This window comes from Acidobacteriota bacterium, assembly GCA_028875575.1.
In the GTDB taxonomy this organism is placed as follows: domain Bacteria; phylum Acidobacteriota; class Terriglobia; order Versatilivoradales; family Versatilivoraceae; genus Versatilivorator.
Window position 1 is genome coordinate 1 of the sequence record JAPPDF010000016.1, and the last position, 44,901, is coordinate 44,901.

General features: G+C 62.6%; 24 protein-coding genes. 14 read left to right on the forward strand and 10 right to left on the reverse strand.

Annotated features, from left to right (window positions below; genetic code table 11):
- Positions 1–142 precede the first annotated feature (142 nt).
- A complete protein-coding gene (locus OXI69_02310) occupies positions 143–1,630 on the reverse strand; it encodes a M81 family metallopeptidase (GenBank protein MDE2664965.1) in 1,488 nt (495 codons plus the stop codon).
- Positions 1,631–1,657: 27 nt separating this feature from the next.
- Positions 1,658–4,015 carry an aminotransferase class III-fold pyridoxal phosphate-dependent enzyme gene (locus OXI69_02315; GenBank protein MDE2664966.1) on the reverse strand — a complete coding sequence of 786 codons (2,358 nt, stop codon included), beginning with the start codon at positions 4,013–4,015 and terminating at the stop codon, positions 1,658–1,660.
- 324 nt (positions 4,016–4,339) lie between these two features.
- Between OXI69_02315 and OXI69_02320 the strand changes: the two genes are divergently transcribed.
- Positions 4,340–5,527 (forward strand): RidA family protein, encoded by a 1,188-nt coding sequence (locus OXI69_02320; GenBank protein MDE2664967.1) that lies wholly within the window; start codon positions 4,340–4,342, stop codon positions 5,525–5,527.
- A gap of 146 nt (positions 5,528–5,673) precedes the next feature.
- Here OXI69_02320 and OXI69_02325 read toward each other — a convergent pair whose 3' ends face one another.
- Positions 5,674–6,072 carry a PIN domain-containing protein gene (locus tag OXI69_02325; protein MDE2664968.1) on the reverse strand — a complete coding sequence of 133 codons (399 nt, stop codon included), beginning with the start codon at positions 6,070–6,072 and terminating at the stop codon, positions 5,674–5,676.
- The gene (locus tag OXI69_02330; GenBank protein MDE2664969.1) at positions 6,050–6,292 is read right to left on the reverse strand and encodes an AbrB/MazE/SpoVT family DNA-binding domain-containing protein; all 243 of its coding nucleotides are present in this window, start codon (positions 6,290–6,292) and stop codon (positions 6,050–6,052) included. Before OXI69_02330 ends, OXI69_02325 begins: the two co-directional genes overlap by 23 nt.
- 464 nt (positions 6,293–6,756) lie before the next feature.
- On the opposite strand from OXI69_02330, the gene OXI69_02335 reads away from it, so the two are divergent.
- From OXI69_02335 to OXI69_02345, 3 genes are read left to right on the forward strand one after another with little or no spacing between them, the layout of a single operon-like run.
- Positions 6,757–9,600, forward strand: coding sequence for a PSD1 and planctomycete cytochrome C domain-containing protein (locus tag OXI69_02335; protein ID MDE2664970.1), 2,844 nt, complete (start codon positions 6,757–6,759; stop codon positions 9,598–9,600).
- A 42-nt stretch (positions 9,601–9,642) separates the two neighbouring features.
- Positions 9,643–11,097 carry a DUF1501 domain-containing protein gene (locus tag OXI69_02340; GenBank protein MDE2664971.1) on the forward strand — a complete coding sequence of 485 codons (1,455 nt, stop codon included), beginning with the start codon at positions 9,643–9,645 and terminating at the stop codon, positions 11,095–11,097.
- 44 nt (positions 11,098–11,141) lie between these two features.
- Positions 11,142–11,429: a DUF1640 domain-containing protein gene (locus OXI69_02345; protein MDE2664972.1), complete on the forward strand. Its 288-nt coding sequence runs from the start codon at positions 11,142–11,144 to the stop codon at positions 11,427–11,429.
- A 137-nt stretch (positions 11,430–11,566) separates the two neighbouring features.
- Here OXI69_02345 and OXI69_02350 read toward each other — a convergent pair whose 3' ends face one another.
- The 4 genes from OXI69_02350 to OXI69_02365 all read right to left on the reverse strand — a co-directional run bounded on the left by OXI69_02350 (position 11,567) and on the right by OXI69_02365 (position 19,303).
- On the reverse strand, positions 11,567–12,967 hold the full coding sequence (locus OXI69_02350) for a tetratricopeptide repeat protein (GenBank protein ID MDE2664973.1): 1,401 nt from the start codon (positions 12,965–12,967) through the stop codon (positions 11,567–11,569).
- Between the two features lie 292 nt (positions 12,968–13,259).
- Entirely contained in the window at positions 13,260–13,796 is a 537-nt protein-coding gene (locus tag OXI69_02355) for a hypothetical protein (protein MDE2664974.1), read from the reverse strand.
- Between the two features lie 41 nt (positions 13,797–13,837).
- Complete coding sequence (locus tag OXI69_02360) at positions 13,838–15,727, reverse strand: ammonia-forming cytochrome c nitrite reductase subunit c552 (GenBank protein MDE2664975.1); 1,890 nt, start codon at positions 15,725–15,727, stop codon at positions 13,838–13,840.
- A 282-nt stretch (positions 15,728–16,009) separates the two neighbouring features.
- Positions 16,010–19,303, reverse strand: coding sequence for a carboxypeptidase-like regulatory domain-containing protein (locus OXI69_02365; protein ID MDE2664976.1), 3,294 nt, complete (start codon positions 19,301–19,303; stop codon positions 16,010–16,012).
- A 672-nt stretch (positions 19,304–19,975) separates the two neighbouring features.
- Here OXI69_02365 and OXI69_02370 point away from each other — a divergent pair.
- From OXI69_02370 to OXI69_02390, 5 genes are all read left to right on the forward strand, one after another.
- Positions 19,976–22,381 (forward strand): CRTAC1 family protein, encoded by a 2,406-nt coding sequence (locus tag OXI69_02370; GenBank protein ID MDE2664977.1) that lies wholly within the window; start codon positions 19,976–19,978, stop codon positions 22,379–22,381.
- Positions 22,382–22,414: 33 nt separating this feature from the next.
- On the forward strand, positions 22,415–24,160 hold the full coding sequence (locus OXI69_02375) for a CRTAC1 family protein (protein ID MDE2664978.1): 1,746 nt from the start codon (positions 22,415–22,417) through the stop codon (positions 24,158–24,160).
- Between the two features lie 130 nt (positions 24,161–24,290).
- Entirely contained in the window at positions 24,291–25,148 is an 858-nt protein-coding gene (locus OXI69_02380; GenBank protein ID MDE2664979.1) for a hypothetical protein, read from the forward strand.
- Positions 25,149–25,245: 97 nt separating this feature from the next.
- Positions 25,246–27,657, forward strand: coding sequence for a tetratricopeptide repeat protein (locus OXI69_02385; GenBank protein MDE2664980.1), 2,412 nt, complete (start codon positions 25,246–25,248; stop codon positions 27,655–27,657).
- Positions 27,658–28,014: 357 nt separating this feature from the next.
- Positions 28,015–30,822, forward strand: a complete 2,808-nt coding sequence (locus OXI69_02390) for a tetratricopeptide repeat protein (GenBank protein ID MDE2664981.1) — start codon at positions 28,015–28,017, stop codon at positions 30,820–30,822.
- A 183-nt stretch (positions 30,823–31,005) separates the two neighbouring features.
- Here the strand turns inward: OXI69_02390 and OXI69_02395 are convergent, their stop codons facing one another.
- Entirely contained in the window at positions 31,006–32,403 is a 1,398-nt protein-coding gene (locus OXI69_02395; protein MDE2664982.1) for a DUF3179 domain-containing protein, read from the reverse strand.
- Positions 32,404–32,803: 400 nt separating this feature from the next.
- On the opposite strand from OXI69_02395, the gene OXI69_02400 reads away from it, so the two are divergent.
- The 3 genes from OXI69_02400 (at position 32,804) to OXI69_02410 (ending at position 39,392) form a co-directional block, all read left to right on the forward strand.
- Positions 32,804–35,191 carry a VWA domain-containing protein gene (locus OXI69_02400; protein MDE2664983.1) on the forward strand — a complete coding sequence of 796 codons (2,388 nt, stop codon included), beginning with the start codon at positions 32,804–32,806 and terminating at the stop codon, positions 35,189–35,191.
- 630 nt (positions 35,192–35,821) lie between these two features.
- Positions 35,822–36,940 (forward strand): tetratricopeptide repeat protein, encoded by a 1,119-nt coding sequence (locus OXI69_02405; GenBank protein MDE2664984.1) that lies wholly within the window; start codon positions 35,822–35,824, stop codon positions 36,938–36,940.
- A 67-nt stretch (positions 36,941–37,007) separates the two neighbouring features.
- Complete coding sequence (locus tag OXI69_02410) at positions 37,008–39,392, forward strand: tetratricopeptide repeat protein (protein MDE2664985.1); 2,385 nt, start codon at positions 37,008–37,010, stop codon at positions 39,390–39,392.
- 242 nt (positions 39,393–39,634) lie between these two features.
- Here the strand turns inward: OXI69_02410 and OXI69_02415 are convergent, their stop codons facing one another.
- Positions 39,635–41,344: a hypothetical protein gene (locus OXI69_02415; protein MDE2664986.1), complete on the reverse strand. Its 1,710-nt coding sequence runs from the start codon at positions 41,342–41,344 to the stop codon at positions 39,635–39,637.
- A gap of 404 nt (positions 41,345–41,748) precedes the next feature.
- On the opposite strand from OXI69_02415, the gene OXI69_02420 reads away from it, so the two are divergent.
- Positions 41,749–43,959, forward strand: a complete 2,211-nt coding sequence (locus OXI69_02420; protein ID MDE2664987.1) for a hypothetical protein — start codon at positions 41,749–41,751, stop codon at positions 43,957–43,959.
- Positions 43,960–43,975: 16 nt separating this feature from the next.
- Positions 43,976–44,767 carry an SDR family oxidoreductase gene (locus OXI69_02425; GenBank protein ID MDE2664988.1) on the forward strand — a complete coding sequence of 264 codons (792 nt, stop codon included), beginning with the start codon at positions 43,976–43,978 and terminating at the stop codon, positions 44,765–44,767.
- The last annotated feature ends 134 nt before the right edge of the window (positions 44,768–44,901 follow it).

Here is a 44,901-nt window from a genome sequence, read left to right on the forward strand (position 1 = left end):
GAGCGTTGTTGCAGGCCTCAAGAATCACTCCCCCCTTGAGGGGGAGTCGCAGAAGCCGAGCCGCAGGCGAAGGCTGATGCGGAGGGGGGCAGACGCGGGCCTCCAGAATGCGGCGCGCGGCAACGCCGGTTTCCCGACCCCCCTACACCGGGTAGGTCAAATCTTCCTCCAGGGGATAGAGGGAACGCCGCACGTTTCGGTAGCTGAAGTGGGCGGGGTTGGCGCTGGTGGACCCGGCTGTGTCCACCAGGATGGTTCGGTAGGCAATGGGTTCGTAGGCTGCCCTGGGCGCGACCACTCCCTTGACCACCAGGATCTTCTTCTTTTCGGGCCTGAGCCCCAGGGTCCAGAGTTGCTCGAGGCTTCGGGGGGCCATTCGAATACTGGTCAGCACCAGGGTGTTTTGGCGCGGTGTTTCCAGCACCGCCGTCACTCCCTGATCGAAGACCCCCTGGCCGCCGTGGCGCGGACGGCTTTCGGTGGAGCGCCCGTCGGCGATGGACCGGATGCGGCCTTGGACCCGCAGGGGACGGCCGTGTAGGGCGTCGCTCCCGGCGCCCACCGTCAACTCGATCGACTGCCGCACCCCCATCTGCACGCAGGCGGACACGGCCTGGGGATCGTACAGCGACACCAGGGCCTCCGAGGCCTGCTGGCTCAGGATTTCCTCCAGCAGGATGGTGGAGTCGCCCGGACTGCCGCCGCCGACGTTGTCCCCCACATCCATCAGCACAATCGGGCCGCCTGCTTCCCGGGCAGCGTTGCGGACGGCCTCGGCCGGACCGGGAAGGTCGCTGAGGAATTCCCTGCGGCGCTGCCAGCCTCTCTCCGCCAGCCAGCGGGCTGCTTTGCGCGCCAGTTCCTGGTCTCCGTCGGCGATGGCCAGAAAGGAGGCTCCCATCTCTTCCACGTCGGAATAGTAGAACCCCATGGCCGTGCTGGCCGAGAGAATCCCCGGCCATTCCAGCACCGACTCGACGTCCCGGTAGAGCTCCCTGGCGGGCGCTTCCTCCGTGTATTGACGGGTGATGTTGAGCAGCAGGGGGGGCTGCTCCAGGGCCTGGACCGGGGCAATTTCACCCCGCAGGGTCCGCGCCATCAGGTCGGCCGCCTCCAGGCCGCGCTCTCTCTGGTCCAGGTGGGGGTTGGACCGGTAGACCACGATGCCGTTGGTGTTGCGGGCCATCTTGTCGGAGACGTTGGCATGCAGGTCGATCACGATCAGGATGGGAATCCGGGGCCCCAGGACCTGGCGAAAGCGGGCGGCCAGCTCTCCGTCGGCGTCGGGGTAGCTCTCGGACACGGCCGCCCCGTGCAAGGCGACCAGCAACCCGTCCAGTGGCAGGGCCGCGCGCAGGGCTCCGGTCAGATCGGCAGCCAGCTCTTCGAAGGAGTCGCCGGGAATAGGGGCTGAGGGGATGCCGTAGGCGGCCATCAGCGGAACCGGCTCGAACTTGAATTCCCGGGCGCCCTCCAGGAATCCACCCAGTTGGTGGTGGGTACCCTCCCAGCGCTCCAGCAGCGCTTTCCCGCGAGTCAGGTCGGTGTCCTTGAAGTGCTGGTAGGGGGTGGGGATGGGGGAAAAGCTGTTGGACTCGTGCAGAAATCCGGCGATGCCGACGCGTTTCATGCAATCTCCTTGGGACGGCCCGGGGGGTCAGGTCAGCCGCTGGAAGCCGGTTTGCTTGACGGGGCCTCCGATTCGACGCTCGATGTCTCCTTTCTCGATGGCCTCGGCCAACTCCTGGAACACCGGTTCCACGGCGACGGCGTAGGCCTCCACGTGGTGGGGCTGGTGAGCCAGGGTCAACTGGACCCGGGGCGCCGCCATGTAGCCGGCCTTCAGCATGCGCACCGTGAACAGCGTCTCGAGAGCCAGGACTTCAGGATGGTCCAGCACGAAGCCGGCGTTCACGTTGTGGCCGTTAACGGAAAGCGGCAGTCCATACTTGGCTCCCAGCGACAGCCAGACCTGCTTGATCTTCTCACCGATTCCGTCCACGTGGCTGACCACGTCGATGCGCATCATCTTGCGAATGGCCGCCAGCGCGGCCGCCGGGCCCACCCCCTCGGTCCAGAAGGAACTGGAGATGAAGGATCCCTGGGCCGCCTGCATGGTGGCCTCGGTGCCGATCACCGCTCCCATGGGGTGACCGTTGGCCGTCGACTTGGCGAATACCGCCATATCGGGGAAGACGCCATACCTGAGGTGAGCTCCTCCCAGGGCATGCTTCCAGCCGCTGGAAACCTCGTCGAAGATCAGCTTGGCGCCGTGCTTGTTGCAGAGATCCTTCACTCCCTGCAGGAAGCCGGGAGGGGGATGGTCGCCTCGAGTGGCTTCCATGACTACTGCGGCCAGGGGCTCGTTGGTGGTCTCGAAGATCTGCTCCAGTTGGTCCAGCCGGCCGAATTGGAAGGGAAGGGTGGTGCCGCCCAGTTTGAAAGGTACGCCGGCCGGGTCCAGGCCCTTCAGCAGGTGGTCTCCCAGTCTGTCCTGGTCGGTGCCCACGTTGGTGGCCATGTACCAGTCGTGCCAGCCGTGGTAGCCGCAAATGGCGACCCTCTGGCGCCCGGTAGCCGCCCGGGCGATACGCACGGCCACCGTCAGGGACTCTCCGCCGGCCCGGGTGAAGCGGGCATTCTGCGCCCAGGGATGCAGTTGCAGCATCAGGCGGGCCACCTCCACCTCCTCGGGTACGTTCAGGGTGCACATGGATCCAAGCTGCACCCTGCGCAGCACGGCCTCGGTGACATCGGGGTCGGCATAGCCCAGCAGGCAGGAACCGATGCCGTTGAAGCTCATGTCGGTAAAGTGGCGCCCATCCATGTCCACGATGGTGCATCCGCGGGCTTCCTTGAAGTAGGCTGGCCACTGTTGGGGCGCGAACAGTTCCGGGCGCTTGCTCAGAAGGTTGGTTCCTCCGGGAATCAGCTTCTTGGCCTCCTGGTAGAGCTCCTGGCCGCGGCCGACCTTCTGCTCTCCGATTCCGAAGAGCTGGTGGGCGTTGCGGTAGAAGATCCGCTCGATGTCGGCGTCGTTCATGTGCCTGTTGCGGCACCCCTGCTTGAGGGCCAGCAGGCTCTCCAGCCCCAGCACCGTGTGGGATCCGAAGGCGGTCGTCGACCAGTCCAGGTTGGCCGTACCCATCCAGACAAAGCCGTCGCCGATGCTCACGGCCCTTCCCCGCAGCTCGGAGACCGGAAAGTCGGTACCGAAGAGGAGGCGGCTGGGGCCGAAGAGCCTCAGGATCTCTTCCACGGGCTGGGGCTCGCAGATGGCCGAGTTGTCGAAAAAGACGTTGTCCAGTCCGCGCAGCGCCTCCAGGCCTTCCAGTCCATGTCCGGCGTTGAAGCTGCGGGCGCAGTGGGCCAGGATGAGGTTGGCGCCCGGATAGCGCAGGCAGTGCCGGCGGATATAGCCCTGATTGGCGGGATCGGCCATGGCCCGAGGTTTGACCAGGTGCAGCATGATGGCCAGGCCCCGTTTGTGGGCGATTTCCCAGGCCCACTCCGGAAGGAACTCGTCGATCTCGGCGTTATAGGGGTCCTCCCTGTCGGCATAAACCAGATAGACCTTCATGCCCACGAATCCCTCCGAGGCAATCAAGGCGTCCACCCTGTCAGGATCGTCCTGGGGATGGATCAGCATCAGGGCTTTCAGCCGCTCTTCCCGGCCGGTCTCGGCCGCCAGGAATCGGTTGGCGGCGGCCATGTCCACATCCCGGCGCGGCATGCCGAAAAATAGTCCGCCCGTGGCGGTCCGGTCGCCCATCCATTTCGAGACCTGACGCCGGTAGGCGGCCCAGCCGCCGGGGTCGGGGGCATCCCTGAGATAGCTGTCGGCATAGGTCGGCCCGATGTGGGACCGTTCGTAGAAATGGGCATGGGCGTCAAAGGCCTCTGGCGGGACGAAGCTCCTGAGGTGGCTTTGGAACAGTTCGGCGTCTTCCGGGCGGACCTCAAAGTCGCACGCGGAGGTGACGGTGACGGCGGCAGAAGATGAATCCTTTCCCATGTCGATTGGCTCCTGGAGAAATGGCAACGATACCCTGGAATTCAGACCCGCGGATCCCGCCTCGGATCGGTTGCGAGGGCGGTGGGGAGGGGGGCGGCTGAACCAGGGGACCCCATACTACTGGATTGCGCACCTGAGGCCAACCGGGATTGTCCTGTTCGGACTCAGGATAGCTCCAACCACCAGATAACCCCCCGGAGGGGGCGGGGCTGTGATAGATTCTGCACTGACCGCAGGGTGGCGCTCGACATTATCCAACGGTCGGGGCGGCCCGGTTGTGGTCAATGAATTGAGCCAGAAAGCGATCATGGAGGAGCGTTTCAGATGACCAAGAGAGATTTGCTCGGGCTGACGGTCTTGTGTGCTTTCGGAGTCTTGTGCCTGGCTGCCTGTCAACAGGCGCCGGTGGAAGAGCCGGCGCCGGCGGGGCCGCCCTTCAGCTCTGCCATCGAAGTCGATGACACTCTCTACCTGTCCGGCCAGGTCGGTCTGGATCCGGAGACCCGGGAGATGGCCTCGGGAATCGAGGCGGAGACCAAGGTCACCATGGAGAACCTGAAGCGGGAACTGGAGGCCAAGGGATACGGCTTCTCCGACGTGGTGGCCACCCACGTGTGGCTGACCGATATGAGTGACATCGGCCCGATGAGCCAGGTCTATCGCTCCTTCCTCGAGCAGGACAAGCTTCCCAGCCGCACCACCGTCGCGGTTTCGGAGCTGGCGCTGGGAGCCAGCGTGGAAATCGCCATGGTCGCCGTGCAGGGAGAGAAACAGTACGTCTATCCCGAAGGAACCGAGCCCGGCAAGGCGCCTTACAGTCCCGGCGTGCTGGCGGGCGACCGCCTCTTTGTGTCGGGTCAGGCCGGAGTCATTCCGGGAACGGCACCACCCAAACTGGTCGAAGGCGACGTCAAGGCGCACGTGACCCAGACCCTCAAGAACATAGAGACGGTGCTGAAGGCGGCCGACATGGATTTCTCGAACGTGGTCTCGACCGAGGTCTTCATGACCAGCGGCGACCATTTCGGACCCATGAGCGAGACCTACGTTTCCATGGTGCCCGATCCCAAGCCGGCCCGGGTGCCCATTCTGGTCTCGGCCATTCCCCTCAATTCACCCGTCGAAATCACCATGATCGCCAGCCGGGAGGAAAAAACGCCGGTGCTGCCTGAAGGCATGGGGCCGAGCAGCGCTTACAGCCGCGGTCTCAAGGTGGGCAACACCATGTACATCGCCGGGGTGTTCAGTGCCAAGGAGACGGTGGAAGAGCGGGTGAACGATTGCCTGGACCGGGTGAAGCAGATCTACGAGGCCGGCGGGTTCGCCATGAGCGACGTGGTCGAGGCCAGGGTCTACCTCAAGGACTGGGAAGACTATGGCGGCATGAATGCCGCCTATCGGCGCTATTTCCCTGAGAATCCACCGACCCGGGCCACCATGGAGGTTCCCGATTCACCCGGAACCACCAGGATCGGGATGGCCTTCGTGGCCGCCAAGCCCGCGGCCGAATAGCCGTGCCCCCCACGACGGGGCGGGCCCGTGGCTAAGTGGAGAGTGGAGAGCGAAGAGTGGTTAGCCCTGCCTCCGCCCTGCCACACGGATCATTCGGGGCGAAATTGGCTTATTCCAGTCAAGCTTGAGGGCGCGGGCGCCTTTGTCTAAGGGCGCTGGACATCGGGCAGGTTAGCCATCTGTCTGTCGCGCGTCAGAATCTGCAGGCCGGCGCGATGGTACTCGTCAGCGATGAGGCGGTCAAAAAGGCCGGCGCCGCCGGATGCTTCCAGGGCGACGATGACCGAACGCCCATTCAGCGGTGCGATCAGACCGCTGGTAAGGATGCTCAGTAGACCCAATCGAGCGTCAGCGCCATCAAACCCATAATGGTGCTGAACGGCCACAAATGCCTCCCCAATCACCTGGTTCGAAGCGAAGACCTCGGCACCATCGCGTTCTACCAGGGCAATCATCTCTCGTTCGCAGCGCTCGTATTCGCTCGCCGGCAAACCTGTCAACAGCCGCACCAGCACGGAAGTATCAATCCCGTAACGACGGGTCATAGGGCTCACTTCGGAACTTCTCGATGTCGAACGGGGGATGTCCGGGTGGAATTTTGTCTCTGAGCGGCGCCAGTTTCGAATAGTCGATCCGCCGCGGCCGCAATATGAAGCCTTCGGGGCTTTCCTGCAGTTCGAGTCGGTCACCAGGGCCCACGCCCAGCGCAGCCAGCACCCGAGCCGGGAAGGTGACCTGTCGCTTGGATGTAATCTTGACGATCATGGCGACTCTCCTTACAAATATCTTTTCTCAGTAAGGAGCGGAATTCAAGCATTGCAGCGCGCCCCCGAGGACGATTGAGGCGTTCGAAAAATAGGCAGCGGGGTCGCTGCCGGGAATGGCCACAAAAGGCACGAAATCACAAAAACTACAAAAAGAGCAGAACGGAATCAGACAATTCGTTTTGTGACTCTTGTGCTTTTTGTGGTTGACCCGCATTGCTCACCGGGTCGCACCCGATATTGAGAATGGCAGAACATCACGTTCGCCGGCAGATTGACTTGGCTCGCTGGGAACTCCGAAAAAATCGCGATTCTTAAAATATTTCAAAATTAACCAAAAACGCCGACAAAATAGGCCAACAAAATTTGACTGGTGACACCGCCAGGTATAAAATGCGAATGCATTTAAAAGTAGATTTCGCAAATTTTCTGGACGCTTGCCGCGGCAAGTGGTTTGGGGGTTGTATGAGCTACCTGGCGGTTCTCGTCGCTATTGCCGTTCACCTCGTGGCTGTCTCTCTTCATGGGGAGGAACAGAAGCCCAGCTTCGAAGCAGACATTCAGCCCATCATCGAGGCTCGTTGCATCGCCTGTCACCAGGGTGCATCCGCTCAGAGCGGGCTGGTCATGGAAACGGTTGAGGCGCTGCTGGTCGGCGGCGAAAAGGAAGGACCGTCGATTATACCCGGCAACAGCGCCGAGAGTTCGCTTCTGCTCTATCTGAGGGGCGAGCGCCAGCCCCAGATGCCCATCGGCGGCGATCCGCTGTCGGCGGAGCAGATCGATCTGATCGCCCGCTGGGTCGACCAGCTTTCCCACGGGCCCGATGAGTCGAACCAGGCGGAGGTTGAGACGGCCGGCGCTGCCGCTTCCGCCCATCAGTTCGAGACAACCGTCAAGCCCCTCCTGGAGCAGCACTGCTTTACCTGCCATTCCATCCAGAACCACCAGAGCGGGTTGGTGCTGGAAACCATGGCCTCCCTTTTGAAGGGAGGGTCCCTGGGCGGTCCGGGAGTCATTCCGGGAGATAGCGCTTCCAGCCCGCTCATCCAGCGGCTGCGCGGCGAGAAAGCTCCCCAAATGCCCCTGAATGGGGAACCCCTGTCGGAAGAGCAGGTCGAGTTGATTGCCGGCTGGATCGAAGAATTGGAAGTGGCGCCCGTTCAGGAAACGGCGGAGGCCGGAAAGCCTGCCTGGCCGTGGATCCCGTTGGAAAAGCCGGTCGTTCCCGAGGTCAAGCAGAAGAGTTGGGTCAAGAACCCCATCGATGCCTTTGTGTTGGCAAAGCTGGAGGAACAGGGCCTGCAGCCGGCGCCTGCCGTTAGCAAACGGCAGTTGCTCCGAAGGCTCTATTTCGGTCTGATCGGGTTGCCCCCCACTCCGCAAGAGATGAAGGCCTTTCTACAGGACGACTCACCCGACGCCTACCACAACGCCGTGGAAAAGCTGCTGGCCGACTCCCGCTACGGCGAGCGCTGGGCCCGGCACTGGATGGACGTGGTGCGTTACGGCGATTCGGTGGGAGGCGGGCTGGACTATCCCTTGGCCCACATGTGGCGCTACCGGGACTACATCATCCGGGCTTTCAACCAGGACAAGCCTTACGACCGCTTCATCAAGGAGCAGATAGCGGGGGACTCCTTCAGATTTTACGGGGCGGAGGGGCAAATCGCCACCGCTTTCATGAACCTGCAGGTTCAGGTGGAGGGATCGGGCGATCAGCGGCGCGATTTCCTGACGGACGTGGTGAATACCACCGGGTCGGTGTTTCTGGGCGTCACGCTGGGATGCGCCCGCTGCCATGACCACAAGTACGATCCCATTACCCACAAGGACTACTACCGCATCGAGGCCTTTTTCGCCCCCATGCCCAAGCCGCAGCCCCAGGCGGTGGCGTTCACCCAGTACGAGCTCCCCAGGCAGAATCCCGAGCTCTGGGAGCGCAAGGCCAAGGAATGGGAGGATCGGCTCAAGAAACGCAAGGAGTGGGCGGACGGGCTGCGCAAGCAGGTCAAGGAGATTACCGATCCGCATCGGGTTCTCATGTCGCCGCTGGACCTCAAGGACTGGGTGGTGGCCGACTTGAGGCGGGTGCCTTTTTCCACCAGCGAGCTGGTGCCCAAGGAGATCAGCAAGCAGTTCTCCCTGATCGGGCGGCAGAACGCCCGCTTCGCCAACCCCAACGATCCCAACCGATACAAGGCCATGGCCTACGTGCCCGCGGAGCCGCTGGGCAGCGTCGGATATGCACCGACCACCTTCCTGCTCAAGGGAGGCGACCCCGAGCTCAAGCAGGAAGTGGTGGAGCCCGGGTTTGTGGTGGCGGCCAGCGGGGATCCCGAGCCGGTGGATCTGAAGGGCTGGAGCGGGAGCCGGCGCAAGAAGCTGGCCAGTTGGCTGGCGAGTCCGGAGAATCCTCTGACGCCTCGCGTCATGGTCAACCGGATCTGGCAACACCACTTCGGAAAAGGGTTGGTGAAGACACCCAGCGACATGGGCAGGAACGGCGGGGGAACGGTTCATCCGGAGTTGATCGACTGGCTGGCGGCCGAGTTCATCGAGAAGAGCTGGAGCATCAAGGACATGCACCGCCTGATGCTGCATTCCAACCTCTACCGCCAATCCCTGAACAATCCTCGCGCCACCGAATACGAGGCCATCGACAGCGCCAACCGCTACCTGTGGCGGATGCCCCCCATTCGCCTGGAAGCCGAGGTCATTCGCGACAGCATTCTGGCGGTGAGCGGCGACCTGAACCTGCTGGCCGGGGGGCCCAGCTTCTTCCCCGACCTGGAAGACGACATGATGAAGCGCGCCCGGACCTGGTGGGAGCCCGATCCCCAGGAGGAGCGCAACCGCCGCAGCGTCTACATGCTGCAACAGCGGGTGCTGGTGTCACCCTTGATCTCGGTTTTCGACGGTCCCAACATCAGCGAGAGCTGCGATGTCCGGGAGGTCACCACCGTAACGCCTCAGGTGTTTGCCCTGTTCAACAGCAAGTTTGCCCACCAGAAAAGCCATGCCATGGCGGAGCGGATTCTGCGGGAGGTGGGGACGGACCCGGGCCGGCAGGTGGAGCGCGCCTTCCAGTTGGCCTTGCAGCGGCAGCCGACCGAAGTGGAAAAAATCCGGGGCATGCAGTTCCTGGGAGTTCAAACGGATGTGCCGGGGACCGAGCTGAGTCTCACGCAGGCGGCCTATTCCCCGGAGAGCGCCGAGAGCCTGCCGTCCAAGGGCAAGACCGGCAGGTCGCTGTCGGACTTTTGTCTGGCCATGTTCAATCTCAACGAGTTTATTTTCCTGCAGTAGGCGAAGGAGTTCCTTCGCAGCCTGCGAAAGAGTGGGGCACTGATGCTGATCAAACCGCAATTCGATCAATGTGGAAACGTCGAGGTGCAGGATCCCAGGTCAGGGGAACTGGGGCGCAGGGACTTCCTGTTCCGCATGGGCCGGGGCATCGGGGGGACGGCCCTGTCCTATATGTTGGCCCGGGACGGCCTGCTGGCCAAGGGGACCTCTGCCGGCAACCCTCTGGCCCCCAAAGCTCCCCATTTCGCTCCCAAGGCCAAGGCCTGCATCTTCCTCTTCATGGGCGGTGCTCCCAGCCAGATGGATACCTTCGACCCCAAGCCGATTCTGGCCAAGTACCACGGCACGCCCATCACCCGCATTTATGGAAGCCTGGAAAAGCGGATCTACGTGGGCAGCCCCTTCAAGTTCGCCAAGCACGGGCAATGCGGGATGGAAGTCTCGGAGATATTCCCTCACCTTTCCACCTGCGTGGATGACATTGCCGTGGTGCGTTCCCTGCACACCAACTCCAACAGCCATCCCACCGGGTTCATTCTGATGAACACCGGCGTGCAGGAGCCCGGCGCCTCTCCTTCCATGGGATCCTGGCTGGTTTACGGCCTCGGAACAGAGAACCAGAACATGCCGGGGTTCGTGGTCCTGCCCGACGGGGGAATCCAGGGCGGGATCGCCAACTACTCCAACTCCTATCTGCCCACGGCCTATCAGGGCACGCTGATCAACCCCCAGGGGGTTCCCATCGTGGATCTGAAGCCCCCCGGCGGCGTCACCGTGAAGCAGCAGAGCGAGACGCTGGGGTTGATCAACGACTACAACCGCAACTATATCGACTCGGATCCCGGCAACGGCGCTCTGCTGGGCCGGATGAAGAGTTACGAGTTGGCCTTCCGCATGCAGATGGCCGTCCCCGAAGCCCTGGACGTCGATCAGGAACCCGAGAGGATCAAGGAGCTGTACGGGTTGAACGACAAGATTGCCGAACCCATGGCCCGCCGCTGCCTGATGGCGCGGCGCATGGTTGAAAGAGGCGTGCGGTTCGTGCAGGTCTATTGCGGAGGCTGGGACTCCCACTCCGATATCGACGGGGGGCACCGGCGCTGCGGCCTTCGCAGCGACCAGCCGGTTGCGGGTCTGTTAAAGGACCTGAAGCAGAGGGGCCTGCTGGACGAGACCCTGGTGGTTTGGGGCGGTGAGTTCGGGCGGACCGCCGACAATCACATGTCCTTCTTCAGGGCCCACCCAGGGCGTGACCACAATGAAAAGGCCATGGTGACCTGGTTTGCCGGGGGCGGGATCAAGGGAGGAACGGTGGTGGGCAACACCGACGAGATGGGGATCGAGGCAGCCGAGAACGTCTACCACCTGCATGATCTCCACGCCACCATCCTGCACCTGATGGGGTTGGACGACATGCGGCTCACCTACTACCACGCGGGCCGCTTCAAGCGCCTCACCGACCTGGGCGGCCGGGTCATGAAGGAGATCCTGGCTTAGCCTTTCACTCTACCAACCAATCACTCCCTCCAAGGGAGAACCTCATGACCACCGCCGTCTTCGACACTCTGAAGGCCAGCGATACCCTCAAGGCCGCCGGCATTGAAGCCAAGCAGGCCGAAGCCATCGTTCACACCATGGCCGGAGCCTTCGAGGATACGGTCGCCACCAAAGCAGACCTCATCGAAGTCAAGGCCGAACTCAAGCAGGATATCGTTTCCACCAGGGCTGAAGTCGCCATCGTCAAGGGCGATATCAGGTTGCTGAAGTGGATGAACGGAGTTGTCATGGCTTGTGTCGCCTTTCCCATTCTCAAATCCTTCCTGCTGTAGACTTTTTGTTCCTTTTGTGGCTGTCGAGCTTCGGACGGCAAACCGGTTCACTCTCACCTGATCCTTGGCGGACTCGGGAGGAACAACGCTCGATCCGAATAAGGGCCTTCCGACGCTGATTTTGCAAAAGGCTCACCCTATTGAGTCGTTCCTGCCCTAGGCTGCACCACCTGCTGGGCCTGGGTCCCCTTGGGAGTCGCCTTCTCGGCCCTGCTCAGTTGCTGAAAGATGCGGATCTGCTCTCTGGCCTCCTCGATCTTTCCCAGCCTCCTCAACACCTTGGCCAGTTGGATGTAGGCCTGCTTCCTCTTGGGCTCCCGCGCCACCACTTGCCTGAGCAGCTTCAGGGCCTTCTCGAATTCTCCGGCCTTCAAATAGATATCGCTTAAATCCGCCAATGCGGGAACCCCACCCTGGTTGAGGCGGATCGCTTCCTCGAACAGGGCAGTCGACTCCACCGTCTTCTTCTGATGGGCCAGGACCCTTGCCAGCCCCAGCCTGGCCCCGGCCATCAGTTCCGGGTCGCCCTGGATCATGGGGAGGAGTTTTCTGAGATGGGTCTCGGCTTCCTGGAATCGGCCCATGATCTCCAGGTCCAGGCCGCCGTTGTACAGGACCAGGGGGTAGTCGGGAAACCGCTCCAGCAGGTCAAGCGAGGTTTCAAACGCCTTCTGGTAGTTCTCGTCCTTCCGATAGGCGCTGAGCAGGAGCAGATGCACGTCCGGATCTTCCGGGAACCGGTCGATCAATGCCTTGAGGCTCCGTATGGCCTCCGCGTACTCGCCGCCGTCAATCATCACCTTGCTAAGAAGAAAGACGGCCTTGGGCTCCTTCGGTTGCAGCTCCAGGACCTTGCCGAGGGACTGCTTGGCTTCGGAGAGCTTCTTCGCTTCCAACTGGCCCATGGCCTGAAGCAGCAGGGCCGGGACAAAGTTCGGCTGGAGCAGGAGGGCTTTGTCCAGCAGTGGCCCCACGCGGTCGATCCGACCGGTTCGGGACAGGGCCAGGGCAAGCAGGTAGTGGGCCTCGCCGGATTGGGGAAGGCGTTCCACGCTCCGGGTCAGCAGCGGCACCGATTCCCGATAGAGACCTCTCTCTGTCAGAAGTCGGCAAACAGACAACAGGGCTTCCGGGTCGGATCGGGTCGCCTGTTCCATTTTGGCGGCGACCTGCAGGGCACGGGAGGATTGACCGGTTTCGAGCAGGGCCTGGCACAGGTAGAAAAGCGCCTCCGGAATGGCATCGATCCGGGGGTGGAGTTGCTGCAGCCAATCTACGCATTGAGTGTATTTCTTGTCCTTGCAGAAAACGATGCCCAGCCTGATCCTGGAGAACTCGAGCCCGGGGTTGAGCTTCAGCGATTCCCGGTAGGCCTGCTCGGCCTGGTCCAGCTTGCCCTGGTTCTCGCAGATAAAACCCAGGAGGCGATAGCCGTCTGGGGAGGGATGATCGGAGAGCAGCGACCGGACCGATGCTTCCGCCTCGGCAATCCTTCCCGCCTGGGCCTGCTCCACCGCCCTGCGGAAACGTGGGTCCATGCCTTGAGCAGCTTGGGAAGGCTGCACCAGCAAGAATCCGCACAGGCAAGAGAGCCCAATGGCAATTTTTGCGTGGAGGGAATTCACGGAAGTCGAGTCAGAGTGTGAGTCCTGAGTTCATTGAATTGCCTTCAAATTTTACCATGGGCATAGGCAAACCGGTGCCGGGTCTTGTACGGCCGGGACGCCTGCGCTCCCGGGGGGCTTCCTCCCACGGTATCGGGTGCAAACCGGGGACATGGATTACACTCGGCCACGGTGTTGGGTAAATAGGATCGGCCCGACAGCCGGCTCAGCGTCTTCGACGCCGGCCTTCCCGTTTACGCGGGCCGGAGGGGGTTGCTTCCGACCCTGGGGGAGACGCCGGTTTCTTCAACGCCGTGGCCCGACGGGCGGTAAGAAGGACGGCGATAAAGAGGAGCAGCGCTCCGACGGGGACCAGCAGGATTCCTAGTCCGGGGTCGCCGCCATGGATCACCACCCCGCCCAGCAAAAATCCTCCCGGCAGGCAAAGGGTGGCGCCCATCAGGCAGGGCGAAGCCAGACGAGCCAGGCGCAAGGTATCTGCAGCCAAATGAGGCAGGGTCACCGCAAAGGCCATGTTGACCAGCGACAGCAAGACCCCGTGAGCGTGGGCCAGGGTCCACATGAACCGCCGGGTTTCGTTGGCCACGTCCAGGTACCAACCCACCTTGAATCCATGCAGGGATTCCAGCACGATTCCCAGGGTCAGGAAGCAGAGCAGCGACCACCACCCGAAGCGCAAGTGGCGGCGGAGGTAGGTGGCGGTAGCGGTTTCAGCGCCTGTAGGAGTTGATTCCGTTTCCACTGCTCAATGTCTCCCGTGCCGTTTTCTCGGAACGAGGCGCGTTATTCGGCCAGGCTGACGACCCGGTCGTCGCGCTGTCGCAGCAAGCGTTCCTGCAGATTCCGGCGCACGGCGCCCTCGGCGTCGATGAGGACTTCCGGTCTGTTCGCCTCATGACGAAGCCCCCGCCAGCGTTCCAGGACCTCTTGATGGGCCGCTTCCCTCACCTGAGTGGGGCCGAAGAATTCGTAGTTCCAGTCGGCGAAGGGCTCCGACCGCCTCAGGGAGCGTGCGGCAATGAAGCGCACGGCATCGTAGGGGTCCTCCAGGAGCTGTCCCAGGAAAGGCGGCATCCAGTCGGTTCCCGAAACCCGGCGGGCCGAATCCCATCCCAGACTCCAGGCCATCAGAGCCCTCTGACCGGCATCGCCGCGCAACAGCCACAACAGCGAGGCCGCCACCGAGCGTTCCTCCCGGGAGAGCTTGGGCTTGGGGACATCGTACCACTCCTTCAGGTGAGAAGCCGCCCAGTCCAGGGTCTTGTCGAGGTGACACTGATTGCAGGCGTTGGGGCGTCCGGTTTGCAGACTGGCCTGCACCGTGGGCGTATCGATCTGGTGGCTGCGGATGGCCTTGAGGATTCCGTAGGTGGTGTAGGGCATGTGGCAGTTGTAGCACCGGCTGCCGCTGGAGGTCGGCGCATGCCGGGTATGAGCCGGAGTGTCTAAGCCGGCCGACTCGTGACACTGCAGGCAGGCCTGGTCGCCCTCCATGCCGGGCTTGAGCTGGTCGATGGCCCAGAGGCTCAGGGGCCGGGGGTCCTCCGGCGACTTGTGCATGGCGTGACAGGAAAGGCAGGACAGCTCTCCCCGCTGAAAGCAGGGGGTTTCGATCAGGCCGTTGTACTCCCTTCCCGAAACCCGAACCATGCCGTCCGACCAGAACTTCTCTTCCCAGTAGGTGGGCTTGCGTCTTGCCAGTTGTCGCTGCCGCGGCTTCTCCCTGTCCTGGAACCGGACCACCAGCTTGGTTTCAGAAAGCACCTGGCCGGGCCGGTAGGGATAGCCCTGGTCCATCCATTGTTGGAAGTCGTCTTTCTCGTAAAATTCCAGGATTCCATGACACTGGCCGCAGACCTGGGAGGAAAGGTCGTGAGAGAGGCGGGCCGGTTGCACGATGGAGGGGTCCGGAGCCCCATTCAGGTGAAAGCCGTAGCGGCGCAGCGGATTGCGGTTGAGCAGGACGTGATCCTCACCGGGTCCGTGGCAGGCCTCGCAGGCGATGCCGAACTCGGCTACCCGGGTATCGAAACTCAAATCGGTCAAGTCCACCTCGGAGCGTCCCCACTCGGGTGAACGCGTTTTCCCCTGGGTGGTGTGGCACTTGATGCAGGCCATGTTCCAGGCGCCGGGCCGAGCGGAATTAATCTCGGGCTTGGGCGGGGTCAGGAAAGTGGCGTTGCGCGGAATCCACTGCTGCTCCTCGACCAGGTAGATGAAGGGGACCTGACCCAACTTGCGGCTGTGCCCGGTGGCGTACCAGTAGACCTGCATGTGGTGGGATCCGGTGATCATGGCCAGCCGCAGACGGCGGGGACGGCCGGCCGAGCCGGCGTTGTCCATCTGGAACCACACGTCGCGGCCGCGCCGCTGCAGGCGATAGGTTTTTCCCAGAAATGAGAAGGGCTGCTCAATGGGTCCCGCCACCGTATCGGCGTCAGCCACCTGGGTCATGGTTCGATGAAACGAACCGTACCAGGTGCTGTAGTTGTGGGGGTGGCAGGACTGACAGGCTTGAGAGGAGGTGTAACCGTCTTCCCGGACCTGGATGGGCCGATTCCGCGGGGCCCAGTCATGGGCCGCACGACGATAGTCGGAGAGGTTGCAGGCAGCCAGGAGGCAGACCAACAGCAACGTGGCGGCCTGGAAAATTCGGCTGAGCCGGTAACTCAACTTTGCGCCCCCTCTGTTTTAGACAAGTCCGCCGCCGCCGTGCCGGGCGGATCATTCAAGGAAGAAACTGCCGATCGAATTAGAAGACGAACCACAAATGGACACGAATAGGGATGAACCTCTTTCAGTTTTTCTTGGTGGCCCTTCGTCGTCCTTCGTGTGCCTTCGTGGATTACTCTTTTCGGACGTCCTCCATCCACTCTCTCGCTCGATGACGAGCGGCAGCCAAAAAAAAGCCCCGGCTCGTTGAGAGCCGGGGCCGTTGGAGAAGCCAGCCTTCGATCAAAACTCGAATGCGAGGTTGAAGCGCGCCGATCGCATGCCCGCTCGCAACCCGGGCAGCCGGGTGGCGGTGGGGGAGTTGATGTTGAAGGTCGGTTGGTTGGGAGAGTATCCCCAACTGGCGTAGTTGAAGGGGTTGTTGATCTGCGAGGAGAAGAGGATGTTCATGTTCTCCCCGATGGGGAAGTTCTTGAAGAGTCCCAGCGCCATCGAGAACACGTTGGGGGCCCGCAGGATGTTTCTTCCCGCGTTGCCGAAGCGTCCGATGTTGTTGCCGGGTACGGCGAAGGCGCCGGCGTTGTACCAGTCGTCGTCATTGCCGTCCGGCTTCTCCCAGCTCTTCCAGGTTCCCACCAGATCGGGACGGCCCCCCTGTTTCCCCAGCCCGGAGGGGTCGGGGCCGGTGAAACGAGTGCTGACGCCCTGGCCGGAGAGCAAGTCGGTCTGGGTCGACAATTCCCAGCCTCCCAGGATCTGGTTCATGATTCCGGAAATCCCGGAGCCGAACCGCTGGCCTCTCCCGTAGGGGACTTCCCAGTGGACGTAGTTCACCGTGCGGAAGGGAGACACGGCGCTGCTTTCGGCCCGGTCGCAACGGCGGCAGTGGGGATTCTCGTTGGCGTTGCCGCGGTTGCTGTTGAACCGCACCTCCACCACGTCGGTCATCTGCTTGGACCAGGCCATGCCGATCTCCCCGGTGAAGCCGAAAAGGTTGCGAGGATAGATGACGGCCTCGAAGGCGTGGTAGGTGGCCCCGCCCCCGTTGTGGGTCTCGGTGATGGAGTTGTAGTTGCGAACCAGGCGGCGGTCGTCGCTCCAGGGCACCCCCGCCACAGGCGTGGGCAGGTTGATGTCCCTCCGGTAGAACATCTGGGTCTCCTTGCTCCAGATGTAAGAGACCCGGGCCCGCTGCCCCCCTAACTCACTCTCGATGCTGATGTTCGCCTGCTGGGTGTAGGGCCAGACGGAGTCAGGGTTCACGAAGCTGAGGTTGGGGATGGGAGGGGCGCCCAGAGCCGCAGCATCCGGAAGTCCCACCGGCCAGGTGAAGTTGGGCTGAGCCCTGCCGCTGCTGTTGTCCACGTTGTTGTAGGTGTAGGAGAGGGCGAAGGGCCCTCCGGTTTCGACAAAATCCAGCCGGGTCAGCCGCTGCATGATGGTGTACATGCCGTATCCTGCCCGGATGACCAGCTTGTCGTCGAAGTTGGGCCGCCAGGCCAGACCGAATCGGGGCTGGACGTTGTCCTTGTCGGTGCGCCACAGGCCCTTGGGCAGCCCGGCCTGATCGGCGGTGATGACGGGATTGCGGTCCAGCACCCACAGCGGATCGATGAAGCCCATGGCGAAATCGTCCGGAACCACAATGGCGTTTCGTTCCGGACTGTAGGTGTAGTGGAGCCCCAGCTCATCCGTGGTGGGCGAAGACACGTCGTAGCGCACTCCGTAGGACAAGGTCAGGTTAGGCAGCACTCTGTAGGTGTCGGTGATGAACAATCCTATTGAATGAGCCTGTTTCACGATGATGGGCCGGAGGTTGCCCTTGGCCATGGTCGCGGGCATGCCCAGCAGAAAGTCGGCGTAGGGATTGCCGGTAAAGACGCCGGTAAACCGTTGAGTCCCCCAGTTGGTGCTCCAGACCCTGTTGGACTCGTCGGTGGGGCGCCGGATCTCGAACCCCATCTGGACGCTGTGCTTGCCCTTGTACCAGGAGAGCGAATCGCTCACCGTCCACTGGTAGGTTCGGGTGAGGTTGGTCCCCCAGCCGTTGAAGGGAGTGAACCCGCTGATCTGGAAATTGGGTCCCGAACTGGCCTCACTGGAGGGAGGCGCCTCGATGCCGGTCAGACCCAGGTCCTTGAGCCTGGCTTCCGCCCAGGCGACGGTTTCCGAAGGACTGCCTCCCCGCGGGTAATTCCGGTAGACGTTGCAGGAAGCGCAGTTGTAGAAGCCGATGCGGAACTCGTTGACCAGGGTGGGCGAGAGGGTGTTGGTGGTGCCCAGGGCGAAGGTCTTGGCGCAGCAGCTCTGGTGGAAGGGCCCGGCCCAGTCGTACACGGAGCGATCGTTGAAGCCTCCGGCGCCATCCCACTGTTGAGAGTGCTCGGCGTAAGAGGTCAGAACCTCGAAGGTCTCGGTCACCTTGTGATCGAAGCGGTAGTTGATTCTGCGGCCCCCCGCGGCCAGGTAGGTCCAGATTCCCGGCACCCGGTTGGTTCCGGGGATGGGATCCCGCAGATAGGTGTTGAGCTTGACGGCGATGGGGTGAATGCGATCGGCGGGAATGATGTTTCCCGGAAAATCCATCCCGGTCACCGGGTCGGTGATCTGGCTGCCGAAAGAGGACAGGTCGCCGGTGCGCCAGGCCGCCTCGGGGTGCAACTGACTCACCTGGCGGTCGCCGGCATTGTTCTTGAAGGTGATATAGGTGAGCATCCAGTAGGAACTGTTGCGGCCGTCATAGATCTTGGGGATCCAGGCCGGACCGTTGAGCACAAAGCCGGCTTCCCATGTTCCCGTACCCACAGGGCGGGTGTGGTTGCGCGGGTTGTTGGCGTTCAGGACATTGTTCCTCATCATCCCCTCGATACGCCCGTGAAAATCGTTGGTGCCGCGCTTGCTCACGATCTGGATGTTGACCGGCGTCTGAAAGTTGGCCGGGGCCACCGTGTGGGTGACCTTGACTTCATCCACCGCGTAGGAAGACAGATATTGACGATAGGCGTCCAGTTCCGCTCCGTCCATGGACATGTGGGCCGCGCCTTCGCGGGTACCGTGGTAGCCGAAGTAGCCGCCGGCCCGAGAGACGGTGGGCTGCCCGAAGGTGACCCCCGTATTCTGGGCGCTGGGATTCCGGGTCCAGTACTTGCCGGCCCGGACCGAGGACACGTCGGCGGTCTCGGTGACGATCACGGCCGCCTCGGCGGTGACGCTGATCTCGGTGGCCACGTCCCCCACCTCGAGCTGCACGTCCACGCGGACCGTGCGTCCCGCGCCCACAACCACGCCGGTATTCACGTAACGGTTGAAGCCCGCCATCTCGACTTCGACCGTGTAGCTGGCCGGAGGAATGGTGGAGAACAGGTAGTTCCCGTCGCTCTGGGTGGTGAGGGTCCGCTCGACCGCGGTCAGCTCGGAGCGGAGAACGACGGCGGCTCCCACCACCACGGCGCCATCGGGGTCGGTCACGTTGCCGATGATGTTGCCGTTGAGGATCTGTCCGTGAAGACTGCCGCTCATGGAAAGAGCAGCCAGCAGAGAAGCCAGAACGAAACCCTTGAAGCTCTTGCTTAGCATGGTGCCTCCTGAAACTCTATGGGTCTGGAATGGACCTCGAATCTGTCTCATTCGGGTGTTGCATACACCTTAAAGATCTTTTACTCGCGTATTAAGCTGCAATTTGATTGCCAAAGCTCCAAGGAGGGCAAGAAAAGTGTAAGATATTCATTTTAAGTCGTTTATGGTCGACTTTGACTTCGGTGCCCGTACTCGTGTCCGGATTCAATCTACGAGATTTTGAAGTGGCGTCCTGCCTCTTTGGCAAATCGTTGTCGAAATAAGCAACAAGTCTCATGAAATGAGTCACTTAATTTCCAATAGGCCCGAATACGAAAATACGGATCAAAATACCGGCCACTTCGGGATTGTGAACTGTTTCGGAGGATGAACCAACCCATCCTTATTAACATCGATGCACAGGATGCACAGGATTAAGAGGACGAGAGTCTTGTGCACCAAAAGCCGGCTTGGGCGATGATTCGGTGCGGGCTTGCGGATGCCCAGGATGATGGGCCGCGGGACTCCTGAAACCCAATCCTGTGTATCCTGTTCATCTGTGGATGGTCCCTGAATTGCTTCAGCCGGCGCTCCTTGCGGCTCCGAATCGCCCCCGACCTTGACGCCATCTGGTGATTCTTTCCATAATTTGAACTCGATACATACGCGCATCCTGCAGGAGGAGTTCCTCCGGTGAGACTACCGAAGTCGGCCCTCAGACGGCGGTTGCAATTGGAACCGGTTGTCGGTCGGGCGCGGCGGCCCGGCCCTCTGCCGATTGCCGCCGGTGCGGTTTTGGCGCTGCTGATGGCTCTTTCGGCAATCCTTCAAGGTCTCGGGACTGAACCCGGTGGCGAGGAGGCCCGGTCCAGCCACCAGAAAATGCTGCAGGCGTTGCAGGCACTCAGGGATCGCGTTCCCGATCGCGACCCGGTGCTGGGTGACTTTAGGGCGCGCCACCTGCGGGCGGAACTTGAAGAGCTGGAGGGCGGCCGCAAAAAGGCCGGATTCTTTCCACAAGTGACGCGCTGGCGGCTCCATTTCGACTTGGGCCGAGAGGAACTGCAACTGGGCAACGAGCAACGCTCCCTGGAGCATTCCGGCGCCGCTTTCAGCCTGTTGCCTCAAGTCGAGAACCTGTTGCGGGCGGATCTGCCCATCCGGCTGCGCTTCCAGCTCGGGGTGTCTCACCTGCGGGTCGGAGAGACTCAGAACTGCTGCCTGCGGGCCAATCCCGACAGTTGCATCCTGCCCATCAGGGAAGGTGGCATCCATACCGAGCCGGAGGGGTCCCGGCAGGCCATCCGCTTTTTCACTCAGGTGCTGGAACGGTCGGCATCGGACTCCATTGCCTACCTGGAGTCCCGCTGGCTGCTGAACATTGCCCATATGACTCTGGGCACCTATCCCGAGGGCGTGCCCCGGGCCTATCTCATCCCGACCAAGACGTTCCAGTCCGATGCACCCTTCCCCAGGTTCCGCAACATCGCGGCCGATCTCGGGCTCGACACCTTCAATCTGGCTGGCGGCGCCTGCGCCGACGACTTCAACAACGACGGCTACCTGGACCTGGTCGTATCCACCTGGGACCCGGCCGAGCAGATGCGCTTCTTCGTCAACAAGGGGGACGGTTCCTTTGCGGACCGGACCCGGGAAGCCGGACTGAGCGGGCTGTTGGGGGGCATCAATCTGCTGCAGGCCGACTACGACAACGACGGGTACGTGGATCTGCTGGTCCTGCGCGGGGGATGGCTGGGGGACAGCGACCGGCATCCCAATTCGCTCCTCAGAAACAACGGCGACGGGACCTTTACCGACGTGACCTTTCTGGCGGGACTGGGAGAGGTGCACTTCCCGACCCAGACGGCCTCCTGGGCTGATTTCGACAACGACGGCGACCTGGATCTCTATATCGGCAATGAATCCACCCGCAAGGGTATTTTTTTGCCTCAGCCGCTGGGGGAGGTCGAAGACGACCGGCTGCCCTTCCCCTGCCAACTCTTCCGCAACAACGGCGACGGCTCCTTCTCGGACGTGGCCCGGCAGGCTGGTGTCACCAACAACCGCTGGACCAAGGGGGTGGTCTGGGCGGATTACGACGGCGACCGCTACCCCGACCTCTACGTCTCCAATTTCTGGGAGCCCAATCGACTCTACCGCAACAACCGGGACGGAACCTTCACCGACGTGGCCGGCAAGCTGGACGTCACCGGCCCCATGGCCAGCTTTCCGGCCTGGTTTTGGGACTACGACAACGACGGGATTCAGGATCTCTACGTCTCGGCCTACATGACGGAAGTGGCCGACCTGGCCTCCGCCAGTCTGGGCCTCTCCTTTGATACCGAGCTGCCCCGGCTCTATCGCGGCGACGGGGCCGGGGGGTTTGAAGAGGTGAGCCGGAAGCTGCACCTCGACCGCCCTTCCGCACCCATGGGGTCCAACTTCGGAGATCTGGACAACGACGGCTATCTCGATTTCTATCTGGGTACGGGCACCCCCGACTACCACGATCTGATGCCCAATCTGATGTACCGCAGTCTGGAAGGGAAGCGGTTCGCCGACGTTTCCATCGCCGGTGGATTTGCCCACCTTCAGAAAGGACACGGGGTAGTTTTCGCCGACTTCGACCACGACGGGGATCAGGACATCTTCGAGCAGATGGGCGGTTCCTACGCCGGCGACAAGTACGCCGACGCCCTCTATGAGAACCCGGGATTCGGCAACCACTGGATCGCCGTCCAACTCGTGGGCACGCGCTCCAACCGGTCCGCCATCGGCGCCCGCATACGTCTCGAGGTGGAGGAAGAGGGCAAGGCCCGAACCATCTTCAAGACCGTCAACAGCGGCGGCACCTTCGGCGCCAATCCCTTGCGCCAGACCATCGGATTGGGCCGGGCGTCGAAAATCGCGCGTCTGGAGGTTTTCTGGCCCACCAGCGGCGAAACTCAGGTTTTCCAGGATGTGCCCGTGGATCGGTTCATTCGCATCGTGGAGGGCGAAGGACGGTACCGCCGGCTCTCGCTGCCGAAATTTGACCTGGGCGGTAGGGGCAAGAGTAAGCAGCAGGCAGGCTTGCCGCGGGAGCAAGCGGCAAGATAGGGAATCAAGGGTTGTATGGGGAAGCGTCCACCAATGGATCGGTTGCCGAATTTCACCCGTGGACACAGGTGGCGGGGCACGCTGGCTGCCGTCGCGGCGGTTGTCCTCGCTCTCGTGTGGGGAGGGGCTGAATTACCGGCCTGGCCCGACCCGCCATCTCCCTTTCACGACAACCGGGCCGCCGCCGGCATTGATTTCCGGCACCAGCGGGGCGCTTCCGACCAGAAGCACCTGGTGGAGACGGTCGGCTCGGGATGCGCCCTGTTCGACTACGACAGCGACGGGTGGTTGGATATTCTGCTGATCAACGGAGGCCTTACGCCCGAGTCCACCGCCGCCGGGCCGGTTCGCCACGCGCTCTATCGCAACCTGGCTAACGGTCGTTTCCAGGACGTGACCGCCAAGGCGGGGTTGGAGGGAAACGGCGCCTTTGGCATGGGCGTTGCCGTGGGCGACTACGACAACGACGGGGACCGCGACGTCTATATCACCAACTTCGGACCCAATGGGCTCTATCGCAACAACGGAGACGGGACCTTCAGCGACGTCACGGCCAAGGCCGGCGTCGATTGTTCCGACTGGAGCACCAGCGCCGCCTTCTTCGACATGGACAATGACGGCGACCTGGACCTCTACGTGACCAATTACCTGGAGACCAGCTTTGAGACCAATCCCCTCTGCGAGTTGAAGAACATCCGGACCTACTGTTATCCGGGCCACTACGACGGTGTCGGCGACAGGCTCTACCAAAACCTGGGCGGCGGCCGTTTCCGGGACGTGTCGGAAGCCAGCGGGATCCTCAACCCGGAGGGCAAGGGTCTGGGGGTGGTGGCGGCCGATTTCGACGATGACGGCTGGATTGACCTCTATGTCGCCAACGACACCGTCAGAAATTTCCACTACCAGAACAACCGGCAGGGCGGATTCGAAGATATGACCCTGCTTTCAGGCACCGGCTACAACGAGGAGGCCAACGCTGAAGCGGGAATGGGCACCGACGCGGCCGACTATGACGGGGATGGCCTGATGGATATCGTGGTGACCAATTACGACATGGAGACCAACGCCCTCTACCGCAACCACCAGGACTGGCTGTTCACCGATGAACGGGCCTCCTCCGGGGTCACCCGGGGAGATCGGTTCCTGCTGGGGTTCGGCACCGGTTTTTTCGATTTTGACAACGACGCGGATCAGGATCTTCTGGTGGTCAACGGGCACGTCCTCGACAACGTCGAGCAAGTCCAGTTCGGCTTTCGCTACGCTCAGCCCGACATGCTGCTGGAGAACCGGCAGGGCATATTCCAGGAACACGCGGACTTCTCCCGGCAGGCGGGACTGGAGCCGCGGGTCGGCCGCGGTTCCTGTTTCGGAGATCTGGACAACGACGGTGACCTGGATATCCTGGTCAACAACTGCGGAGGTCTGCCTCATCTCCTTGTGAACCAGGTGGGGAGCCGCAAGAACTGGATCCTGCTGAACCTGATCGGTTCCCGCAGCAATCGGGACGGCGTGGGAACCAGGATCGAGGTGACGACCGCCGCCGGCCGGCAGATCGACCAGGTGATGGGAGGCGGAGGGTATCTGGGAGCCAGTGACCTGCGGGCTCACTTCGGTCTGGGTGCCGCCGACCGGATCCAATCGCTGCGGATCCGTTGGCCCGGGGGAACCGAAGAGGTGTATCGGGATCTTGAGGTCAACCGCATTCTCACCATCAGGGAAGGAGCTGGGAAGGTAGAGGTCATGCGGGCATCACGGCCGGCCGGGACGGTCGAGCCATAGCCTGGCGTTGCCGTGGGTCGACAAGCAAAATAAAGATATCCACGAAGGAACACCAAGGAACACGAAGGGATTTGTGAAGGCTCAAGGGGGCAATCCAAGAAGGGCAACGACGAACCACGAATGGACACGAATGAACATCAATAAGAGGTGGCCCATGTGGGTTCTGAAAAAAGGTCGTGCCGTAGTTGCAGGGCCCGTGGCCCTCATGGTCCTGGGAGTGTGGCTGGTCCTGCCGGCAGGCGGTCAATGGCAGAGGAAGCCCTTTCAGGAATGGACTCGTGAGGAGGCTCGAAAGGTCTTGAGAAAGTCTCCTTGGGGGAAGTCCCACCTCTTTGTCATCCCCTCGGGGGACGGCTACGAGAGAGATCTGAGAAGTGAACGAGCGGCTTGGCCCGGCCTGGACCCCCAAGGTCCTCCCGACCCGACCCGATCCGGTGATGTGGATCAGCGCCTCGCCTCACGGTCCGATAATCCCCTGGACGATCCGCGCAACTCCGTCAGTCAGGGGGAATCTCGCGGCAGCGGGGAAAGCGGCGGCCTCAGGCGGGCGGCTGAACGCTACCGAGTCTTCTGGTACTCCTCCCTCAGGGCTCGTCAAGCCATCGGCCGGCTTCGCCAACTCCGGGGGTTGGACCTGAAGGAACAGATGCAGGCGCTTCACGGGCAATCCCGCCGTCATCACATTATTGCCGTGACCGGCTCGGTCTCCAGATTCTACCGCCGCGCCACCCTGGAGGAGGTTCGAGGGAAGACCTTTCTCCTGTCGGGAAAACGCAAGCCCAAAAAGATCGACCCGGTGCAGTTCGTGGGTCCGGAGACCCTTCGGTTTCCCATGGCTCTCTTTCTTTTTCCGCGGGTCACGGAGGCGGGCCGGTCTGTGGTTCTGAGGGACGGGGAAGCCCGATTCATCAGCCAACAGGGTCCTCTGAAGGTGAAGACTTCCTTCAAGTTGAAGAAAATGATGACCGACGGGAAGCTGGACCTTTAACGGCAGTGGATAGTGATCAGTGGATAGTGGCTAGCCCTGCCTCGGCCCTGCCGGGCGGATCATAAGGGGTGAAACAGGGTGTTTTGGGATGCCTAACGTGTCGATCAAGATACTCTCCACTAACCACTCTCCACTCTCCACTCTTCTTGGGATTGCCGCGCTGTTGGCTGCCTGCGTCGTCCTGATCGAGCAGGGTGCCGGTTTCCAGGCCTCGGAGACGGATGCGGCTCCCGGGTACGTCGACCCGCAAACCTGCCAGCCCTGCCACGCCGAGATCTTTCTAAACTACCAAAAGGTGGCCATGGGCCGCTCCTTTTACAAGCCCACCACCGAGAACGCCGTCGAAGACTATACGACCGACAACCATCTCTTTCACGCACCTTCCAATCGCCACTACCGGATGGTGCAGCGCAATGGCAAGTTCTTCCAGAGACGCTACCAACTGGACGATCAGGGCAGGGAAAAGAACGTCTTCGAACTGGAAGTCACCCACATCATGGGTTCCGGCAACCATGCCCGGACCTATCTGAACCTGGCCGAGAATGGTGTGCTGCGGCAACTGCCGGTGAGCTGGTATTCCCAGGGCAAGGGCTGGGGGATGAGTCCGGGGTACGACCATGCCCGCCACGACGATTTCCGCCGGCGGGTCGGTCACTCCTGCATGTTCTGCCACAACGGCTATCCGCGGCTTCCCGAGCCCAGCGACCGCTACGGGCAGCAGAGCCGTTTCCCCGGGAATCTGCCCTCGGGCATCGACTGTCAGCGCTGCCACGGTCCCGGTTCGCGGCATGTGAATCTGTTGTCGAGCGGAGAGGCGGCTATGGAGGCGGTTCGCGCGGCCATCCTCAATCCGGCCCGTTTGAGTCCGGAACTCCAGATGGACGTCTGTATGCAGTGTCACGTGCAGTCCTCGCTGGGCAACCGGGGAGACCGGGTCCGACGGGCCGGGCGTTCGGTCTATTCCTTTCGTCCCGGAGAGTCGCTGGATGACTACATCGTGCACTTCGACCTGGTGGGACCCGATCCCGGCAGGTCTACGGACCGGTTCGAGATCGACAGCACTGCCTATCGGTTGCTCCAGTCAAGCTGTTTCCTGGAGAGCCGGGGAGCCATGACCTGCAGCACCTGCCACGATCCCCATCGGACTCCCCGGGGGCCGGAAGCCGTTCGACATTTCCGCGACCGCTGCATGAGCTGCCATCCCAGCCTTTCAGGCGAGGTCCATCCTCGACCGGCTCAAAGCGATTGCGTGCCTTGCCACATGCCCAGGCGGCGGACCGAGGACGCGGTCCATGTGGTGATGACCGACCACTGGATTCAGAGCCGTCCGCCCCAGCGGGACCTGCTGGCCCCGCTTAAGGAAGACCATAGGCCGCATGAAGGGGCGGTGGTTCTGAACGATCCGGAGGCACTCCCGGCATCGGACAGGGAGATCTATTGGGGGTTGGCCCAGATCCAGTCGCCTTCCCACCTCGGGCAGGGACTGACCAAGCTCAAGGCCCGCTTGAGCCCGGAGACCTCCTCTCACCCGGAATTCTTTGCCGAATGGGGCAAAGCTCTGCTGGAGGCCGGCCAACGTGACGCGGCCGAGGTTCGGTTGCGCCAGGCCCTGCAGATGGATTCCAGCATGGTCACTGCCCGCACCAGGCTGGCGGACATGCTGAGAGAGCAGGAGAAGTGGAACCAGGCCATCCGCCACTACCGGCTGGCCCTGGCAGCCGATTCCACCTATGGAGAAGCCGAAATCGGTTTGGGACTCATCGCGAAGGGACAGGGACAGATTGAATCTGCCATCGCCCACTTTCGCCGGGCAGTGCAGCACAACCCCTTTCTGGCCGAGGGCTTTGCCAACCTGGGGACGGCCTATATTCAGCAGGGGGAGTGGAACCGGGCCGTTCAAGAGCTTGAGAAAGCCTTGAGCATCGAACCGGCCAGCGCCGAGGCCTACCTCAATTTGGGGACGGCCCTGTCCAGGTTGGGCCGGCAACCGCAGGCCCTGGGGGCCTTCGCCGAGGCGATTCGCCTCAACCCGGACCTCTCCAAGGCTCACTACAGTCTGGGCCTGGCGCGGGCACGGTCCGGACAACCGACACAGGCGATCGAGGCATTCCGCCAGGCCATCCAACTCAACCCCGCGGACGCCGACTATCATTACAACCTGGGGGTGGCCCACAACGAGCTGGGACAATTGGAAGAGGCCCTGTCGGCGTTTCGGGAAGCCGTCCGGCTGAGGCCGGAAGATGCCGAGGGTCATTCCAGTCTCGGCCTGGCCTATGCTCAACTGGGTCGGCTGCCCGAGGCCCTCGAGGCCTTTCAAAAGACGGCCTCCATCCGGCCCAACGATCCCGAAGTCCGGTTCTTTTTGGGAATGGCCCATCTCACGCTGGGGAACAGGAAAGAGGCCCTGCAGGAGCACGAGATCCTGAAGCGCCTGGGCGCACACCGGAGGGCGGGAATGCTGAAGGACCAGCTCGACCGGCAGAACCCCGGCGATTCGCCTCAGGATTAGGTCGGATTACTTACACTGGCGGACACTCGGAAGTGGGGATAGAACACGGAGATGATGCAGGGGAATTTTCTATCCCCGGGCAGTGTTGTGGGTTAGGAGAGAGCTGCGAAGCTGCGGTAGGAGTGGGTAGGTCGAGCAAACGCCTACTACGAGCCTTCCTTATAGAGCAGCGTAGCTGCGGCTCAGGGTAGCCCCGGGCGGGAGCCCGGGGTCGTTGGATTCCGGCAACCCTGCAGCCGCGAAGCGGCGGATCAGTGGCGTCCGTCGGGAACGCACCGCTTCTCCAAAGAAACGTTAAACACGTATCAAGGTGTGAGTGTATTGGGCGGCCCTGCGCCACTCTTGAGGAACGTTGGTTTGAGAAAAGCCGATCTTCAGAGGCACCGCAGTTCGTGGCGGTATCCATCCGCCGGATTGCTCTGGACTCTCGCCACGGTAGTGGCCTGGGCTGTCCTGGCAGGGCAACAGACCGTCTTCAAGGCTTCGAAGCCGGACGCCCCCGCCGAGTATGTCGACCCGCAACTCTGCCAGCCCTGTCACTCCGACATTTCTGACAGCTACCAAAAAGTCGCCATGGGCCGCTCATTCTATCTCCCCTCGGCGGAGAACGTCATCGAGGACTACAAGGTCAACAACCACTACTACCATGAGCTCTCCAACCGCCACTATCGGATGCTTCAGCGCGACGGGCGCTTTTACCAGAGGCGCTACCAACTGGATGCCCAGGGGCGGGAGCACAACGTCTTCGAGATGGAGGCCACCCACATCATCGGCTCGGGAAACCACGCCCGCAGCTATCTCAATCTGGACGCCGGCGGCGTGCTGAGGGAACTGCCGGTGAGCTGGTATACCCAGGAGCAGCGCTGGGCCATGAGTCCGGGCTACGACAGGCCCGACCATGAGGATTTCAGCCGGCAGGTGACTCATGCCTGCATGTTCTGCCATAACGCCTATCCGCCCCTTCCGGAACCGTCGGATCGTCTTGGGCTCGACAGCCGTTTCCCCCGGGAACTGCCGTCGGGGATCGACTGCCAGCGCTGCCACGGCCCCGGAAGCCGTCACCTGGAGATGGTTTCCAGCGGCAGGGCGGATGCGGCCGACATCCGCCGGACCGTTGTGAATCCGGTCCGTCTGGGACCCGAACGGGAAATGGAGGTCTGCATGCAGTGCCACCTGCCGGTGGCCACGGCCGGCCCGCATATCCAGCGCTTCGGTCGTTCGATCTACTCCTACAGGCCGGGCGAGCCCCTGGCGAATTACTCTGTCCGGTTCGACCTGGTCGATCCCAAGACAGGGGAGTTGAGCGAGCGGTTCGAGGTGGACAGCAGCAGCTATCGCTTGCGCCGGTCGCCCTGCTTCATCCAGAGCCGGGGAAAGATGACCTGCACCACCTGCCACGATCCCCATCACGCTCCCCGCGGGGAGAAAGCGGTGCGGCACTATCGGGAACGTTGTATGGACTGTCACGCCGAGGTGTCGCCCGAGGCCCATCCACAGCCCGGAGAGAGCGATTGCGCGAGCTGCCATATGCCCCAGCGCCGCACCCAGGACGCGGTTCACGTGGTGATGACCGATCACTTCATCCAGCGCCACCCTCCCCAAGAGGACCTGCTGGCGCCCCTCAAGGAAGACCACTCCCCCAAGCCCGACGGGGTGGTGTTGCACCAGCCGGATGCGTTGCCCGATTCGGAACGGGAAATTTACCGGGGATTGGGACAGATTCGGTCCCCGGCCCATTCTGCCCGGGGGGTGGACCGGCTCAAGCTGGCCCTTCCACGATGGCAGGGGACCAGTCCTGAACCCTATCTTCAGTTGGCCCTGGTGCAGGTGGAGTCGGGGGACCTGGATCAAGCCGGAATCCATCTGAGAAAAGCCCTGGAGGCCGATCCGGAGCTGGCGCCCGCCCGCTTTCAACTGGGGGAGGTGCTGAGGCGGCAGGGCCGTCCGGACGAGGCGGCCGAGCAATACCGGCACGCCCTTCGCCTCAAACCCGGCCACGCCGCCGCCCACAACGGCCTGGGACTGATCCTGAAGGAGCGACAACAGATCGAGGGGGCGCTGGAACACTTTCGACTGGCTGTGCGCAGCGATTTTCTTTCGGCGGAAGCGCATGCCAATTCAGGAACCGTTTTTCTGCAGCAGGGTCAGGTTGAAGAAGCCACCCGGGAGTTTCATCGCGCTTTGCAGATCGAACCCAATAACCCCGGGGTATACCGCTCGCTGGGGGTGGCTCGGGCGGGGGTGGGCCGACACCGGCAAGCGGTCAGCGCTTTCCGGCAGGCCATCTCCCTCAAGCCGGATGACGCCGAAGCCCACTACAACCTGGGTCTGTCCCAGAACGAGCTGGGGCGGCGGGAGGAAGCCATCCAGGCCTTCGAAAAAGCCATCGACCTCAGGCCGGACTATGCCGAAGCCCATTCCAGCTTGGGAGTAGCCTATGGCCAAACAGGGCGCTTGCCGGAGGCGGTGGAAGCCTTTCGGCAGGCGGTCAGGATCGAACCCGACTACGGCGAGGCCTATTCCAACCTGGGTCTGGTTCTGGGCCAATTGGGGCGATGGCGGGAGGCTGCAGAGGCCCTGGCTCAAGTGGTCCGCATCGATCCGGAGGACGTCCAAACCCGTCTGAAACTGGGTCTGGCTTACGGCCAGGCGAGGCAATTCCCGCAGGCGGTGGAGTCCTTCCAGAAGGCCATCGAGGTCAAGCCCGACTTTGCCGAAGCCTACTCCAACCTGGGGGCGGCCCTCGGCCAACTGGATCGGCACCAGGAAGCCAGTGAAGCCTTCAAGGAAGTCGTGCGCCTGCAGCCCGATTCATTGCAGGCTCACCTTCGTCTTGGAACGGCCTACGTGCAAACGGGGCGATTGCCGGACGCCATCCAGGCTTTTCAAGGAGCCACACGCATCAAGCCCGACCTGGTGCAACTGCACCAGTTCATTGGGGAAGCCCATGCCCAGTTGGGACAGCCGCGCCAGGCCATCCCCGCCTTCAGGCAGGTTCTTCGTCTTCAGCCCGGCAACGCCGAGGCCCGCCTTTATCTCGGGCTGGCCCATCTGGCGGTAGGGGACAGGGCCTTGGCCCTGGAGCAGTACGGCAAACTGAGAGATCTGGATGAAGCCAAGGCGGCAGAGTTGATGGAGCAGATCAACCGGCAACCGGCTCCCTGAGGCTTTCCCCGGAAGTCCGACCCCGCCTGAAACAACCTGAAAAAGTTATCCACGAAGGGGAACGAAGCGGGGCGGTTCCGCCGCATCGGCAGGACTGCCGCCCGACAAGGCGGCGCCCCCCTCGAGGAGCAAGAGTGATGGGTGGCCTTCATCCCGTGACGTCGTGACACCAAGGGGACAAGATCAATGCACCAGGCGGGAATTGGGGAACTGGTTGTGCCAGCCGAACCAGAAAGCCCGATGGGCGGGAAGCCGCAAGCGTTTCTCTCCGGCTTTGTTGGTAAGGGCCTCCTCGCTGACCGACCAGGATTGCCTGCGGCTGTCGGTCAGCCTGGCCTTGCGGTTCCAGCGGGTGAAGGTCACTCCGGTGGCGTCGTAGACCCGGTTGGCTCCCGACCGGTCGGTCAGGATGACGAGCGCCCTTTTGCCCACCCGGTCCTGATAGAGCGGGTTCTCTCCCAGGAAGTCGGTGTCATAAGCCACTGCCTCTCCCTCCAGCAGCAGGGCCACTACCTCCTGTTTGTTGCTTAGCCTGCTGTCCCGATAGCGGACTGGAAACATGAGTTCTTGAGTCGCGAAATAGGCGCGGTAGGCCACGCCCTCGCCATAATCCCGCCGGTGGCCGGTTTCCAGGGAGAGCACGCGGGTTCGGGGGTGGCTCTTTCTCCAGGCGTTCCAGGTGGTGGTCACGATGGGAAGCCGTTTCAGCTTCAGTTCGGACTCCACCAGCTTGCCGGTGACGGGAACCCCTTCCAGGGCCGACCAGAGCGAGCGGGTCTGGCGATCCCACATCAATTTGTTGGAGCGGAAGAGAAAGCCGCTGGTCCCGAAATCGAACTGCCGCTTGCCGATCCGCTGGTCGTAGAGAACGGCTGACCCGCACAGGGTACAGTAGGCGCAGGTGACGTCCATGCCGCCCACGGTGTCATTGAACAGCTCGTGCCAGGCCAGGATGCGCTTGGGATAGGCTTTGGCTTCCCCGTTGAGGTATACCCCGAAAATCACGTCGGTCCCGTCCAGATAGGCTGCCTCGCCGGCTTCGATGAACCGGGGATGCTCCAGAGGGGGGATGCCGTCCACCTTCACCCCGCCCCACACGATCTCGTCCAGGCGGATCGTATGCTTCATGCCCGGATAGAACCACCAATGAAACCGCTCGTCGATGGGGGCGTGGATTTCTGCCTTGAAGGCCGGATAGAAGGGATGCATTTCGAAATCCTGTTCCCACACCCACTCCATCATGGGGTATAGATCCCGATCCACATCCTGGCCGGTCTTTCTCTCCAGCAGGTCCCACAACTTGCCTGCCGGGGTCTCGTCGTCGAACAGAATTTCCTGGCGCGGGGCGAAAAAACGCAGCGTTTCCACCACCATGGGAGCCAGGCTCATCTCCCATTCGGCCTCGAAGGCTTCCAGAGCCCCTTCCTTCTGGTCCAGGAAGTCGAACAGGTACTGCACCACCTGCTTTTGACGCTCGGTTCCCTGGGGAGTTTCTCCCCCGGGCGGGGTCGCGGAGGCCCCGGCCAGGTGCAGACTCAGCAGGACAGCCAACAGTGCCAAAGTGAGGGTTTTTGCCGACATGCCTGCTCCGGAGCGATGGGATATTCTCATATTGCACATTTCGAGATTGAAAGCCAGTCCCAAGTAGGGGCGGCCTGGCGGGTTGCATTGCTTCCGGAAGGCGAGGGCTGATGCGGTTGAGGGATTGTAGGCTGCCAGGCAGTGGAATCGATATCTATTTCATATTTAACATCGATGCACAGGATTAACAGGATGTGAGGGTGCTGCACCCGAAGCCGACTCGGGCGATGAACCGGTGCGGATTTGCGGACGTTCAGGATTTCAAGCTGGCCGTTTCCTGAAAAAATCCTGTGCATCCCGTGCATCGATGTTAATTGTTCATTCGAAAAAATTCGACCATCCGATGGTGTAAAATAGAAAACGATATTATTCCTTTTCTTCAGTCATGGGTCGAATGAAGATGCATCTACGGACTTGGCTTCGGCTCTGTGCCCTTTTGCCAGCCATCGGGCTGACAGTGGCCTTGTGGGCGCCCATTCCAGTGTCGGCTGCTCCTGACGAACAGGAGCCGAATTCCGACAACTCATCTTCAGCTTTCACCTTCAGGGTCCCGGTGAACGTGGTGCTGGTGAACGTCACCGTTACCGACAGGGCCGGGAGGCCGGTCAAGGACCTGACCGTTGAGGACTTCAAGCTCTTTGAGGACGGCAAGCGCCAACGGATTCAAAGCTTCGAAGTGGAATCCAGTCAACTGGAGTCCCGGACGGATCCGACCGGGGAGGGAACGGCCCCGCCCACTCCCGGCGCGCGGGTTGCAACTCAAGAGGCAGAAGACCGCACCCGGCTGATCAGCTACTTCATCGACGACCTGACCGCCCGTTCCCCCAGGTACTTTTTCTGGGTCGTATCCGCATTGCAGAAGTTCATTGCCGAGGAGATGGGGCCTGAGGACCAGGTGGGCGTCTTTTCAGCTTCAGGACGCGTCCGAATGCCCTTCACCAGCGACCGCAAGCTGCTCCGGGAGCGGATCGAGGCCCTCCACGTCGGGAAGTTCTACCTGTCCCGCCCCTACCGCAGCCGCTGCCCGGTCATGACCGACGTGCAGGTGATCCGGATCGTGGACGGTCACCGGGGAATCGATTTCACCCGGGCCTTCAGGGAGGCCAGCAGGTGCGCTGAAGTGAGGGATCTGGACCCGGGCGACATCGAACAGCACGTTCGCGCCGAAGCCTTTCACCAGTACTCGGGAGCCCAGGGGGCTATTCAGAGGCTGGTGGCCGCACTGCGCCATCATGTCCAGACCCTGCAGCATTTTACGGCGAGCAAATCCCTGGTTCTCTTTTCCGACGGATTCGTCCCGACGCGTTCCATGCGCTGGAGGCTGGACCGGGTCGTGGGTCGCGCCCTGCGCTCCCGGGTCGCCGTCAACGTGGTGGACATTCGCGGACTCCATACCGTCGGCTTCGAGGCCGCCAACAACGACCAGGTCAGAAACCTGACCGGCGAGCCAATCAGCCAGGAGGACTTCAACGCGGGCTTGACCATGGGTAGGGAATTCTCCGATCTCTACCGCGACCAGACCTATCAGCGCCGCCCCCTGGAGAAACTGGCCGAGGAAACCGGCGGCGTCCTGTTCACCGACAACAACGACCTGGTGTCGGGCCTCAGCCAGATCAGCAATACCCAGTCCTATTACTATGTGCTCTCTTACGCTTCCCCCGATCAGAAGGCCGACGGAAGATACCACAAGATCCGGGTGGAAGTGGACCGGCCCACCGTGGAGCTCAGCTACCGCCGGGGATACTTTGCGCCCCGGAAAACACTCTCCCTGGAGGATCGCAAGAACGAAGATATTCAACTGGCCCTGACCGCCCCGGGAAATTTCGACCAGATTCCGCTGCAACTGGACTACCGTTCTTCCCCGACCCGGGACGACCGCCACCGCCTGAAAGTCTTCACCAACGTCAGTATCGCGGGGATGCCCTTTCGGCAGGAGGGAGAACGGCGCCAGAATCTCCTCCACCTGGTGCTGATGGTCTACGACCGGGACGGCCAGCAGGTGGAAGGGTCTCAAAAGACCATCGAGCTGAGTCTGGGCGAATCCAGCTACCGCTCCATGCTCCAGCGCGGCTTCACCACCCGGACGGAGTGGGAGGTTCCCGCGGGCGAATACAATGTCAAGGCGGTGGTCAGAGAAAGCCACCGGACCCGGATGGGGTCCCTCGACGAGACGGTCACGCTGCCCATTCCCCAGAGTGCCCGGGTTGCCCCGCAATCTCCAGCTGACCTCGGGGTTGCAGAAGCGGATGAACCCACCCTTCCCGAGGAGTTCGTACGCTCGGAATCGGTGGAACCGACGCCGGCGGACGAAGACCCGGATCCATCCCTGCCCGCGGGTGGTCTGGAGAGCAGCCAGTTGGTGCTGACCCAGCAGCTCACGCCGCTGGCCGATCTGAGCGCCGAGCTGCAGGCCAGTTTGCTGGAGGGCGGGGAGGCCGTGATCTTCGGGGACGTCCAGATTCATCTTCCGCTGGACGACCGGATCGACCGCCAATACCCGGTCACCTTTTTCTATACCCTCTTCAACCTGATGTATCCCCAGGAGAGCCAGGGGATGACAGCCAAGATTCAACTGACCGACCGCTGGGGCAAGGTCAGCCGGTTTCCGCTGATCACCTTGAGCGAAGGTCAAGTTGAACCCCTGGAAGAAGGCGCCGTGAATGTAGCCTTCAACCTGTCTTTCAAGAACGTTGAGCCCGGCCAGTACAAGCTGACGCTGATGACCCGGGCGCCGGGAGCCAGCGGCCAGTCGGTCGGCGCCCGGACCACGGTGACGGTTCTCCAATAGCAGGTTTCCCGGACCATATTCACAAACAAGTCAAGCCCCCGCCCTGCCGGACGGATCATTCGAGAGTGGAACAATGGACCCCTTTGGCCCTATGAAAAGGAAGAGAAGCCGGTGCGCAGCAAGCGGATGCCCACCCGGGAGCGCGGGCGTCCCGCCCGCACCACACTGGCAAGGACTCGCCCATCTCCTCCACCCGGCTCGACCGGCAACGGCGTCAGGACTCTGCCTCGGCCGAGCCCATGCCATTCCCGCCGGCAGAGTGGCCGGGTGCTGCATCGCAGGGAAACTGAGCGGCACGCAACGGGATAGCATGCGGGCGGGACGCCCGCGCTCCCGGGAAAAGGCCGATCAGGCGCCTTTGCTCCGCGATCCAATATGCGATCCAATATTCCCTAAAGCGGCACAGGGTGCTATGATTGCAAAGCGAAGATATCAACGAAAATGGCAGCGGTCGGAGGGACCTTCCTTTCAGATTGGGATTCCTGAGGCAGGGTGGCAGCAGGATCCGGGAGCCCAAGGTTAAAAGCGGAGCCGTCACTAGGTAGGTGCTCATTGTCGTCGTCGCCGCCGACCCCGATAGTGCCATCAAGATCTCCGGATGCCTAAGGCATGCCGGGAACAGGAGGTCACATGTCACGACTGGTCAAGTCTTCAGGGTTGCCGCTACTGGCGGTGGCGCTCTTCGGCCTGGTCGCCCCCGAGGTTTGCGAGGCTCAGAGGGCGCAGGTTATGGGACAGGTCAAGGGGGTCGACGGCAAGCCTCTGAAAGGCGCCGTGATTCACATTGACGACACCCAGACCGTGCGTAAGTTCACGGTCAAGACCAACAAGAAGGGGCGCTACTTTCACGGAGCCATCCCTCTGGGTTACTACCGGGTCAGCGTGCAGGTGAACGGCACGGAGATGCACGCCGTGCCCAACGTGAGGATCTACCGAACCAAGCGGCCCGGCGACACCTTTGCCTATGACGCCGAGCCGGTCAAGGTGGACTTCGATCTCCAGGCGGTCGCCAAGTTGAAAAAGAAGCGTCAGGAGGCCCTGGCCAAGCGCTCGGCCGCCGAAATCGCCGCCGACCGCGCCAAGGAGGAAGAGCGCAAGTTCGGCCACATGAACGACGAGTTCAGGAAGGGCCGGGAACATTTCCATGCCAGGCGCTACCGGCAGGCTCTGCAGGCCTATGTCCGGGCGGCCGAGATGGACCCGCGGCAGCACATCATATTTGCCGAGATGGGGGAGGCGAATCGGGCCTTGCGGAAATACGACGATGCCATCAATAGCTACCAGAAGGCTCTGACGGTTCTGGCTCAGAACCCCGACTCCAAGGTGGGAGCCAAGTATCAGATGAATCTGGGCCTTTTGTACGGCCTGATGGACCAGACCGATCAAGCTCTTGCGGCCATCAACAAAGCCCTGGAATTAAACCCCGGAAACGCGGACCTGGCCTATTTCAACCTGGGAGCAACCCTGGTGAACAGCGGGCGAAACGAGGGGGCCATCGCCGCCTTCAGGAAGGCCATCGAGGCCAATCCCGACCACGCCAATTCCCAGTATCAGTTGGGGGTCTGCCTGCTGGGAATGGCCACGGTGGACGAACAGGGAAGGTCCATTCCGCCTCCGGGAACCCTGGAGGCCTTCAAGAAATACGTGGAGTTGGAACCTTCGGGTCCCTATGCCGCCGAAGCCAACAACATGATCCTGGCGCTGGCGGCTCAGGTGAAGACCACCTTCGACGCCAAGAAGGACAAGTAGATAGGCCGGTCAGCTGTATCCGCCTGCCTCTGCCGCGACTGATGGCGTTCGCCCGGGGTGGTCCCTAGTGCCCTTCCTGGAAATGACGCTTCCGGAACTTGCCCGCCGAATGGGTTGGGTGGGACTGGGTATGGTCTGCCTGGTCTGGCTCTGGCCCTGGGCCGGCCACTCCCGATCCGGCCAAAACACCACCGACTCCCCTCTCTCCTCCCAGGTCTGCCAGTCCTGCCATGCAGAGATCTACCGGAGCTACGCCGAAGTGGCCATGGCCCGGTCCTTCTACCGTCCTTCTCCGGACAACGTGATCGAGGACTACACCCGGGAGAACCACTTCCACCATGCGCCCTCCAATCGGCATTACCGGATGGTGCAACGGGAAGGGCGCTTCTACCAGAGGCGATACCAGTTGGACTCCGACGGAAACGAGAATAACATCCTGGAACGGGAGGTGGCCTGGATCATCGGTTCGGGCGAGCATGCCCGCAGCTATCTGAGCCTGGATGAAGGAGGGGTGCTGCGGCAGTTGCCGGTGACCTGGTATCCGCAGATACAGCGCTGGGGGATGAGCCCCGGCTACGACCGTCCGGACCACGAGGACTTCGGCCGCCAGGTCACTCACTCCTGCCTGTTCTGTCACAACGGCTATCCCCAGCTCCCCGAAACCTCGGACCGCTACGGCCAACGGAACGTTTTCAGGAGCGAGCTGCCCTCCGGCATCGGTTGCCACCGTTGTCACGGCCCGGGCGCCGATCACGTGAAGCTGGCATCAAGTGAAAGGGCCGCGGTCGGACAGATTCGTCAATCCATCGTCAATCCGGCCAGGCTGAGCCCTGAAAGGCAGCTGGACGTCTGCCTGCAATGTCATCTGGAAGCAGCAGCGGCGGCTCCGCGGTTCAGACGGTCGGGCCGGCAGGTTTTTTCCTTCAAGCCAGGCGAGTCCCTGGCGGATTACATCGTCCACTTCGATCTTGGCGATCCTGACACGGAGGCCCCCCCCGATCGATTCGAGATCGACAGCGCCGGCTACCGGATGCGTCAGTCTGCCTGTTTCCGCCTGAGCGAGGGTGCTCTGACCTGTACCACCTGCCACGACCCCCACCGCAAGCTGCGGGGGCAAGAGGCCTTAAGGCATTACCGGGAACGCTGCCTCAGTTGCCACAACCAACCCTCGACCGCCGTCCACGGAGAGACGCCTCCCGGCGATTGCACCGCTTGTCACATGCCCAGGCGGCGGGCTCAGGACGTGGTGCACGCGGTCATGACCGATCACTTGATTCAGAGGGGACCTCCGAACCGGGATTTGCTGGCGCCACTCAAGGAGGACCATTCTCCCAAAAAGGAGCAGCCGCTTTTGTACTTTCCCCAGTCGCTGTCCGACTGGGAACGAAATCTCTATCTGGGGATGGCCGAGGTGCAGACTCCGGGAAATCTGAGGCAAGGCCTGGACCGGCTGACGGCAACCCTGGAGCGAAAGAGCGCTGCTTTCGCCGAGCCCTACGTCAAGTTGGCCATGGCTCAGGCTGAGACCGGGGCCTACGATGCGGCTCGGGTCAGCCTGAAACGAGCGCTGGACATCGATCCCGGCAGCTCCATAGCCCGTTTCAACCTGGGCGAGGTGATGAGGCGACAGGGTCAGTTCGCCCCCGCCGTCGAGCAATATCGGAGAACTCTGGCGGTCGACCCCAACTATGCCAAGGCACATTTGGGGCTGGGGCTGGTCAACCGGCAGCAGGGCCGCCCGGCCATGGAGTCTTTCCGGCAGGCCTTGCGGTCCGATTCGCTGCTGGCAGAGGCCCACCTTGGTCTGGGGCGGGAGTCCCTGGAGCGGCGACGGGCAGCCGAAGCCGCCGGCCATTTTCTGCGTGCCCTCCAGGTCGACCCGGACAGTGCCGAAGCCCACCTGAACCTGGGGTTGGCCCAGGCGCGGCAGGGCCTTCAGCAAGAAGCCCTGGCGGCCTTTCGGCAGGCTGCCGCGCTGGATCCCGCTTCCCCCGAAGCGCACTACAACCTGGGGGTGGCTCTGGCCCGGAAGGGCCGCATCCGGGAGGCCTTGCCGTTCTTCCGGCAGGCGGTCCGCCTGAAGCCGGAGGACGCAGAAGCCCAATCCAACCTGGGAATGGCCTACAGTCAGTTGGGCCGGCTGCAGGATGCCGTTGCGGCCTTCCGCCAGGCCGTGCGCCTGCGGCCCGATTCCGCCAGGGCCTACGTCAACCTGGGCCTGACCGAGGCCCGCCTGGGCCGCACCGGGGAGGCTATCGAGGCTTTGTCCCGAAGCGCGAGCCTCTCTCCCCGCAATGCCGAAGTCCGGCTCAACCTGGGCCTGCTCTACCTGAGCGCAGGCGACAGGACCTCGGCGCTGGAGCAGTACGAGGTTCTCAAGGAATTGGACCCGGAACGAGCCAAGGTGCTGGCGGATCGCATTCGCGAACGAGATCCGGCAGGGCCACCCTAGGCAGCACACGATTTAATGGAAATATCCTATCTCCTGGCAGTGTCGTGAGTTTAGGGAGAGCTGCGAAGCTGCGATTGGCGTGGGTAGCCCGAGGAAACGCCTGTTACAAGCCATCCTTACAGAGCAGCGTAGCTGCGGCTCAGGGTAGCCCCGGGTGGAAGCCCGGGGTGGTCTGATTCCCGCGCTGCCGAAGCCGCGTAGGCGGCGAATTAGCAGCGTTCTTCCCAAACGCAGTCCCCCCGCTACCCCCGATAGTTCAAGTGAATCTCCACGCTCTGCACCACCAGCGGCGGCCTTAGCCGCGCATCCCTCTTCAACAGGCGAACCTGGACCACATGGGTGCCCCGGGCGGCTTGTTCCGGACGCAGCTTCCACACCAACCAGCTGTCTTCAGCCACGTCGGAGGGGTTGTCCGGATCCTCTGCAGCCAGGTTGCGTACTTGAGGCTCGGGCAGTTGGGCGCCGTCCAGGTTGACTTCGACCTTGTCCGCTACCGAGCGGTGTTTCAGCTCCACCTGCAGTTCGGCGGTCTTGAGGTTTCCTTCGCGAGCTTCCTGGACCGTGTCGTCGTAGACCTTGACGTGGAAGCGAGGTCCTTCCTCCGTCAGCGTCCGGTAAAGGGCTACCGGGGTCTCTCCATAGAGGCGGTCGTGAAGGTCGGCACCGGCCCAGTTTCCTTCCTTGGGTTCACTGAAGGGCCAGCCGCCGATGTAGCGGTGCAGGGCCCCGTAGACCTTGTCGGTTCCCTTGAGGGTTCCAAGCGATCCCACGGTCGTCAGCAGGGGCCGGCGGGTTCTCTCGTTGGCGTGCCAGTTGAAGCAGTAGATGCCGTCGGCCCCGCGTTTCCAGTAGCCGGTGGCGGCGGCCCGCACCATGGCCTCATGCCATTCCCGGTCGGGCTTCAGGCCCTGGTGGGGGCCCCAGAAGCCGCTGTCGAAACCGGGATAAAAGCGGATTCCGGTGCCTTTCAGAAGGTCGAGGAACGCTTCCACCTCCACGCCATAGTCGGTCAGGGCTCCACCCCCGGCCGCCATCATGTCGCAGAGGTCTTCCCGGACCCAGGTCTTCAGGTCGTAGCCGATGCGCCGGCAGGCTTCCATGGTGGTGGCCACCCGAACTGCAACGTAGAACGGCCTGCCCCTCTCCCGGCCCAGGCGGCGGGTCATGGAGCGCAGGGCCCGCTGCAGGTCGGTCAGGGTGTAGCTGAGGCGCTGGGCGTCATCCAGGGGCAGGTGGAAAGCGTGGCGCTGCCAGTCCAGCTCGACACCGTCCCAGTCGGCCAGCTTGCAGACCTCGGTGACGCTCTGCAGGCGCAGTTCCCGGATCTCGGGGATGGCGAAATTCCAGGAGGCCGCGAACCACTTGGGAGCCTGGCGGGGTCCCAGGCACCACTCCGGGTGCTGCTTGCGCAGGGGAGTCAGGCCTTCGATGCTGGCCTCGGCCATGTCCTCGAGCTGCAGGCCGTTGAAGTGGTTGTCGTTCATGCGGATGGAGGCATAGACATGCATTCCGAGCTCGTGACCCCGCTTCACCAGGGCCGCATAGGGATTCTCGCCCTTGCGCAGCAGCTCCCGGATGCTTTCGTTGTGCCGCATGGACCACACCGTGTCGTAGAGGCGGCCCTGGGAGTCGCCCGCCATTTCCATGGTCTTGGAAGGCCACTTGGCCTCGTGCTCGCCGGTACACCAGAAGTGAGCTCCCACCTGGGTATCCTTCATGGGGGCGTAGGCCTTTTCCACGAACTGCTCCACCGATTGCGGGTACTCGGAGTAATGGTGAGGAGCCCCGTCCCAGTTGTAGATAACGGGATAGGCCGGTGGCCTGTCCTTGGGGGACCCTTGGGAAGACATGCTTGAGGCCTTTCCCTGCAGGGGAAAATCGGCCATGGACCCTCCCCAGGCCGCCATGCCCAGGGCTCCCGTTTCCAGGAAAGTTCGTCGGTTGAATTCCATTTTGGGGACTCCTTCTCTTCAGTAGTGACCATTCACCGGAAGGGTGAAATCAGCCACGGAAATTCCGTAACCAAAAATTGGGGATGCGGGCGCCCGCACACTGTAGCACCAAAAGCCCGGAGTTTGAAGAGCGGTTCATTAGCCCTGCCGGTTCATTGGATCGCTCGTACAGGCTACATTCCATGTGCGATTGGAGGGGCGCCCCTTGTGGGCGCCCTTTGTAAGCACCCAATTCGGCTCTTGCCGGGCGAACGGGAACAACCGGGCAACCACAAGGGTGGGCAACCACAAGCGTTGCCCCTACTTGGGACGGCACTGATCATCGCCCCTTGCTCATCCTCATTGCGGACGGGGACATTTGTCATAGAATGGTGGCGCTATCCATTACTACTCGAGGAGCCGTCATGAGCAAACCATCGGGGGTTCGTCTGTTGTGTCTTGCAGTGATGCTGGTGGCGGCGCCGGCTTGCCTGCTCAAGGAGGAACGGCCACGGGTGGACATTGTGGTGGGCAGCGAGGCCACCGAACTGGAACGCCTGGCCGGTTCGGAGCTGGCCTCCATGCTGGAGAAGCTGTTCGAGGTGTCCGCCGCTGTCGGTCCGGCTGCCGGGGAAGAGTCCCGGGCGGTGATCCTGGTCGGCCGTCCCCAAACGAATCCGCTGCTGGCCGAGGCTGCTGGAGAGAGCTGGCCCGATCTGAGCGACCAGGGGCTGCTTCTCAGGAATGTGGGCGGTCCGGTTCCGACCTTGCTGGTGGGTGGAGGCAGTCCGGTGGCGGTGCTGTGGGCCGCGTACGACCTGGGCGAGCGTTTGGGGGTGAGATATCTTGTGAACCAGGACGTCTTTCCCGACCGGCGCCGATGGTCCGGCCTGCCCGAGCTGGACCTGGCCCTGGAGCCCAACCTGCGCATTCGCTGCTGGCGCCTGGTGAACGATTTGCCGCACGGCCCGGTTTCCTGGAGCCTGGAGGAGTACCGCCGCTTTCTGGGCCAGATCGCCAAGATGAAGTACAACCGCATCCACTGCGCCCTGTGGCCGGCCCAGCCCTTTGTGCACTACAGCTTCCGGGGGATGGAAAAGCCTCCCGGCGTCCTCTATTTCGGCCACCGCCATCCCATCGGGCCGGAAACCATCGGCCGGGAGCGGTTCGGCTCCATGCAGGTCTTCACCAATCCCGAGTTCGTGGGAGCGCAATCCGGAGAAGAAATGGTCCGGCGGGCCATCGGACTGGTTCGCGGCATCCTCAAGGAAGCCAAACGGCTGGGGATGGAGACCGGACTGTCCATTCAGCCCTTCCAGTGGCCCAAGGAGTTCATGAAGGTCCTGCCGGGATCTGAAATGGAACGGCAGTTGGGCGACCTCACGGCAGGTCCCGGACGCGGCCAGTCCATGCAGGACCGGGGGCTGCGCGACATGGTCACCACCATCTTTCGTGCCTTTGTCGAAACCTATCCCGACATCGACCACGTCCACGTGGGCATGCCGGAGCACCGGAGCTGGGTGGGACAGGCGGCCAGGGCCTACCGGCGTTTGACGGCCCGCTATCCGGGGGCGGACCTGGACAGCTACAACCGGCTTAGAAAACGGGCGCGCGGCCGGACCTCCTTCCCCGGAGGCGGCGAGCGGGTGGAGACCATGCTGCGGGGAGATCTGTCCAGCCTCTGGTTCTTCGATTCGCTGCTGCGGGAAAAGCAGCTGCTGAAGCGGCCCGGCGGGGGAGAGGACATCAGGATCGTCTACAACGGCGTGGTGGCGGAACTGTTCCCGCTGGTGGCCCGCATGCTGCCGCCCGGCGGAGAGATGCTGAACTTCATCGACTACACGGCCAGCCGGCAGCTGCGCCAACCGGAGCTGCTGAGGAAGGTCCCACCCGGTGGAGTTCCTTCCACCCTCATCTTCACCCTGGCCGACGACAATGTAGGAGTGTTGCCTCAACTGGCGACCGGCTCCCTGCACCGGTTGACCCAACTGCTCCGCCAAAACGGCTGGGCGGGCTTCTACACCCGCTACTGGACCGTCGGAGACCTCGACCCGACCGTGCACTATCTGAGCCGGGCCAGTTGGGATGCCGGCATGACGCCGGAGAAGGCCTATGCCGACCAGGTCCGGCACGTGTGCGGGCCGGAGGCGGTGGAGCCGGCCCTCGAGGCCTTCGCCCTCATCGAAAAAATCACCCTGGGCCTGGATCAGCATGGCCTGGGGTTCGGGTTTCCCGTACCGGGGATGATGACCAAGCACTATGAGAGTGGAGGGCTGTCGGAGGATCTCAGACAGGATCGTCAGCTTTACACCGAGGCGCTCCGACAGATGGAAGAGGCCCAGCGGCGCAGCCGGCCCGAGGGAACGGACTACACCCGATATTTTGTGGAGCGGCTCCGTTTTGCCGTGCGCTATCTGGAAGCCGCCGATGCCTTCGGGGCGACCGGCCGGGCACTGCGGGAGGGGCGGAAAAAGGAGGCCGGACGCCAGATTGAGTTGGCTCACCGGGCCATTCGGGAAGCCCTCGAGTCCTATGCCGGCGTGGCCAAGGATCACGGGGACCTGGGTGCGGTGGCTCTGATGAACGAGTACTGTTACCGGCCCATTCGAGAGAAACGCCTGGAACTTCAGTTTTAAGCGGAGGAGGTGGACAATGGACTATGGATTGAAAGGCAAGGTCGCCCTGGTCTGCGGCGCCAGCCAGGGGTTGGGAGAAGCCAGTGCGCTGGCGCTGGCCAGGGAGCAGGCCAGCCTGGTCATCTGCGCCCGCAACCGGCAACGGCTGCTGGAGACGGCTCGAACCATTGCCGATGAGACCGGAGCCCGGGTGCTGCCGGCGGTATGCGATCTGGCCAGCGGGGAAGATTTGGAACGGCTGGTGGACCAGGCGCTGGAACGGTTCGGGACCATCGACATCCTGGTCACCAACGTGGGCCACCCCCAAATGGGCGACTTCTTCTCGCACGACGAGGCCTCCTGGCGGGCCGGATTCGAGGGGGTGCTTCTACCGGTGGTGCGGCTGTGCCGGCGGGTGATACCGCACATGGTCCAGGGCAAGTGGGGCCGGATTGTCCATATCACCAGCGTGGCCGTCAAGGATCCCCATCCCCCCTACTACCTCTCCTCGGTCTACCGGGCAGGGGTGGCGGCGTTGAGCAAACTGTTGTCTCAGGAATTCGGCCGGGAGGGCGTCCGGGTCAATACCGTGTGCCCGGGAGTCTTCAAGACCCCCCTGGTGGGCGACCTGTTGGCCCGGGAGGCTGAAAAGCAGGGAGAACCCGTCGCACGGATCGAGTCCCAATGGGCGGAACAGACAGCCGTGGGTCGATTGGGCGAGGCCGCTGAGCTGGCTTCTCTGGTGGCGTTCCTGTGCAGCCAGGCTGCCGCCGACATCACCGGCCAGGTGCTGGTGGCCGACGGCGGCGCCACCGGCGGACTGTATTAGGCAGTGGTTAGTGGTCAGTGGATGATGCTTAGCCGAGCCGCTGCCTGTCGGTGCTGCTAAGCGGCGTCGCGATTGCCCCGCTCCGCATCAGCCTTCGCCTGCGGCTCGGCTTCTGCGACTCCCCCTCAAGGGGG

Bases quoted from the DNA above. Each gene is read 5' to 3' on its own strand.
- OXI69_02335 (MDE2664970.1), top strand. From the start codon at position 6,757: ATGAGCTACCTGGCGGTTCTCGTCGCTATTGCCGTTCACCTCGTGGCT.
- OXI69_02350 (MDE2664973.1), bottom strand. From the start codon at position 12,967: ATGGACCCACGTTTCCGCAGGGCGGTGGAGCAGGCCCAGGCGGGAAGG.
- OXI69_02325 (MDE2664968.1), bottom strand. From the start codon at position 6,072: ATGACCCGTCGTTACGGGATTGATACTTCCGTGCTGGTGCGGCTGTTG.
- OXI69_02330 (MDE2664969.1), bottom strand. From the start codon at position 6,292: ATGATCGTCAAGATTACATCCAAGCGACAGGTCACCTTCCCGGCTCGG.
- OXI69_02315 (MDE2664966.1), bottom strand. From the start codon at position 4,015: ATGGGAAAGGATTCATCTTCTGCCGCCGTCACCGTCACCTCCGCGTGC.
- OXI69_02365 (MDE2664976.1), bottom strand. From the start codon at position 19,303: ATGCTAAGCAAGAGCTTCAAGGGTTTCGTTCTGGCTTCTCTGCTGGCT.
- OXI69_02310 (MDE2664965.1), bottom strand. From the start codon at position 1,630: ATGAAACGCGTCGGCATCGCCGGATTTCTGCACGAGTCCAACAGCTTT.
- OXI69_02425 (MDE2664988.1), top strand. From the start codon at position 43,976: ATGGACTATGGATTGAAAGGCAAGGTCGCCCTGGTCTGCGGCGCCAGC.
- OXI69_02405 (MDE2664984.1), top strand. From the start codon at position 35,822: ATGTCACGACTGGTCAAGTCTTCAGGGTTGCCGCTACTGGCGGTGGCG.
- OXI69_02320 (MDE2664967.1), top strand. From the start codon at position 4,340: ATGACCAAGAGAGATTTGCTCGGGCTGACGGTCTTGTGTGCTTTCGGA.
- OXI69_02375 (MDE2664978.1), top strand. From the start codon at position 22,415: ATGGATCGGTTGCCGAATTTCACCCGTGGACACAGGTGGCGGGGCACG.
- OXI69_02345 (MDE2664972.1), top strand. From the start codon at position 11,142: ATGACCACCGCCGTCTTCGACACTCTGAAGGCCAGCGATACCCTCAAG.
- OXI69_02395 (MDE2664982.1), bottom strand. From the start codon at position 32,403: ATGTCGGCAAAAACCCTCACTTTGGCACTGTTGGCTGTCCTGCTGAGT.
- OXI69_02400 (MDE2664983.1), top strand. From the start codon at position 32,804: ATGCATCTACGGACTTGGCTTCGGCTCTGTGCCCTTTTGCCAGCCATC.
- OXI69_02415 (MDE2664986.1), bottom strand. From the start codon at position 41,344: ATGGAATTCAACCGACGAACTTTCCTGGAAACGGGAGCCCTGGGCATG.
- OXI69_02340 (MDE2664971.1), top strand. From the start codon at position 9,643: ATGCTGATCAAACCGCAATTCGATCAATGTGGAAACGTCGAGGTGCAG.
- OXI69_02380 (MDE2664979.1), top strand. From the start codon at position 24,291: ATGAACATCAATAAGAGGTGGCCCATGTGGGTTCTGAAAAAAGGTCGT.
- OXI69_02420 (MDE2664987.1), top strand. From the start codon at position 41,749: ATGAGCAAACCATCGGGGGTTCGTCTGTTGTGTCTTGCAGTGATGCTG.